The 57671-nt window shown below is 70.2% G+C and carries 46 protein-coding genes (1 of these 46 cut by a window edge); 22 read left to right on the plus strand and 24 right to left on the minus strand.

The window, feature by feature from the left end; all coding sequences use genetic code 11:
• The first annotated feature begins 77 nt into the window (after positions 1-77).
• The 3 genes from ACFU3E_RS11705 to ACFU3E_RS11715 all read left to right on the plus strand — a co-directional run bounded on the left by ACFU3E_RS11705 (position 78) and on the right by ACFU3E_RS11715 (position 8205).
• Entirely contained in the window at positions 78-860 is a 783-nt protein-coding gene (locus ACFU3E_RS11705) for a class I SAM-dependent methyltransferase (protein WP_384155132.1), read from the plus strand.
• Between the two features lie 244 nt (positions 861-1104).
• A complete protein-coding gene (locus ACFU3E_RS11710) occupies positions 1105-6318 on the plus strand; it encodes a family 43 glycosylhydrolase (protein WP_384155134.1) in 5214 nt (1737 codons plus the stop codon).
• A gap of 465 nt (positions 6319-6783) precedes the next feature.
• Positions 6784-8205, plus strand: coding sequence for a DEAD/DEAH box helicase (locus tag ACFU3E_RS11715; RefSeq protein ID WP_384155136.1), 1422 nt, complete (start codon positions 6784-6786; stop codon positions 8203-8205).
• A 203-nt stretch (positions 8206-8408) separates the two neighbouring features.
• Here the strand turns inward: ACFU3E_RS11715 and ACFU3E_RS11720 are convergent, their stop codons facing one another.
• Positions 8409-9875 (minus strand): non-reducing end alpha-L-arabinofuranosidase family hydrolase, encoded by a 1467-nt coding sequence (locus ACFU3E_RS11720; RefSeq protein ID WP_384155138.1) that lies wholly within the window; start codon positions 9873-9875, stop codon positions 8409-8411.
• A 536-nt stretch (positions 9876-10411) separates the two neighbouring features.
• Here ACFU3E_RS11720 and ACFU3E_RS11725 point away from each other — a divergent pair.
• The 5 genes from ACFU3E_RS11725 (at position 10412) to ACFU3E_RS11745 (ending at position 17685) form a co-directional block, all read left to right on the plus strand.
• Complete coding sequence (locus ACFU3E_RS11725; RefSeq protein WP_384155140.1) at positions 10412-11842, plus strand: endo-1,4-beta-xylanase; 1431 nt, start codon at positions 10412-10414, stop codon at positions 11840-11842.
• 100 nt (positions 11843-11942) lie between these two features.
• Entirely contained in the window at positions 11943-13244 is a 1302-nt protein-coding gene (locus tag ACFU3E_RS11730) for an RICIN domain-containing protein (RefSeq protein ID WP_384155280.1), read from the plus strand.
• 345 nt (positions 13245-13589) lie between these two features.
• Complete coding sequence (locus ACFU3E_RS11735; RefSeq protein ID WP_384155142.1) at positions 13590-15809, plus strand: hypothetical protein; 2220 nt, start codon at positions 13590-13592, stop codon at positions 15807-15809.
• Between the two features lie 2 nt (positions 15810-15811).
• Positions 15812-16807, plus strand: coding sequence for a hypothetical protein (locus ACFU3E_RS11740; protein WP_384155283.1), 996 nt, complete (start codon positions 15812-15814; stop codon positions 16805-16807).
• Positions 16808-17052: 245 nt separating this feature from the next.
• Complete coding sequence (locus ACFU3E_RS11745) at positions 17053-17685, plus strand: hypothetical protein (RefSeq protein ID WP_384155144.1); 633 nt, start codon at positions 17053-17055, stop codon at positions 17683-17685.
• 127 nt (positions 17686-17812) lie between these two features.
• Here the strand turns inward: ACFU3E_RS11745 and ACFU3E_RS11750 are convergent, their stop codons facing one another.
• From ACFU3E_RS11750 to ACFU3E_RS11760, 3 genes are all read right to left on the minus strand, one after another.
• The gene (locus ACFU3E_RS11750) at positions 17813-18145 is read right to left on the minus strand and encodes a glyoxalase superfamily protein (RefSeq protein ID WP_384155146.1); all 333 of its coding nucleotides are present in this window, start codon (positions 18143-18145) and stop codon (positions 17813-17815) included.
• A gap of 645 nt (positions 18146-18790) precedes the next feature.
• The gene (locus ACFU3E_RS11755; protein WP_384155286.1) at positions 18791-20287 is read right to left on the minus strand and encodes a class I adenylate-forming enzyme family protein; all 1497 of its coding nucleotides are present in this window, start codon (positions 20285-20287) and stop codon (positions 18791-18793) included.
• On the minus strand, positions 20287-20538 hold the full coding sequence (locus tag ACFU3E_RS11760) for an acyl carrier protein (protein WP_384155148.1): 252 nt from the start codon (positions 20536-20538) through the stop codon (positions 20287-20289). Before ACFU3E_RS11760 ends, ACFU3E_RS11755 begins: the two co-directional genes overlap by 1 nt.
• A gap of 212 nt (positions 20539-20750) precedes the next feature.
• On the opposite strand from ACFU3E_RS11760, the gene paaA reads away from it, so the two are divergent.
• From paaA to kynU, 7 genes are all read left to right on the plus strand, one after another.
• Positions 20751-21767 carry a 1,2-phenylacetyl-CoA epoxidase subunit PaaA gene (paaA, locus tag ACFU3E_RS11765; protein ID WP_384155289.1) on the plus strand — a complete coding sequence of 339 codons (1017 nt, stop codon included), beginning with the start codon at positions 20751-20753 and terminating at the stop codon, positions 21765-21767.
• Positions 21764-22066 carry a 1,2-phenylacetyl-CoA epoxidase subunit PaaB gene (gene paaB, locus ACFU3E_RS11770; RefSeq protein ID WP_384155151.1) on the plus strand — a complete coding sequence of 101 codons (303 nt, stop codon included), beginning with the start codon at positions 21764-21766 and terminating at the stop codon, positions 22064-22066. The genes paaA and paaB overlap by 4 nt, the downstream gene beginning before the upstream one ends.
• A complete protein-coding gene (gene paaC / locus ACFU3E_RS11775; protein WP_384155153.1) occupies positions 22056-22844 on the plus strand; it encodes a 1,2-phenylacetyl-CoA epoxidase subunit PaaC in 789 nt (262 codons plus the stop codon). Before paaB ends, paaC begins: the two co-directional genes overlap by 11 nt.
• A complete protein-coding gene (gene paaD / locus ACFU3E_RS11780; RefSeq protein WP_384155155.1) occupies positions 22841-23338 on the plus strand; it encodes a 1,2-phenylacetyl-CoA epoxidase subunit PaaD in 498 nt (165 codons plus the stop codon). The genes paaC and paaD overlap by 4 nt, the downstream gene beginning before the upstream one ends.
• 7 nt (positions 23339-23345) lie before the next feature.
• Complete coding sequence (locus ACFU3E_RS11785; protein ID WP_384155157.1) at positions 23346-24449, plus strand: 2Fe-2S iron-sulfur cluster-binding protein; 1104 nt, start codon at positions 23346-23348, stop codon at positions 24447-24449.
• Positions 24450-24530: 81 nt separating this feature from the next.
• The gene (locus ACFU3E_RS11790; protein ID WP_384155159.1) at positions 24531-25376 is read left to right on the plus strand and encodes a tryptophan 2,3-dioxygenase; all 846 of its coding nucleotides are present in this window, start codon (positions 24531-24533) and stop codon (positions 25374-25376) included.
• Positions 25369-26649, plus strand: a complete 1281-nt coding sequence (kynU, locus tag ACFU3E_RS11795; protein ID WP_384155161.1) for a kynureninase — start codon at positions 25369-25371, stop codon at positions 26647-26649. The genes ACFU3E_RS11790 and kynU overlap by 8 nt, the downstream gene beginning before the upstream one ends.
• 122 nt (positions 26650-26771) lie before the next feature.
• On the opposite strand, the gene ACFU3E_RS11800 is transcribed toward kynU, so the two are convergent.
• Entirely contained in the window at positions 26772-27359 is a 588-nt protein-coding gene (locus tag ACFU3E_RS11800) for an RNA polymerase sigma factor (RefSeq protein WP_384155163.1), read from the minus strand.
• A gap of 412 nt (positions 27360-27771) precedes the next feature.
• On the opposite strand from ACFU3E_RS11800, the gene ccrA reads away from it, so the two are divergent.
• Together ccrA and ACFU3E_RS11810 are read left to right on the plus strand one after the other, a co-directional pair.
• Positions 27772-29112 carry a crotonyl-CoA carboxylase/reductase gene (gene ccrA / locus ACFU3E_RS11805; protein WP_384155165.1) on the plus strand — a complete coding sequence of 447 codons (1341 nt, stop codon included), beginning with the start codon at positions 27772-27774 and terminating at the stop codon, positions 29110-29112.
• Between the two features lie 54 nt (positions 29113-29166).
• Complete coding sequence (locus tag ACFU3E_RS11810) at positions 29167-29937, plus strand: thioesterase II family protein (RefSeq protein ID WP_384155167.1); 771 nt, start codon at positions 29167-29169, stop codon at positions 29935-29937.
• Between the two features lie 8 nt (positions 29938-29945).
• On the opposite strand, the gene ACFU3E_RS11815 is transcribed toward ACFU3E_RS11810, so the two are convergent.
• Positions 29946-30776, minus strand: a complete 831-nt coding sequence (locus tag ACFU3E_RS11815) for a BTAD domain-containing putative transcriptional regulator (protein WP_384155169.1) — start codon at positions 30774-30776, stop codon at positions 29946-29948.
• A gap of 389 nt (positions 30777-31165) precedes the next feature.
• Here ACFU3E_RS11815 and ACFU3E_RS11820 point away from each other — a divergent pair, with 389 nt between their 5' ends.
• The 3 genes from ACFU3E_RS11820 to ACFU3E_RS11830 all read left to right on the plus strand — a co-directional run bounded on the left by ACFU3E_RS11820 (position 31166) and on the right by ACFU3E_RS11830 (position 34597).
• Complete coding sequence (locus ACFU3E_RS11820; protein ID WP_384155171.1) at positions 31166-31705, plus strand: transposase; 540 nt, start codon at positions 31166-31168, stop codon at positions 31703-31705.
• Positions 31706-32690: 985 nt separating this feature from the next.
• Entirely contained in the window at positions 32691-33890 is a 1200-nt protein-coding gene (locus ACFU3E_RS11825) for a sensor histidine kinase (RefSeq protein WP_384155173.1), read from the plus strand.
• 92 nt (positions 33891-33982) lie between these two features.
• Complete coding sequence (locus tag ACFU3E_RS11830; RefSeq protein ID WP_384155175.1) at positions 33983-34597, plus strand: DNA-binding response regulator; 615 nt, start codon at positions 33983-33985, stop codon at positions 34595-34597.
• 45 nt (positions 34598-34642) lie between these two features.
• Here the strand turns inward: ACFU3E_RS11830 and fdxA are convergent, their stop codons facing one another.
• The 16 genes from fdxA to gap all read right to left on the minus strand — a co-directional run bounded on the left by fdxA (position 34643) and on the right by gap (position 54090).
• Positions 34643-34963 carry a ferredoxin gene (fdxA, locus tag ACFU3E_RS11835; protein ID WP_384155177.1) on the minus strand — a complete coding sequence of 107 codons (321 nt, stop codon included), beginning with the start codon at positions 34961-34963 and terminating at the stop codon, positions 34643-34645.
• A 48-nt stretch (positions 34964-35011) separates the two neighbouring features.
• Positions 35012-35950 carry a 2-oxoacid:ferredoxin oxidoreductase subunit beta gene (locus ACFU3E_RS11840; protein WP_384155179.1) on the minus strand — a complete coding sequence of 313 codons (939 nt, stop codon included), beginning with the start codon at positions 35948-35950 and terminating at the stop codon, positions 35012-35014.
• Positions 35940-37814, minus strand: a complete 1875-nt coding sequence (locus ACFU3E_RS11845) for a 2-oxoacid:acceptor oxidoreductase subunit alpha (RefSeq protein WP_384155181.1) — start codon at positions 37812-37814, stop codon at positions 35940-35942. The genes ACFU3E_RS11840 and ACFU3E_RS11845 overlap by 11 nt, the downstream gene beginning before the upstream one ends.
• Positions 37811-38938, minus strand: coding sequence for a flavodoxin-dependent (E)-4-hydroxy-3-methylbut-2-enyl-diphosphate synthase (ispG, locus tag ACFU3E_RS11850; protein ID WP_384155182.1), 1128 nt, complete (start codon positions 38936-38938; stop codon positions 37811-37813). The genes ACFU3E_RS11845 and ispG overlap by 4 nt, the downstream gene beginning before the upstream one ends.
• A 96-nt stretch (positions 38939-39034) precedes the next feature.
• A complete protein-coding gene (locus ACFU3E_RS11855; protein WP_384155292.1) occupies positions 39035-40831 on the minus strand; it encodes a 1-deoxy-D-xylulose-5-phosphate synthase in 1797 nt (598 codons plus the stop codon).
• 29 nt (positions 40832-40860) lie between these two features.
• Positions 40861-41841, minus strand: coding sequence for a 4-hydroxy-3-methylbut-2-enyl diphosphate reductase (locus ACFU3E_RS11860; protein ID WP_384155184.1), 981 nt, complete (start codon positions 41839-41841; stop codon positions 40861-40863).
• Positions 41838-43232 carry a pentalenene oxygenase gene (gene ptlI, locus ACFU3E_RS11865; protein ID WP_384155186.1) on the minus strand — a complete coding sequence of 465 codons (1395 nt, stop codon included), beginning with the start codon at positions 43230-43232 and terminating at the stop codon, positions 41838-41840. The genes ACFU3E_RS11860 and ptlI overlap by 4 nt, the downstream gene beginning before the upstream one ends.
• 40 nt (positions 43233-43272) lie before the next feature.
• On the minus strand, positions 43273-44286 hold the full coding sequence (gene ptlA / locus ACFU3E_RS11870) for a pentalenene synthase (RefSeq protein ID WP_384155189.1): 1014 nt from the start codon (positions 44284-44286) through the stop codon (positions 43273-43275).
• 124 nt (positions 44287-44410) lie between these two features.
• The gene (locus tag ACFU3E_RS11875) at positions 44411-45424 is read right to left on the minus strand and encodes a polyprenyl synthetase family protein (RefSeq protein WP_384155192.1); all 1014 of its coding nucleotides are present in this window, start codon (positions 45422-45424) and stop codon (positions 44411-44413) included.
• Positions 45421-46320 carry a neopentalenolactone/pentalenolactone F synthase gene (ptlD, locus tag ACFU3E_RS11880; RefSeq protein WP_384155195.1) on the minus strand — a complete coding sequence of 300 codons (900 nt, stop codon included), beginning with the start codon at positions 46318-46320 and terminating at the stop codon, positions 45421-45423. Before ptlD ends, ACFU3E_RS11875 begins: the two co-directional genes overlap by 4 nt.
• A 35-nt stretch (positions 46321-46355) precedes the next feature.
• Positions 46356-48170: a neopentalenolactone/pentalenolactone D synthase gene (gene ptlE / locus ACFU3E_RS11885; protein WP_384155198.1), complete on the minus strand. Its 1815-nt coding sequence runs from the start codon at positions 48168-48170 to the stop codon at positions 46356-46358.
• Positions 48128-48928, minus strand: coding sequence for a 1-deoxy-11-beta-hydroxypentalenate dehydrogenase (gene ptlF, locus ACFU3E_RS11890; RefSeq protein WP_384155201.1), 801 nt, complete (start codon positions 48926-48928; stop codon positions 48128-48130). The genes ptlE and ptlF overlap by 43 nt, the downstream gene beginning before the upstream one ends.
• Positions 48929-49056: 128 nt before the next feature.
• Complete coding sequence (locus ACFU3E_RS11895; RefSeq protein ID WP_384155204.1) at positions 49057-50511, minus strand: MFS transporter; 1455 nt, start codon at positions 50509-50511, stop codon at positions 49057-49059.
• 60 nt (positions 50512-50571) lie between these two features.
• Positions 50572-51423 (minus strand): 1-deoxypentalenic acid 11-beta-hydroxylase, encoded by an 852-nt coding sequence (ptlH, locus tag ACFU3E_RS11900; protein ID WP_384155207.1) that lies wholly within the window; start codon positions 51421-51423, stop codon positions 50572-50574.
• A 324-nt stretch (positions 51424-51747) separates the two neighbouring features.
• Entirely contained in the window at positions 51748-52944 is a 1197-nt protein-coding gene (penM, locus tag ACFU3E_RS11905) for a pentalenolactone synthase (RefSeq protein WP_384155210.1), read from the minus strand.
• Positions 52945-53079: 135 nt separating this feature from the next.
• Positions 53080-54090 (minus strand): type I glyceraldehyde-3-phosphate dehydrogenase, encoded by a 1011-nt coding sequence (gene gap, locus ACFU3E_RS11910; RefSeq protein WP_384155213.1) that lies wholly within the window; start codon positions 54088-54090, stop codon positions 53080-53082.
• Positions 54091-54236: 146 nt separating this feature from the next.
• Here gap and ACFU3E_RS11915 point away from each other — a divergent pair, with 146 nt between their 5' ends.
• Positions 54237-54698 (plus strand): MarR family winged helix-turn-helix transcriptional regulator, encoded by a 462-nt coding sequence (locus tag ACFU3E_RS11915; protein ID WP_384155216.1) that lies wholly within the window; start codon positions 54237-54239, stop codon positions 54696-54698.
• Between the two features lie 28 nt (positions 54699-54726).
• Here ACFU3E_RS11915 and ACFU3E_RS11920 read toward each other — a convergent pair whose 3' ends face one another.
• Complete coding sequence (locus ACFU3E_RS11920) at positions 54727-55554, minus strand: alpha/beta hydrolase family protein (RefSeq protein ID WP_384155219.1); 828 nt, start codon at positions 55552-55554, stop codon at positions 54727-54729.
• 12 nt (positions 55555-55566) lie between these two features.
• Positions 55567-56349, minus strand: coding sequence for an SDR family oxidoreductase (locus ACFU3E_RS11925; protein ID WP_384155222.1), 783 nt, complete (start codon positions 56347-56349; stop codon positions 55567-55569).
• Positions 56350-56612: 263 nt separating this feature from the next.
• Here ACFU3E_RS11925 and ACFU3E_RS11930 point away from each other — a divergent pair, with 263 nt between their 5' ends.
• Positions 56613-57671, plus strand: partial view of a condensation domain-containing protein gene (locus tag ACFU3E_RS11930; protein WP_384155225.1) — the 5' portion only. The gene runs 219 nt beyond the window's last position; only the first 1059 of its 1278 coding nucleotides appear in the window; it begins with the start codon at positions 56613-56615; the stop codon falls past the right edge of the window.

Raw genomic sequence — 57671 nt, forward strand, 5'->3', positions numbered from 1 at the left:
TCGAAGTCGAAGTCGAAGTCGAAGTCGAAGTCGAAGTCGAAGTCGAAGTCGAAGTCGAAGTCGGCGGGAGACCCACCGTGACCAGTACGATCCGTCCCGACTTCGGGCTCACCGCGCAGGACTACGGCCGCCACCGCGCAGGATTCCCGCCGCAGATCGTCACCCACCTGTACCGGCACGGCATCGCCTTCCCCGGCAAGGACGTACTCGATCTCGGGACCGGCACCGGCACCCTGGCCCGGCTGTTGGCGCAGGCAGGGGCGAGGGTGACCGGCGTGGACCCGGCTGCGCCACTGCTCGAGCAGGCCAGAGGGCTCGACAGGGAAGCCGGGGTGGAGACCGACTACCGGGTGGGCACCGCGGAGTCGACGGGGTTGCCGGACGCGTCGTACGACGTGGTGGCGGCCGGTCAGTGCTGGCACTGGTTCGACGCGCCGAAGGCCGCGGCCGAGATGCGGCGGCTGCTGCGTCCCGGCGGCCGGGCGGTCATCGCCCACTTCGACTGGCTGCCCCTGCCGGGCAACGTGGTCGAGGCGACCGAGGAGCTGATCCTCTCCTTCAACCCGGCGTGGACGATGGGCGGCGGCACCGGGTTGTACCCGCGCTGGCTGACCGACCTGGCCACCGCCGGCTTCACCGGCATCGAGACCTTCTCCTTCGACCTGGCCGTGCCGTACGCGCCCGAGGCGTGGCGGGGCCGGATCCGGGCCAGTGCCGGGGTCGGCGCCGGCCTGCCGCCGGACGAGGTGGAACGCTTCGACGGCGCCCTCGGCCGCGTGCTGCGCGACCGCTTCCCCGGCGAGGTGGTCCACGTCCCGCACCGCACCTGGGCCGTGGTGGCCACGAGGAGCGAGAGCTGAGGTCACAGACCGCCCGGCCGACCCTGTAAACCACCGCGAGTCGGACGGTTCTGTTCGGCCCATCGGACATTGTTCGGAACCTCTTGACGCTGCCCCGCGCGCCGACTGAAACTCTCGCAACACACTTCACCTGCGTGTAACGGCAGGCCCACGGCAAGGACTTGCCGTCGCCTCGTCGGCTCCTCGTCATTTCCGTACCGCCGCCTTGTCCGTCATCAGCCATGCCTCAGCAGGGAACCTCGACATGACGCACGTCGCACGACTTCGCAGCCGCGCGAGACGTCGGGCGGGCCATCTCGCCGGACTGACCGCCGCGTCGATGCTGCTCACCCTCGCCGGACCCACCGCTTCCGCACAGGCGGCGGAGGCGGCACCGGCGGCCGCAGCCGCTGACATCACCGACGGCCTGGCGCTGTGGTACAAGCTCGACGCCGGCTCCGGCGGCACCGTGACCGACGCCTCCGGCAACGGCCGGAACGGCACGGTCAGTGGCACCGCCGACTGGTCGGCATCCGGTCAGGGGCTCGCCTTCAACGGGTCGGACACCTACGTCAAGGTGCCGGACGACATCATGAAGGGCATGGACTCGATCACCGTCTCCATGGACGTACTGATCGACTCCGCCCAGAGCACGCCCTACTTCCTCTACGGCTTCGGCAACACCAGCGCGGGCAGCGGCAACGGCTACCTGTTCACCACCGGCAACTCCTTCCGCACCTCCGTCGCGACCGGGAACTGGTCGACCGAGCAGACCACCAAGCCGTCCGACTCCCACAACCTGACCCGCGGGGTCTGGAAGCACATCACCTACGCCCAGACCGGCTCCACCGGTGTGCTTTACGAGGACGGCGTCGAGGTCGGCCGCAACACCTCGGTCACCACCACACCCGGCGCCATCGGCTCCGGCACCACCAAGGCCAACTACATCGGCAAGTCCGTCTACGACGGCGACAAGCTCTTCAAGGGCCGGATACGTGACTTCCGGGTGTACGACCGGGCCCTGGACGGCTCGGAGGCCGAGCAGCTCTCCCTCCCCGTTGCCACGCAGGGCGTCGCCGACGACAAGAAGGCCCTCAGCCTCGGTGACATCAGCGGCGTCACCACCGACCTGGACCTGCCCGGGACCGGCCCGGCCGGCGGCTCCTCCATCAGCTGGGACAGCGACAACCCGTCCGTGGTGTCCGGCACCGGCAAGGTGACCCGCCCCGAGGCCGGTTCACCGGACGGCCGCGCCACGCTCACGGCGACCCTGAAGAAGGGCACCGTGACCGGCACCAAGACCTTCGACGTCACGGTCCGGCCCGCTCTCGACGACGACGCCGCCACCCGGCAGGCCGCCGAGGCGCTCACGGTCCACAACCTCGACGACGCACGCGGCAACCTCACCCTGCCCAAGAGCGGCACGTACGGCACGGCCGTCACCTGGTCCTCCGCGAAGCCGGACGTCGTCTCCGCCGGCGGCGAGGTGCACCGTCCGGCGCACGGCGACGGCGCCACCACCGTCGAGCTGACCGCCACCGTCACCAAGGGCGAGGCCGAGGCCACGCGCGTCATGACGGCCAGGGTTCCCGAACTGCCCGCCGAGGCCGCCCTCAAGGGCTACATGTTCAGCTACTTCACCGGCGAGGGCACCTCGGACGGCGAGCAACTCCACGCAGCCCTCAGCAAGGGCAACGACCCGCTGCACTGGCGTGAACTGAACGACGGCAAGCCGGTCCTCACCTCCACCCTCGGCGAGAAGGGCCTGCGCGACCCGTTCATCATCCGCTCCCCGGAGGGCGACAAGTTCTACCAGATCGCCACCGACCTCAGGATCTACGGCAACGGCGACTGGGACGCCTCCCAGCGCACCGGCAGCAAGTCCATCATGGTCTGGGAGTCCACCGACCTGGTCCACTGGACGAACCAGCGCCTGGTCAAGGTCTCACCCGACAGTGCGGGCAACACCTGGGCTCCGGAAGCCTTCTACGACGCCGAGCGCGGCGAGTACGTCGTCTTCTGGGCGTCGAAGCTGTACGACAACGCCGGCCACACCGGCGACACGTACAACCGCATGATGTACGCCACCACCCGCGACTTCCACACCTTCAGCGAGCCCAAGGTCTGGATCGACCGCGGCTACTCGGTCATCGACTCCACGATGATCCGGCACGACGGCACGTACTACCGCCTGTCCAAGGACGAGCGGAACAACTCGTCCTCCACCCCCAACAGCAAGTTCATCTTCCAGGAGAAGAGCGACTCGATCCTCAGCCCGTCCTGGACCGCGGTCGCCGAGGGCATCGGCAAGGGCGCGATGAACGCCGCCGAGGGGCCGCTGGTGTTCAAGTCCAACACCGAGGAGAAGTGGTACGCGTTCCTCGACGAGTTCGGCGGCCGCGGCTACATCCCGTTCGAGACGACCGACCTCGACTCCGGCGCCTGGACCCCCTCCACCGGCTACGACCTGCCGGCCAAGCCCCGCCATGGCACCGTGCTGCCGGTCACCCAGGCCGAGTACGACCGGTTGCTGCGCGCCTACCAGCCGGACCAGGTCGTGAAGGGCGTCGAGGACGTGGCGGTGAAGACCCGGGCCGGCGAAGCCCCGGTCCTGCCGGCCACGGTGATCGCCGAGTACGCCGACGGCGTCAAGCGTCCCGTCGCGGTCACCTGGGAGGACGTACCGGCGTCGAAGTACGCGCAGGCCGGCACCTTCACCGTGGCCGGCAGCCTGCCGGACGGTGCCGCGATCCCGGTCCGGGCCGAGGTCACCGTGTCCGGCGAGGGGCCCGACGCCCCGGCCGGCCTGGTGCTGCACTACGACTTCGACGAGACCGGCGGCAGCATCGCCCGTGACTCCAGCGGGCACGGCCACCACGGCACCTATGTGCGGACGCCCGAGTTCGGCACCGGTGTCGAGGGCGGTTCGTTCAAGATGTCCGGCGACTCCGGCTCGCCGTACGTGAAGATTCCGAACGGTGTGCTGAAGAACGCCGGCAGCGTGACGGTGTCGACGTACGCCAAGTGGAAGGGCGGCAGCAGCTTCCAATGGCTGTTCGGGCTCGGGCCCGACAGCGACACGTATCTGTTCGCCACTCCGTCCAACGGCGGCTCCAGCCTCTACTCGGCCATCACCAAAGCGAGTTGGTCGGCGGAGTCCAAGCTGACTGCCGGCTCGCAGCTCACGCCCGGCAGGTGGCGGCACGTCACGGTGACACTGGACGGAGCCACCGGCAGGATGGTCCTCTACGCAGATGGCGTCGAGGCGGCCCGCACGACGACCACCGTCAAGCCGTCCGAACTGTACGACGCTGCCAAGGACTACAGCGGCTACATCGGCCGGTCCCTGTACGCGTCCGACCCGTACTTCGGCGGCGAGACCGACGACTTCCGCATCTACGACCGTGCCCTCACCGGCACCGAGGTCATGGAACTCAGCGGCAACACGGCGGGCATCGCCAAGGCGACGCACCCGGAGCTCAAGGTCGACGCGCTCCTCGACAACACGGGCGGCACGGTCACTCTGCCGATGAAGGAAGGCACCGATCTCACCGCGCTGGCACCGGAGTTCACCCTCGCCCACGGGGCGTCGATCAGCCCCGCCTCCGGCAGCGTGCAGGACTTCACCAAGCCCGTGACGTACGAGGTGACCGGATCCGACGGCGCGAAGCGCACCTGGACCGTGTCGGCACTGATCATGAGGACACCGGTCCTGCCGGGCCTGAACGCCGACCCGCACATCGAGCGCTTCGGCGACACCTTCTACCTCTACCCGACGACCGACGGCTTCGAAGGCTGGAGCGGCACGCAGTTCAAGGCCTACTCCTCGACCGACCTGGTCCACTGGAAGGACCACGGCGTGATCCTCGACCTGGGGCCGGACGTCAGCTGGGCGGACAGCCGGGCCTGGGCACCGGCGATGACGGAGAAGGACGGGAAGTACTGGTTCTACTTCTGCGCCGACGCGAACATCGGCGTCGCGGTGTCCGACTCGCCCACGGGACCGTTCAAGGACGCCCTGGGCAAGCCGCTGCTGAAAGCCGGCGACTTCCGCGGCCAGATGATCGACCCGGCCGTCTTCACCGACGACGACGGCAAGAAGTACCTCTACTGGGGCAACGGCCGCGCCTACGTCGTCCCGCTGGGCGACGACATGACCTCCCTCGACACCTCGAAGGTCCAGGACATCACCCCGAGCGGCTACAACGAGGGCACCTTCGTCATGAAGCGCAAGGGCACCTACTACTTCATGTGGTCGGAGAACGACACCCGGGACGAGAACTACCGCGTCGCCTACGCGACCGGCCCCTCGCCCACCGGCCCGTGGACCAAGCAGGGCGTGATCCTGGAGAAGGACCTGTCCCTGGGCGTCAAGGGGCCCGGCCACCACTCCGTGGTCCACGTTCCGAACACCGACGACTGGTACATCGCCTACCACCGCTTCGCCATCCCGGGAGGAGACGGCACCCACCGCGAAACCACCATCGACAAGCTGGAGTTCGACTCGGGCGGCCTGATCGAGAAGGTCGCCCCGACCCTCGGCGGCGTCGACCCGGTCACCGTCGTCCACGCCGGGCCGGACCCCACCGGCGCCGAGGGTGAGGCGATCACGCTCGCCGGTACCGTCTCCGGCGCCGGGAGCCCCAGGTGGACCGTGCAGGACGGAGCCCCGTGCACCGTCAAGGACCCCGCGGCGGCCCGGACGGCCCTCACCTGCACCGACGACGGCACCTTCCAGGTCACCCTGACCGGCGGGCGCGGCTCCGACACCGCGACCGTCAAGGTCTCCAACGCCGCCCCGTCGATCACGTCGGCCAAGGGCCCGGGCTCGCCCGTCCCGGCGGGCAAGGCGGCCGTCGTCACGGCGACCTTCGACGATCCGGGCTCGGCCGACCGCCACGCCTGCACGGTCGACTGGAAGGACGGCAGCCGGCCGACGACCGGCACGGTCACCGACTCCGGCTGCCGCGCCGCACACGTCTACGACGACGCGGGAATCCACCGCCCGGTCGTCACGGTCACCGACGACGACGAAGGCACGGACAGCACCACGCTCGCCGAGCTGATCGTCTACGACCGCGCCGCCGGGCCCGCGGCCGGCGTCGGCACCATCACCTCGCCGGCCGGTGCCTACCCGCTCAGGCCGGGGCTGACCGGAAAGGCGGCGTTCATCCTGGGCGTCCGGTACCGCAAGGACGCAGGCGTCCCCACCGGCAAGGCCACGTTCGTCTTCGGCTCAGCCCGGCTCGCCTTCCGCTCGACCGGCTCCGACTGGCTCGTGGTGAACGGCTCCCTGGCCGTCTACCAGGGCACCGGCACGGTGGGCGGCAAGGGCGGCTACGCCTTCAGAGTCACCGCCACCGACGGCCCGGACACCTTCCGCATCAAGATCTGGAAGAAGTCCACCGGTGACGTCGTCTACGACAACGGCACCGGAGCCAGGACGAAGGGCGTCGTCACCATCGGACACCGGGAGTAGTGCGCTGAGCGCGGGCTCGGCCGGGCCGCCTCCAGGCGGGCGGGGGTGGGCTGCTGCCCGAGGGGGCGCCTCGGGCGAGCCCGACCTCTCCAGGTGGTCCTGACGGTGGATCAGTGCCGGGTTCCGCATCTCGGCCACGCCGGGACCTGGGCCGCATGACGGCCACCACGTGCGTCACCCAGGACTGCAGCCCCGGCCGCCAGGCCGCCGCCCGCGGGCAGGGGCCGCCGCCCGAGCCGCGGTACGGGGCGGCCCGGCCGTGGTCAGGGCCCAGTTCTCACGAGCGACGGCGAGGGGCAGACGCCCCTCTCTGTGCCTGGAAGAGCCAGGTCCGCTGGGAGCCCTCCGTGCTAACGTTGGCTGTTTGCAGCGTCGCTGTGTAGGTGCTCCGTTCGGTGTCCCTGGCCGGTGACACCGTCCCCGCCGCGCCTTCCTCGGTACGGTCCCTTCGGAGGAAGGCTCTCTGTGAGCGAATCAGCACGTGACGACGCCCGGCGGCAGGACGATGTGTCCGAGGCGCCGGGCACCACTTCGGCGCCGAACGCGGTGGCGTCCTTCGCCCGGCTGGGGCTGCCGGCCGAGGTTCTGCGGGCGCTGGACGAGCGCGGTGTGACCGTGCCCTTTCCCATCCAGGCGGCCGCGCTGCCGAACGCACTCGCGGGACGGGACGTCCTGGGCCGGGGTCGCACGGGATCCGGCAAGACGCTCGCCTTCGGCCTGGGGATGCTCGCCCGGACGGCCGGGCAGCGCGCACAGCCCAAGGAGCCGCTCGCGCTCGTCCTGGTGCCCACCAGGGAGCTGGCGCAGCAGGTCGGTGAGGCGCTCACCCCGTACGCCGAGGCGCTGAAGCTGCGGCTCGCGACCGTGGTGGGTGGAGTGTCCATCGGACGGCAGACGGCCGTGCTGCGGGACGGCGCCGAGATCGTCGTCGCCACGCCCGGTCGGCTGCGCGACCTCACCGAGCGCAAGGGCTGCCGACTGGGACGGGTGCGCATCACGGTCCTGGACGAGGCCGACCGGATGTGTGACATGGGCTTCCTGCCGCAGGTCACCGAGATCCTGGACCAGGTGCGTCCCGACGGGCAGCGGATGCTGTTCTCCGCCACCCTCGACCGCGACGTCGACCAGTTGGTGCAGAGCTACCTGCGCGACCCCGCCGTCCACTCCGTGGACCCCTCGTCCAGCGCGGTTTCCGCGATCGAGCACCACGTCTTCGTCGTGCGCGGCCCGGACCGGTACGCCGTCACCACGGAGATCGCCGCCCGGGACGGCCGTGTCCTGTTGTTCCTGGACACCAAGCACGGCGTCGACCAGCTCACGCGGCATCTGCGGGCCAGCGGCGTGGCCGCCGCCGCCCTGCACAGCGGGAAGTCCCAGCCACAGCGCACCCGGACCCTGGCCCAGTTCAGAAACGGTCAGGTCACCTCGCTGGTGGCGACGAACGTCGCCGCACGCGGCCTGCACGTCGACGACCTCGATCTCGTGGTCAACGTCGACCCGGCCACTGACCCGAAGGACTATCTGCACCGCGCGGGCCGCACGGCCCGGGCCGGCCGCTCCGGCACCGTCGTCACACTCGTCCTGTCGGGACAACGTCGCGAGACGAGCCAGGTCATGGCGGACGCCGACGTCACTCCCAAGGTCACCACAGTGCGGTCCGGCGAAGCGGAGCTCAGCCGGATCACCGGCGCCAAGGCCCCCTCCGGAGAGCCTCTCGACGGCGGGCCGGCCGTGTCACGCCCCAAGAACCACAACGCGCCCTTCCGCGGCCTGGGCAGCTCCAAGGACGTGAAGAGCGGCTCCGGTGGCCGGTCCTCACGCAAGAGCAGCGAGGCCCGCAAGCTCGCGGAGGCCCGCAAGGCAGCCCGGGTGCGGCGCGGCGGCTGAGCCGGCTTCCCGGACTGCCGTGCGGTGTCTTCGTCTGCGCTGCTGGACGGACCGGGCCGGCGTCGACCGTCGACGTCGCGGTGTTTGCATGGCCCGGGGCACCGCCGACGGTGATCGCCGTGGTCGCGTGACCCGGGCGGGCCCGGCCTTCCGCCGAGCCCGCCACGTCGGCTCCCCACCGGAGCCGGACTCGTGTCACGCCGTCAGCGCTGCAGTGTCAGCAGCCCCGGGCGGTAGGGCAGGAGGCCGTAGTCGCCGCCGGAGTTGGGGCTGCGCCCCTGGTAGAGCAACTGCAGATTGCAGGGATCGACGGTCATGGTCTGATCGGCGCTGGTGCGGATCAGTTCGCCATGGCTGATGTCGTTGGTCCACGTGGCGCCACTGTTGGCCTTGCCGGCGAAGGGATTGCTCTCGGTCGCGGCCTGGGGTGTCCACGAGCCGTTCAGACTGGTGGCCGTGAACGAGCGGAAGTAGCGGCCCTGCGAGCCGATCGCCTCGACGATCATGAGGTAGCGGTTCTGGCCCTGCAGTTTGTAGACCTGCGGGGCTTCGAACAGGTTGTTCGTCGTATCGCTCATGATCGTCGTGTACGACGAGCCGAAGCTGCCCGGGAAGTTCCCGATCGGCATGCTGGCCCGGTAGATCTTGCCGTTGTCACCGGCGAAGAACAGGTACATGTTCGTCCCGTCCGCGATGAGCGTCTGGTCGATGGGTCCGGTTCCGGAGCCGGAGATGCTTCCGGAGAAGAGCACCTGCGGGGATGACCAGCCATTCGGGTTGGTGGGGTCGCTCGACGTCCGGTAGGAGAAGGCGGTCCCGCCCCACTGGTAGGCGAGCACCCAGATGTTCTTCGGTGCGAAGTAGAAGAGCGTGGGCGCGACGGTGGAAGCCGACATCGTGTTCTGGCTGGCCGACGCCATCTCCGACCAATTGGTGAACAGGCCGAAGTTCATCGAACCCCAACTCGTCCCCGTGTCGTGCGTCGTCGCATAGACGAGTTGCCTGCCGTTGTACGGGACGACGGTGAAGTCCTTGAGCGAGACCCACCCCGGCTTGGGCTGCGCCAGCACGCCCGTTGATGTCCAGCGGTATGTCGACGGAAGATCGCACGGGCCGGGGTTGTCGCCGCCGGTCTTGACGAGCTGCCACTGCTGGTTGGTGCCGCCCCAGTCGTCGTACTGGACGATGTTCGCGTTGTCGGCGGTGGAGGCGCCTTGTACTTCGAGGGCCTTGTTGCTGTGGCGCGAGATGAGCCTCACGTGGCCATCCGAGCTGTCGGCCAGCCGCCACTGCTGGTTGGTGCCGTTCAGATCGGCCCACTGGACGATCGAGCCGCCGTTCGCGGTGGACCAGTTGTGGACGTCCAGCACCTTGCCCGAGTGGCGGGACTTGATGCGGTAGTAGCCGCCCCCGGAATCGACGAACTGCCACCGCTGCTGGTTCTGATCGTTCCTGGTCCACTGGGTGATTCGGGCGCCGTCGTCGGTCGCCATGTTGTAGACGTCGAGGGCCTTGCCGCTGTTGCGGTTGACCAGCACATACGAGGCGTTGGGGTCTACGGTCGCCGCGCCGGCGGGCTGGGCGCCGAGGAAGGTAGCCACGAGCAGCAAGGGCGCAAGGACGGCGAGTAGTCGTCTCAGGCGGACCGGGGACGGGTGGCGTAACCACATCAGAGGGCCTCCTTTTTTGGGGGCGGGGGTGAGGTGACCCCGATGAACCGCGGAGTGGACGTGCCGGGGGACAGGGGACAATCTCGAATGTTTCGAAGAATTCCTGGATGCTTCGACGCCACAAGCTAGGAATGTGGGGTCCTCCGGTCAAGGCCTCTCGCCGATCTGTCCACAAACAGCGCCTCCGCTTGGGGCTTGACAAGCTGTCACGCCGACTGGAATCACGCCGGGGTTCGCCGTTCGGCCCGCCGTGGTTCCTGAAAGTTTCGGGCGAGGAGCGGAAACTTTTGCCGCGGGGAGTATTGACGATCCATCGTCAACACCTCAATCATCCCTGTCTGAGAACCCGGCGATGGTTCGATATGTCGACCCGCTGCGGCTCTGGTCATCGTGCCGCACGGCAGATCCACGCACAGCCGCACGACAGTTCCGCCGCCCCGCAGCCCGCCATATGTCACAGGGCGGCCGACCGGGTGCGGACGACGCATTCCCCTGCGCTTCAGTCCTTCCGTGATCTCTACCTTGGAGGCACAGTCATGGGCTCGTATGCCGTTCCCCGACCCGTTATCCGCCGGAAGCTCCGCGGCCTGCTGCCGGCGCTGGTCCTCGGCGTCCTCGGTACGGTCGCCGCACTGGTCGTGCCGCCGACCGCCCACGCCGCCGAGAACACGCTCGGCGCCGCGGCGGCGCAGAGCGGCCGCTACTTCGGCACCGCCATCGCCTCGGGCAGGCTGGGCGATTCGGCGTACACGACGATCGCGAACCGTGAGTTCAACTCGGTGACGGCCGAGAACGAGATGAAGATCGACGCCACCGAACCCCAGCGGGGCCAGTTCAACTTCACCGCGGCTGACCGCGTCTACAACTGGGCGGTGCAGAACGGAAAGCAGGTGCGCGGCCACACCCTGGCCTGGCACTCGCAGCAGCCCGGCTGGATGCAGAGCCTCAGCGGCAGCGCGCTGCGCCAGGCGATGATCAACCACATCAACGGTGTGATGGCCCACTACAAGGGCAAGATCGCCCAGTGGGACGTCGTGAACGAGGCCTTCGAAGACGGCAATTCGGGAGCGCGGCGCGACTCCAACCTGCAACGCACCGGCAACGACTGGATCGAGGTCGCCTTCCGCACCGCGCGGGCCGCCGACCCGGCAGCCAAGCTCTGCTACAACGACTACAACGTCGAGAACTGGACCTGGGCCAAAACCCAGGCCATGTACCGCATGGTCCGAGACTTCAAGCAGCGCGGCGTGCCGATCGACTGCGTCGGCTTCCAGTCGCACTTCAACAGCGGCAGCCCCTACAACAGCAACTTCCGCACCACCCTGCAGAACTTCGCCGCCCTCGGCGTCGACGTGGCCATCACCGAACTCGACATCCAGGGCGCCCCGGCCACGACCTACGCCAACGTGACCAACGACTGCCTGGCCGTCCCGCGCTGCCTCGGCATCACCGTCTGGGGCGTGCGCGACACCGACTCCTGGCGAGCGGAGCAGACGCCGCTGCTGTTCAACGGCAACGGCAGCAAGAAGCCCGCCTACACCGCCGTCCTCAACGCACTCAACGGCGGCTCTGCTACGCCCCCTTCGGATGGCGGACAGATCAAGGGCGTCGGTTCGGGCCGCTGCCTGGACGTACCCGGCACCAGCACCACTGACGGCACCCAGCTCCAGCTGTGGGACTGCAACAACGGCACCAACCAGCAGTGGACGCACACCGCCGCCGGCGAGCTCAGGATCTACGGCAACAAGTGCCTGGACGCCGCCGGCACCGGCAACGGCACCAAGGTCCAGATCTACAGCTGCTGGGGAGGCGACAACCAGAAATGGCGCCTCAACTCCGACGGATCCATCGTGGGCGTCCAGTCCGGCCTCTGCCTCGACGCCGTCGGAGCCGGCACCGCCAACGGCACCCTGATCCAGCTCTACTCCTGCTCGAACGGCAGCAACCAGCGCTGGACCCGCACCTGATGGGGCCTGCCACAAACGAAAGGGTGAGTCGATGAAGAGCGACGGTGCGGCTTCCCCCGCCCCTCCACGCAGACATCGCTGGTGGCCCCGGATCGCCGCCGTGGTGGCGGCGGCCCTCGCGATCGGCGTGCTCACCGCCGTGAATCCGACGTCCGCCGAGGCGGCGACGGTGGACACCCATGCCTGGTACGTCCTGGTCAATCGCAACAGCGGCAAGGCGCTGGACGTCTCCGGCACGTCCACCGCCGACGGCGCGCGGGTCAGCCAGTGGACGCGCAACGACGGAGCCAACCAGCAGTGGCAGTTCACGGACTCCGGCGACGGCTTCTACCGCCTCAAGGCCCGGCATTCGGGCAAGGTTCTCGACGTGGCCGGCGCCTCGACCGCGGACGGTGCCGCGATCCAGCAGTGGGCCGACCACAACGGGGCCAACCAGCAGTTCCGCCTGGCCGACTCCGACGCGGGCCACGTCCGGCTGATCAACCGCACCAGCGGCAAGGCGGTGGAGGTGCAGGGCGCCTCCACCGCCGACGGCGGCAACGTCGTCCAGTACTCCGACTGGGGCGGCGCCAACCAGCAATGGCAGATGATCAAGCTGTCGTCCGGTGGCGGCGGCGGGTGCGGCAGCGCCCCGACTCTGGCGAGCGGTACGCACACGATGCAGAGCGGCGGCAAGAGCCGCAGCTTCATCCTCAGGGTTCCCGCCAACTACGACAACAGCCACCGCTACCGGCTGATCTTCGCGTTCCACTGGCGGGGCGGAACCGCCGGCGACGTCGCCTCGGGCGGCACGAGCGGGAACGCCTGGTCCTACTACGGCCAACAGGAACAGTCGAACAACGGCGCGATCCTCGTCGCTCCCCAGGGCCTCGGCAACGGCTGGGCCAATGCGGGCGGTGAGGACATCACCTTCGTCGACGACATGATCCGGCGCATCGAGGGCGGCCTCTGTGTCAACCCGGCACAGCGCTTCGCCACGGGATTCAGCTGGGGCGGCGGTATGAGCTACGCACTCGCATGCAGCCGGGCGAACGTCTTCAGGGCCGTCGCGGTCATCTCCGGCGCCCAGATCAGCGGGTGCAGCGGCGGCACCCAGCCCATCGCCTACTTCGGAATCCACGGCATCAGCGACTCCGTCCTCAACATCGCGCAAGGACGGTCCCTGCGCGACCGATTCGTCGGCAACAACGGCTGCACCCCTCAGAGCCCGCGCGAGCCCGCGCCGGGCAGCAGAACGCACATCACCACCGTCTACTCGGGCTGCCGTGCCGGATACCCGGTCCAATGGGCCGCGTTCGACGGAGGCCACATACCCGGCCCGGTCGACGGCTCCCCCAACGAAAGCGGCGTCGCCACCTGGACCAAAGCAGAGATCTGGAGGTTCTTCGCACAGTTCCGGTGACACGCCCGCACCACGGAGTGGAGCCAGGATGATCCTGGCTCCACTCCGTCGACTTCTCTCCCGGATGCAAGGACGGAGAGGTCCTCTCAGGAGAGCGACCACGCCTTGGGACCGGGCGCGGTCGGCGAACAGACCGTCGAAGTGGTGGCGTTCATCGCTCGCTCGCCACGTGCCGCACCTTGATCACCTGAAGATGCCGCAAAGTCATGACCTCCCTGCCGAGGGTCGCTCTCACCCATTTTCCGAAGATTCTTGTCATCGGCAGTGCATGGGACGCGTTTCCTGTCACCATCGGCGCATCCGGCGGTCCCGCAGCCGGGCTTCGTTCTGCGGCGAGGGGGGTTCATGTCGCGTGCGGACAGGATCACGGAGATTCGTCGGCGGCGCGCTCGGCAGGCACAAGTGCTGGAGCGCGCCCACACGTGGGTGACGGACGTTCTGGAACGGCTGCGCGAGCTGGAGGCGTTACGGACAGAGCTGCTGGGCCAGGTGCCCGATGACGCACGGAGCCGGTTGGCCGCGCTGGGCGCCGAGATGAACGGGTTGCTGGAGGAACTCCCGGTCGAGGCCGCCGCGCTCGACGCAGTCGCGGCCCGCTTCCGGCGGGCGACGCTCAATGTGGGCGTGATCGGAAAGGCCCGGCAGGGAAAGAGCCGGCTCATCCAGAGCCTGACCGGACTGACGGACCAGGAAGTGCCCACCAGTGACGGCGGATTCTGCACCGGAGTCACGAGTGTGCTGCGCCACGAGGAAGGCGTCCCCACCCAGGCACAGGTGTACTTCCACAGCGAGCGTTCCTTCCTGAGGGAAGTGATCGCCCCGTACTACGCGGAGTTGGGGCTGGGCCCTGCCCCCACCACCCTCGAACGCTTCGCAGGGCCGTTGCCCCCGGAACCCTCCAAGGAGACGTCCGTCGAAGGCAGCAGGTACAACCATCTGGTCCAATACCACACCGCGCTTCCCGAGTACCGCAGATACCTCGGCATGGCGTCGCCGCATCTGGTCGGTCCGCTTGAGATCCGCCGGTTCGTGGCCCAGTCCGACGAGCATGACCAGCAGCGCTACCACACGTTCCGTGCGGTCCGCTGCGTGCGCATCACCACCCACTTCGCGCACCAGGACTGGACGGGACTCTCGTTGATCGACCTCCCCGGTCTGGGCGACTCCAATCTGCAGGACGCGCAGCGGATCGTGGCCGCTCTCAAGGACGAGATCGATGTGGTGGTATTCCTGCGCCGTCCGGATCCGCTGGGAGACGGCATCGACACGTCCGACTACGAGCTCTATGACCACGTGCAGGAGGGACTGCCCGACACCGGCCTGGACCGGTGCTCGTTCCTGGTGATCAATAAATGCTCCGGCCTGAAGGGCGACAACAGCGCGAACGCCCGCAAGATGGCGGAGCAGTGGCTGCCGGCCTCGCGGTTCACCGTGGCCGAGGCCCACATCGCGGACTGCTCTCAGCCGGACGACGTGGCCGGCGCCATGGACCGGGTGCTGGACTACCTGCTGGCGAACCTCGACGAACTCGACAACCGCTACGTGGCGGTGCGTAGCGAGAAGGCAGCTGAACTGCACGAGCGTCTGACACACGTGACGGCGCAGGCGGAGCGATTGGCCGACTTGGCGCAACCGACCGAGGTCTGGTTCCTGCCGTTCACCTCGTTGTTCAAGCAAACGCACGGTCAGCTCGCCCATGCCCTCGCGGCCTTGGTGCGGGAGCTGCGTCAGGAACGGGACCTGACCGACGGGCTGCTCGCTGATGCCGTGGACACCGTCCTGGAGGCAGCAGAGCGTGACCCGGCCCATGCGACGCCGGACGAACTGGTCGCACGCGCCGCGGCCGAGGACGGGTTGAGCATGGCGTACGGGAAGTACCTCAACGAGTCGCGGGCCCGGCTGTCGAGACGCTTCCTGGAGTGCGACGTGGCCCTCCATGCCCGTACCGCCGAGATGCAGCAGCGCGTCGCGGACGTGCTGCGCGGGCCGGGCAGCCTTGGCGGGCTCAGTACAGCTCGGGAAGGGCGGGAGTTCCTGCTCCAAGTCGCCGCACGAGTCCCGCGGGTGAGAGAGGACGGCGGAAGCGAGATCCGGTACGCGCTACAGCTGCTGGCCGACTTCCAGCTCTCCTACCGGGGCATGCTCCAGCATCGGGTACGAGCCTGCCTGGACGGTCTGCACGCCGACACCCCCGCGATGCCCTTCCCGCACCAGCCGGGCCCGACGGTCCAGCAGGTTCGGGAGATGCTGGAGGTGGCGTACAGCGAGGCGCTGTACACCTGCCGGAGCGAGCTGTACAAGGCGCTCGCTGATCCGAGCGCGGCGATCTTCTCGATCGTCGAGGAGTTCTACGACAGGGTCGTCCCCTCGGCCGGCGTCGAGGAGGAGTGGCTGGTGTTCTACCAGGACATCAGAGCCGAGATCTGGCCTGGCAGGTTCGCAGCCCTGGCCGAGGACGCCGCGCACCTGCGCCGCTGGTCGGAGAGTGTCGCGGCGGTGACGACCCTCGCGGCTTCGACCGTCCCCGTCACACTGTCGGCCACGCCAGAGGAGGCCGTGGCGTGAGCATGCCCGACCGCTACACCCTCGAAGTCACCATGCTCGGTCCGTCAGGCGCCGGAAAGACCTCGCTGCTGGCCTCGATGTACGTCCAGTACTCCTCGGTCATCGGCGCCACGGAGCTGGATCTCACCCCAGTCGGCGACACCGCGATCAGGCTCACCGACGTTGTCGCAACCTTGAAGTCCCTGTCCCGATCGGTCCAGGTCCGTGACGCGGTCACGAATACGGCCGCGCTTGACCTGCATCGCTACGAGATAGCGGTAGGCCGCAAGGACAAGAACCCACGCTTCGTCCTGCGATTCACCGACTACGCGGGGGGACTTCTGCGAGACCTCAACGGCAATCCTGTCGCCCAGGGCGTCAGAACCGCTCTCGCTGAAAGCCCGGTCATCGTCCTGGCGGTCGACACCCCCGCGCTGGTGGAGGGCGACGGGCGGTACCACGAGCACGTCAACGCGCCGTACCTGATGTACGAACAGGTCAAGCAGATCCTGCGGAGCGACGACAAACCCCGGCTCCTGATCGTCGTTCCTCTGAAGTGCGAGAAGTACGTGGCCACGGACCACGGCGCCACAGAACTGCTGGACCGTGTGCGTACCGGCTACAAGCCCTTGTTCGACCACATCGCGCACGCCAGCGTACGGTCCCGGGTCGGCTGTGTGGTCGTCCCTGTGCAGACCACCGGCTCGATCGTCTTCTCATCGATCACCCAGTCGGCGGGCGGGGACGTCCGCTTTCACTACCGCAGCCGCCGTCCGGGCGCGGAATACCGGCCGCTTCACACAGATCAGCCCCTGCGTTACATGCTTCGATTCGTGCTCAACGTCTACCGGCGTGAACGACGAGGATTCTGGCGTGAGACGGTCGACGGGATGTTCGGCCACGACCAGGCGCTGGAGCGGGCCATCGCCCAGTTCACCGAAGGCACGGTCAACGCGCCCGGGATCGAGGTCATACAGCCTCATCCGCATCTGAGCGCGCCGACTGCGGGGAGGGCGTGAACGTGACCACCACATGGTTCATGCAGTCCCGTGGCCGCCTTTCCCGCCAGGACTACTCATGGGCTCCTGCCATGACGCCGGGCACAGGGGGGCTTTCGCCGGAGAATCTGCTGGCACAGGGGTGTGGAGGCCGCTCCGTCAGTGACATCGTCGACGACTCCAAGTCCTCCCTGCTGTTGTACACGCTGCGAGAGCGCCCGGATCGGAAGCAGGTGTGGATCCTGCTGATCACCGGTCTGCACCCGGTGACGGCCGCCGAGAGCGACCACATGAACCGGGACATCCGGGTCTCGGTTATGGGCACCGGTACCGGCTCCGTCCCACCGCGCGAACTCGCCGCTGTCACCTGCCTGTTCCTCACCGGAGGGCTCCGGGGCGGAGTGCCCGTCGTCTACGGCCTCCAGGACGCCAAGGGTTTCGCTGTGGACGCCGAAGCGTGGTCCGACGTCATGGCACGCGCCACACAGCTCGCCGTGCCACCCGCGGACAGGGTGCCCGGCCCCGACATGGTCCTGCTGGACACGGATTCCCCGGAAAACCGCCGGCGGGCCGCTGGAATGCTCGTGTACCTGACATCCCGCGTTGCGGCCGGAGACCTCTCCGCGGGCAGGGCTCGTCTCGTCGGAAGCGATGCCCGGCCGTTCCTGATCGTCACCTCTCTCCTGGGAGCGGAGTCGCTCAAACGTCTGAGGCCCTGGTGTGGACTGAGTGAGCGTGTCAGCGGACAGGAGATCACTCATGTGAGCAAAGAGAGGGGACGGAACGTCGTCAGAGCGTGCACGGGCAAAGGGGTGACCCTCGGATTAGCGGTGTATGCCGTGCTCACTGTGCTGGCGGCGATCGGCGCGGTGATCGGCGCGGTGATCGTGCTGCTGTAGCGGATCATGCTGCCCTGCTCCTCGCGGAGCAGTACCCGAAGGCCCGCACCATCCGAGCCCTCGGCCACGTCACCGGCGACCCGCTGCCCCGGCACGCAGCCTTCCTGCCGCGCGCTCCCGGCGAGTGTCATTCCGTCGGCGTGCCGATCCGAAGCCGGTTGCCGTCAGGGTCGCGCAACTCAATCTCACGCGCCCACGGAGCGTCCTTCGCCCGCACACCGAACTCGGAGGCGATGGCCTCGACATCGCGAACGCGGAGATAGACCAACGTGTCGGGGCGGGCATCTCCCTTGTGCTCCGACAAGAACAACCGCACTCCGCCCCGGGCGACCTCGACGAACGCGGGAAGTCCCGGTTCGAAGCGGTGTTCCCACTGTTTGGCGAAGCCCAGTCGCTCGTACCAGGCGAGCGCCGCATCAGCGTCCTCGACGCGAAGAATGGGAATGACTTCCTCGTCCATGGCACCATCGTCGCAGACCGCCCAGGGCCGGAGTTGCCGGATGCGTCACTGGTGGTCACCTTCCGCGGCCCTGATGAAGAGTTCCGGTCGGAGTGGTCGCTGAACGTGCTTGTCGTACCGGGTTGCCTGGAGGACGACAGTGCCCCCAGGCCACCCACTTCAGGCTCTAGAAGAAGCCAAGTTTCTGAGGGCTGTAAGAACAGAGAATGTTCTTCGTCTGCTGGTGGTACACGTCTGGCCTCGCTTCTGACCTGCGACGAAGGGTGGAAACGTCTGGTGCGAGGCTGAGATGGTCCGCGCCTGGTCCGGATCTCGCTGAGTAGTCCGTGGTGCTGGCGAGCGAGCCTCGCGGTACCACATGGCACAGGTTGTAGAGACCGTCCACGCGCGTCCAGGCGGTCCAGGCCAGGCACGTATTGCCAGGTCAGGGCCCTATTGTCCGAGGGAGTCCGCACAGTTGGTGAGAGCTGTGTGAGAGCGTGGGGAGACGACGAAGCCCCGCCGGGGTGCTTCCGGCGGGGCTTCTGTGAACAGCGATCTACGATGGCGCGCAGGGGTCGGCCTGGGTCCCGTTGTACTCCGGCACTCCGCTTTTTGGCACCTCTCCCGGCCGGGTCGGAGTAACGCTCGACCCGGCCTGGGAGGTCAGACGGGCAGTGCCTTCTTGAGGATCTTGCCCGCGGGGTTCCGGGGTACCTCCTCGATGAAGCGGATGTGGCGGGGCCGCTTGTACGCTGCGAGGACGCCGGTTAGGTGGGCCTGGACCTCGTCGGCCGTCGTTCCGCTCTCAGCGACGACGAAGGCCAGTGGTACCTCTCCGTAGTCGGCGTCCGTCACCCCGATCACGGCGGCGTCGTGCACCGCGGGGTGGGAGCGCAGAGCCTGCTCGATCTCCCTGGGGTAGACGTTCTGCCCCGCCCGGATGATCAGGTCCTTGCTCCGGTCGATCAGATGCACGCGGCCGTCGCCGTCGACGAAGCCGAGGTCGCCGGTGCGGATCCAGCCGTCCGTCGTGATGTCGGCGGTGGCCTGGTCGTCGTTCCAGTAACCGCGCATCACCCCGGGGCCGCGCGCGCAGATCTCCCCGATGACGCCGGGGGGCACCTCCTGGCCCTTGGGGCCCAGGGCCTTCACCGACATGCCGGGGATCACCCGGCCGGCCGGGATCACGTCGACGGTGCCCGGCGTAGGGTGCTCGTCCGGGCCGAGGGTGACGAACGGGCCGCCCACCTCGGTCATTCCGTAGACCTGCCGGAAACCGCAGCCGAGCCGTTGCGCGGCCTCGGCGTGGAGCTCCGGGGGCATCGGCGCGGCCCCGTAGAGGACTTCGCGCAGACTGGACAGGTCGGTGCTCCCGAGCGACCTGGCCTGGAGCAGGAAGCGGAGCATCTGCGGCACGAGCCAGACGTGCGTGGCCCGGTGGTCCGCGATCGCGGCCAGAGCCCGCTGCGGCTGGAAGCCCGGCATGAGCACCACCGTGGCGCCCGCGGCCATGTAGGTGAGCGAGACCACCATGCTGCCGTGGTACAGCGGGCAGCAGTTGACCAGGACCATGTCGTCCGTGGGCCCCACCTGGGCCAGCCAGCCGAGCGCGATGGCCCGGAAGGACGCGTGGTCGACGGCGACCCCCTTGGCCCGGCCGGTCGTCGCCGAGGTGTGCAGGATCGCCGCCAGGGCGTCGTCCGACACGTCGGGCAGGCGTGAACCCCCGGAGAGGGCCGTGGCGGGGGCCTGCACGTCCGTCTCGCACAGGGCGGCGAACTCCGGGCCGTCCAAAGGCAGTCGGAGCCGCACCGGCAGATCCGGGTGCCGCTCCAGCAGGGCCGCCTCGCCGATCACCGCCACCGGGTCGCAGCGCTCGGCGATCCCGGTCACCTCCGCAGGGGTGAGGCTGTGGTTGAGGGGCACGAACAGCGCGCCCAGCCGGGCGAGCGCGAAGTACGTCTCCAGCACTTCGACGCGGTCCAGCGACAGGACGGCCACCCGGTCACCGGCCCGGACGCCCTGTCCGAGCAGTCCGTGGGCGAGCCGGGTCACGCGGTCGTGGAACTCGCCCCAGGTGACCGAGCGGCGCGCGTCCACCAGCGCCGTCCGGTCGGGGAAGCACTGACGGTTGCGTTCCAGGAGCTGGGTCAGCCACATCACGCGCCGCCCGGCCGCGGGGTGGAGCCGGCCCGGTCGGTGAGGAAGCGTTCGTAGTCCGCGATCGTGGTCAGCTGCTCCATGTCCCCAGCGGTGATCTCCACCCCGGTGCGCTGTTCGACGAGCAGGATCAGCCGGACGAGGTCCCCCGAGTCGATGCCGCTGGCGGCCAGATCGGTGTCGTCGCCGAGTTTCTCGGCGTACTCCGACGTCCCGGTCAGTTCGGTGAGTAGCTCTCGAATGGTGCTCATGCCCGTCCGCCTTTCACTGCGCCAAAAGGTCTCGAACGGATAAGGAGGACGCGGAACGCCCTGACAATCCCCGCCGACCCTGTGGTCTGTCTCACTCGACTTCCCGCACCCGGTGAGGGATTGGACCGGCCGCGTCGGCACTCCTTCGTAGTGAGGCCCTTACCCGGGAGTGCCGACGCGGGCCGGACAAAGGGGAGCGGAGGTTCCAGGTGATCACCGAGGAAGGTTCCACGGCCGCCACCGTCGCCGCGGACGACGACGGGCGGCGCGACGCCGACTTCGAGGCACTGGTCGCGGCCGGCGAGACGATCGAACCCCGGGACTGGCTGCCCGACGGCTACCGGCGGATGGTGATCCGGCAGATCGCCCAGCACGCGCACTCGGAGATCATCGGGATGCAGCCGGAGGGATCCTGGCTGACCCGGGCGCCCTCCCTGCAGCGCAAGGCCGTGCTGCTGTCCAAGGTGCAGGACGAGGCGGGGCACGGCCTGTACCTGTACGCGGCGGCGGAGACCCTCGGTGTCACCCGCGCCGAACTGCTCGACGCGCTGCACCAGGGGCACCAGCGCTCCTCGGACACGTTCAACCACCCCGCCCTGACCTGGGCCGACACCGGGGCGATCGCCTGGCTCACGGACGGCGCCGCGGTGATCAACCAGGCCCCGCTGTGCCGCACTTCCTACGGGCCGTACGCACGGGCCATGCAGCGGGTGTGCCAGGAGGAGACCTTCCATGTCCGCCAGGGCTACGACCTGCTCTGGGCGCTGTGCCGGGGCACGCGGGAGCAGCGGGAGATGGCGCAGGACGCGGTCGACCGGTGGTGGCTGCCGGCGGTGGCCCTGATGTTCGGTCCGCCGGACACCGCCGAGGGCGGCGGGGACGCCCGGGCCGCGGCCCTGGGCGCCGCGGTCAGCCGGCGCTCGATGGCCTGGGGGATCAAACGCCACACCAACGACGAGCTGCGTCAGCGGTTCGTGGACAACGTCGTGCCGCAGGCCGAGAGGCTCGGGGTGACCCTGCCCGATCCGGCGATCCGCTGGAACGAGGAGCGCGGGCACTACGACTTCACCCCGGTGGACTGGCAGGTGTACCGCACGGCCCTGGCCGGCGGCGAGCAGTGCGCCAGGCAGCGCCTCGCGCACCGGGTGGCGGCCCATGAGAACGGTGCCTGGGTGCGCGCGGCGGCCGACGCCTATGCGGCCCGTCTGACGGAAGGGGAGGAGGCATGAGCGGCGAGACCGGCCGTGCGCAGATGTCCTGGGAGGTGTTCCTCAGGCCGCGCCGAGGCCTCTCCCACCAGCACGTCGGCTCGGTCCACGGCGCCGACGCCGACATGGCCATTGCCCACGCACGCGACCTCTACACCCGGCGCGGGGACCCGCTGTCCATCTGGGTGGTGCGCTCCGACGCGGTGCGGGCCTCGTCCCCCGCCGAGAAGGACCCCTTCTTCAGTAACGGAGCCGACAAGCCCTACCGGTATCCGCAGATGTACCGGCCACTCAGCGAGGCGGACACCCATGACCAGTGAGCTGTCCGGTTCCCTCGCCGTCACCCGGGACCACGACATCGCCGAGTACGCGCTCCGGCTCGGCGACGACGCGCTGATCCTCTGTCAGCGGCTGTGCGCCTGGGTGACCAACGCGCCCACCGTCGAGGAGGACCTCGCCCTGTCCAACATCGCCCTGGACCTGCTCGGCCACGCCAGGATCCTGCTGTCCCTCAGCGGTCACCGGGACGGGACACAGCGCAGCGACGACGACCTCGCCTACCGCAGGACCGAACGCGAGTTCCGCAACGCGCTGCTGCTGGAGCTCCCCAACGGCGACTTCGCCGTCACCGTCGCCCGGCAGCTGGCGTACACGCACGCCACGAGTCTGCTCTATGCCGAGCTGTCCGCCTCCGCCGACGCGCGGCTGGCCGCCTTCGGCGCCCGCGCGGTCAAGGACGCCGAGTACCACCGGCTGCACGCCTCGCGGTGGACCGTACGGCTGGGCCGCGGCACCGAGGAGAGCCGGCGGCGGATGCGGGCGGGGCTGGAGCACGTCTGGCCGTACACAGCCGAGCTGTTCGAGGCCGACGAGCTGACGGCACGACTGGACGCCGACGGCACGGCCTGCGCCCCGGACCGGCTGCGGGCCGCCTGGGAACAGGAGGTGACCGACGTCCTGACGGAGGCCGGGCTCACGCTCCCGGTGCCTTCCTGGCAGGCCACCGGAGGGCGCTCGGGGCTGCACACCGAGGCGTTCGCCCCGCTGCTGGCCGAGTTCCAGTCGACCTTCCGGCAGTACCCCGGAGGTGTCTGGTGAGCGCGGCCACGCCGCTGGGCCCCGACGAGGTCCGCGCCCGGGTGGAGGTTGTACCGGACCCGGAACTGCCCATGGTCACCCTGGCCGACCTGGGTGTGATCCGGTCGGTGCGCGAGGGGGCGGACGGGGTGATGGAGGTCGTCTTCACCCCGACCTACCTCGGCTGTCCGGCGCTCTCGGTGATCGAGGCCGACCTGCGGGCCGTTCTCGCGCGGTGCGGGCATCCCCGAGGACGGGTGACGCGGGCGCTCGCGCCCACCTGGACCACCGACCGGATCAGCGAGGCGGGCCGCCGCAAACTCGCCGCCCACGGCATCACGCCCCCCGCCCCCTCGTCGGCACCGCTGCCGGTGCGGCTCGGTCTCGGCCGGCCCTGCCCGAACTGCGGTTCCGCGGCGACCCGTCCGCTCGGGCCGTTCGGCCCCACCGGATGCCAGACGATCCTGATGTGCGCCGCCTGCCACGAGTCCTTTCCCCACCTGAAGGCGGTGTGACGGCCCCATGACCACGACCGAGCAGGGCACGGCGGCGCCCACCGGACCGTCGGCCGGATGGCACCGGCTGAGGGTGGCGCGGGTCCGGCCGCTCACCGACGACGCGGTGGCCCTCACCCTGGACCTCCCCGACGGACCGGCCGACGCCTTCGCCCACCGGCCGGGCCAGCACGTGACCGTACGGCACGTCCTGCACGGGACGGAGATCCGCCGAAGCTACTCGATCTGCCCGCCACCCTTCGGGCGGCCCGAACTGCGCCTGGTCGTCAAGCGACTGGGATCCGGCGGCTTCGCGGAGTACGCCATGACCGTGCTGAGAGCCGGCGAGACGCTGGACGTCGCACCGCCGACCGGCGCCTTCGGACTCGTGGAACACCCCGGCGCACACCAGGTGATGGTGGCCGCGGGCAGCGGCATCACCCCGCTGCTGCCCATGGCCGCGGCGGCCCTGCGCGCCGACCCGCGCTGCCGGGTGTCCCTGATCCACACCGAGCGTACGGCCCGGTCGGTGCTCCTCGCCGACGAACTGGCCGACCTCAAAGACGCCTACGTCGACCGGTTCCAGCCGCTGTACCTGCTGACCCGGGAGACCCGCGAGGCCGAACTGCTGACCGGGCGGCTCGACGCCACGAGGCTGCCCGCCCTGATGCGCGCGGTCGGCGCCGAACCGGACGGCGACACCTACTTCTACCTCTGCGGGCCCTGGGAGATGGTCACGTCGGTGCGCGAGGCCCTGACCGCCTGGGGCGCCGACCCGGCACGGACCCGCGTCGAACTCTTCTCCGCCGCCCCCCGGGACCCGGCGCCACCCCGGGCCGCGCCGCACGGTCACCGCGCACGGATCACCGCCTCCTTCGGCGGACAGACGGCCGTGACCGCCATGACGGACCAGGACCGGGTGGTGCTCGACGCGCTGCTGCGGGCCCGGCCGGACATCCCGTACTCCTGCCGCGAGGGCCTGTGCGGAAGCTGCCGCGCCAAGGTCGTCCACGGATCCGTCACGACCGGCCCGCAGTACGTGCTGGGCTCCGCGGAACTGGCGGCGGGCTACACACTCGCCTGCCGCGCCCGCCCCGAGACCGACGAGACGGAGCTGGACTTCGACCTGTGAGCGGACGAGAGGGGCACCGCTCGCCCCCGCCCGCCGTACCTCCCCCCCCCGCCGACCAGTGCACCCTGCTGAGGAGACGCGATGACCGACACCACGTCCCTGTCCCACGAAACGGGGACGGACGACCCTCTGACGGACTTCCGGGGCAGGACCCCCTACGACGACTACGTCCACGCCTCGGTGCTGTCCTCCCTGCAACGGCCCCTGACCGACGCCCCGCACGAGATGGCGTTCCTGGTCACCACCCAGGTGATGGAGCTGTGGTTCACCCTGGTCGTCCATGAGTGGCGAATCGCCCGGGAAGCCCTCGTCAAGGACGACCACGAGTGCGCCATGGACGCCCTGCGCCGCAGCCTCGGCGCGCACCTCGCGCTCAACGACTCCCTGCGGCCGATCGCGAGGATGACCCCGGCCCAGTTCAACGAGTTCCGGGCGGCGTTCGGCGCCGCGTCCGGCTTCCAGTCGGCCAAGTACCGGCAGTTGGAGTTCCTGCTCGGCGACAAGAGCCGTTCGCTGATGAACCCGCAGCGGGCGGATCCCGGCGCCTACGCCGAACTGGAGGAACTGCTCCACCAGCCCTCGCTCTACGACGAGACGCTGGCCTATCTGCACCGCCGCGGCCTGCCGGTCCCCGAGCACGTGCTGGAACGTGACGTGAGCGCCGCCTACGAGGCCGACCCGGGCGTCGAGGAGGTCTGGCGGCGCGTGTACGCCGGCCCGCAGAACGACCCTCTGCTGGCGCTGGGCGAGACGCTGACCGACATCGCCGAGGCGGTGATGCGATGGCGCGGTGACCATCTGCTCGCCACCCGCCGGGCGATGGGCGCCAAGACCGGCAGCGGTGGTTCGTCCGGGGTCCACTGGCTGGAGCAGCGCGCCACCCGCCCGGTGTTCCCCGAGATCTGGACGGTGCGCGGCCTTGTCTAGGCAACCGGCCGCCCTCCACGGCACGAGCGCCCTGGAGGACCTGCGGGGACAGGCGTCCGCGCTCGACGCGGCCGACCCGCTGGCGGCACACCGGGAACGGTTCGTCCTGCCGGACGGAGTCGTCTACCTGGACGGCAACTCGCTCGGCGCCCTGCCGGCCGCCGTGCCCGAGGCGCTCGCGGACGCGGCCCACCGGCAGTGGGGGCAGGGACTGATCGGCTCCTGGAACGAGCACGGGTGGTGGCGGGCGCCGCTGCGGGTGGGGGACACGATCGGACACCTGCTCGGCGCGGCGCCGGGGCAGACCGTGACGGGCGACTCCACCAGCGTGCACCTGTTCAACTCCCTGACCGCGGCGGCGCGGCTGCGTCCCGCGCGGCGGCTGCTGCTGACCGACCCGGGCCACTTTCCCACCGACATGTACATCGCCGACTCGGTGGCCCGGCTCCTCGACCTGGAGGTCCTGCGGGTCGCGGTGGACGACCTGCCGCGCTGCCTGGCCGCCCGCGGACACGAGGTGGCGGTGGCCGGGTACTCCCCGGTCGACTACCGCACCGGCGAGCTCCACGACATGGCCGCCGTCACCCGTGCCGTCCAGGAGGCCGGGGCACTGATGCTGTGGGACCTGTGCCACGCGGCCGGCGCGCTGCCCGTACGGCTGGACGACCTGGGCGTCGACCTGGCGGTGGGCTGCGGCTACAAGTTCCTCTCCGGCGGCCCCGGCGCCCCCGCCTTCCTCTACGTCGCCCGACGCCACCAGGACGCCTTCGACCAGCCGCTCACCGGCTGGAACGGCCACGCGGACCCCTTCGCGCTGAGCGGCGCCTACATCCCGGCCCGCGGAGTGGAACGGGCCCGCATCGGGACGCCGCCGATCCTCTCCCTGCTCGCCCTGGAGGCGGCCCTCACCGCCTTCGAGGGCGTCGGCATGGAGCAGGTCCGGGCCAAGAGCCTGTCCCTGACCGGGTTCTTCATGGACTGCGCCGACACCCTGCTGGACGGGCTCGGCTTCACCGTGGTCACCCCGCGGCAGGCACACCGGCGCGGCAGCCAGGTGGCGCTGCGGCACGCGGAGGCCTACCCGCTGGTGCGCGCGCTGGCCGCCCGCGGCGTCATCGGCGACATGCGCGCACCCGACCTGCTGAGGTTCGGCGTCAACGCGCTGTACGTCTCCCACCACGACGTCCTGACCGCCGTACGACAGCTGCGCGAAGCCCTGATCCGGGAGGAGCACCGGGACCCGCGCCACCGGCAGCGCGCGGCCGTCACCTGACGGCCGCGCGACGAGACCGCCGTGCCGTGCGGAGAACCCGGGCGGCACGGCTGCGGCACGGAGGTCTTCGTGATCCGGGGACCTCCGTGCCGTATCCCGGCGGCCGGCGACGGCCGGGAGGGTCAGGCGGACTGCTGGTGCCAGGCGTCGTGGAAGTTGCGCCGGGCGCGGTGCAGCCGGGAGCGGACCGTGCCGAGCGGCAGGGCGAGCGCCGTGGCCATCTCCTGCTCGTCCAGGCCGTAGACCGCGCGCAGGGTGAGCACCTCACGATGGTGGTGCGGCAGCCGGTCCAGGACGTCGCTGATGTGGACGCTGGTCAGGGGATTGGTGTCCTGCTCCAGATCGGGCAGGTCCTGGGGCGAGAAGTCCCCCAGGCGCCGGCGGGTGCGCACGGCTTCCCGCACCGCGATCGCGCGGGCCCAGGAGCAGAAGGCGCCGGGCTCGCGCAGGCCGTGGATGCCGCGGTAGATCGCGAGCATGGCCTCCTGCGCGGCATCCGAGTCGTGCCGACGGGTGATCCGGCGGCACTGCCGCACGACCAGGGGCGTGACCTGCCGCAGCAGCTCGTTCATGGCCTGCCGGTCGCCGGCCTGGGCGCGGGGCAACAGCGCGGTCACCGCCGGGGCCTGACGGTCGCGCAGGGGAGTGACGTCGGCGTCGCGGGGCTCGGCGCCGACCTGGGGCGTGCTGGACGTACGGGCGGTGTGCATGGGGCCTCACGAGTGCGACGGGTGGTCGGGGACGGGTCGGCTCTCCGGGGGCGGCCCTCGGCGTCGGTCGCCGTGGTCAGGGGCGAGCGCCGAGCGGCTCCGGGCGGTGAGGTGGTGGCGCGGGACGGGGCCGCTCCAGGAGCCGCCGCTCTCGTCCGCCCACGCGAAGACGGGGATAGCTCATGCTCCGAAGCCTGTACAGCGGGCCTGGAGTCTGCCTTGAACGCAGGGAGAACGGGCCCGCGCCGTCCGGCGGGCTCAAGCGGATCTCCGCCGAAGCACGACTCGCCAGTGATGTGATCCGGGCAGGGCGCCGCGTCCCCCGACCGTCGGAGCTGTGCGCACAGCATCACGACCGCCGTTGTCGAAGCCGTGGAAAGACGTTGCTGCGAGGCGAGTTGGAGGAATTCCCGTGTCTTCTCTGACCGAGGCCGTGCTGGCCGGCGCGGATCCGGAAGAACTGCGACGGGCACCAGTCCCGGAGGAGTACCTTGCCGCCCACCTCCGCAAGGAGGACGTGGGCATCTTCGCGGGGGTCGAGGACAAGGACGTTCGCAAGTCGCTCCACGTGGGCATGGTGCCCATGCCGGAACTGGCCCCGGACGAGGTGCTGGTGGCCGTGATGGCCAGTTCCGTCAACTACAACAGCGTCTGGTCGGCGATGTTCGAGCCGCTGCCGACCTTCACGTTCCTGGAGCGCTTCGCCCGGGAGGGGGGATACGCCGCCCGGCACGACCGGCCCCACCACGTCATCGGCTCCGACGCCTCCGGTGTCATCGTCCGCGTGGGCAGCGGCACCCGTAAGTGGCAGGTGGGCGACCATGTCGTGGTCAGCCCCATCCAGGCCGACGACCAGGAGCCGATGACGCACCACGACGGTGTGCTCGGCACCGGGCAGCGCGCCTGGGGCTTCGAGACCAACTTCGGCGGGCTGGCCCACTACACGGTGGTCCGGGCGAGCCAGCTGCTGCCCAAGCCGGGCCATCTGACCTGGGAGGAGGCGGCCGTCAACCTGCTGACCGCCGGGACCGCGTACCGGATGCTGATCAGCGAGCGGGGAGCCCGGATCAAGCTGGGCGACGTCGTCCTGATCTGGGGAGCGGCCGGCGGCCTCGGCGCGTACGCCGTCCAGATGGTGAAGAACGCGGGCGGCATCCCGGTCGGTGTGGTCGGCTCGGAGGACAAGGAACCGCTGGTGCGGGCCCTCGGCTGCGACGTGGTGATCAACCGCGCCGAGATCGGCCTGGGCGGCGACCCCACTCCCGAGGAAACGATCACGCTGGGCAAGCGGCTGGGCAGGATCATCCGTCGCGAGACCGGCGAGGACCCCCATGTCGTCTTCGACTTCGTCGGCAGGGCCACCTTCGGGATCTCGGTGTTCGTGGTCCGCCGCGGCGGCACCGTCATCACCTGCGGATCCAGCACCGGCTACCAGCACCAGTACGACAACCGCTACCTCTGGATGAACCTCAAGCGCATCTTGGGCAGCCACGCGGCCAATCTCCAGGAGATGGCCGAGTGCAACCGGCTGTTCGACCTCGGGAAGCTGTACCCGGCGCTCTCCGAGATCCACGCGCTGGAGGACGCGGCCACGGCGGTGCGCGTGGTGCAGCAGAACCAGCACGTGGGCAAGGTCGGCGTGCTCTGCATGGCCCCCGGCGAGGGACTGGGCGTCACCGACCCTGAACTACGGGCGAGGATCGGGGAGAAGCAGCTCAACCTGTTGCGCGACCCCGCCCGGATTCCCGGCTGAAGAGCTGAATCCCGCCCGCAGAGCTTCATACCGCCCGGAGAAAGGAACCGATCCATGACGCAGCCCTCCGTCCGGACCTGGCTCACGCTCTACTGCCTGGCCCACGCGGGAGGCAGCGCGCAGTCGTACGGCCGGTTGGAGGCCGTGGTGCCACCGGGTGTGCGGGTGGTCCCGCTGGAACTGCCCGGCCACGGGACGCGGCTGCGCGAGAGCCTGCTGGGCGAGATGGAGCAGGTGGTGACCGAGGCGGTCCGCCTGCTGCGCCAGGACCGGGAGGAGCAGGGCGGCGGTGACGGCCACGACCGGCCCTTCGCCCTGTTCGGCCACAGTTTCGGCGCGCTCGTCGCCTACGAGACCGCGCGCCGGCTGCGGCAGGCGGGTGCCACTGTCGAACTGCTGCTCGTCTCCGGGCGGGTCAGCCCGGCGTGGCCGCCGCCCCACGAGCCGCTGCACATGCTTCCGGACCCGCTGTTCACGGCGGAGCTGAGCCGGATGGGCGGTATCCCCGACGCCCTGCTCTCGGCGCCGACGGTGTTGCAACTGTTCCTGCCGTCCGTCCGGGCCGATCTGCGGATGCTGGAGACCTACGCGCACCGGCACACCGAGCCCCTGGACGTGCCGGTCGCCGCCTTCGCTGGACTGGAGGACGCGCTGACCCACACCGACGGGATGAAGGCATGGTCCGAACTGACCTCGGAGGCCTTCGATCTGGCCCTCCTGCCCGGCGGCCACTTCTTCCTCGACCAGCCGCAGTTCCGCGAGGTCTTCGCGGACCGGCTCGCCCGGATCGCTCCGTCGTCCGTCCGGGCGGCGACCGACGGGTGACACCACCGTCAGGCGGCCGTCGTCCGGTTGCCGATCCGGACCGCTGCAGGCGCGCCAAAGCTGCGGTGGTCGGCGAACTCCTGGCCGGAGAGCACCGCCTGGTGCAGGCGTTTGAGTCGCTGCGAGGGTTCCAGGCCCAGCTCCTTCACCAGGGCTGAGCGCAGTCGCTGGTAGGCCTCCAGGGCCCGCCAGACACCGTCCGAGCGGTACAGCGCCGTCATCAGCTGCGCGCAGAACGTCTCGTGCATGGGGTGGCGGGCGGTCAGGACCGAGAGCTCCGGCACCAGTTCGCCGTGGTGGCCGAGCGCGAGGTCCGCGTCGATCCGCTGCTCCAGGACGGTCATCCGTTTCTCCTCCAGCCGGACGACGTCCAGGTCCAGCACCGGACCCACCTTCACATCCATCAGCGCGGGGCCGCGCCAGAGCCCGAGGGCCTGGCCGAGGAGCCGGGAGGCCGTGTGGTCGTCACCTCCCTTGAAGGCCTTCGCTCCGGAAGCGGCCAGCTTCTCGAACTCCTGCGCGTCCACGCTCCCGGGGCGCACGCGCAGGAGATAGCCGCCGTGCTGGGTCACCAGCACCTCCTTCGCCTCGTCGGGACCGCGCTCCAGCACGGCGGAGAGCTTCCGGCGCAGCTGGAGGATGTAGGTCTGCAGTGTTGTGGCCGCGCTGCGCGGCAGTTCCTCGCCCCAGATCTCCTCCATGAGGGTCGACGCCGCGACGACGCTGTCTGCCTGGAGGGCGAGGAGCGCCAAGACCTGTCGGGTCTTGGTGGCGCTGGGCGCGAACGACGACTGCCCGTAGGTAGCGGTGAACGGCCCGAGAACCGTGATGTCTGTCATCTGAGTCCTCTGCATGTCTTGCGGAACCTGCCTTGCATCCTCGCAAAACCGTGCCGTGCGGCCCAGTTACCGCCTCACAAGTCCGGATGTGAATATGTCATGTCGTGACTCAAGGCAACACCACACTTCGCAAACCGTACTTTTTTATCAGTTCGAATTGGGTGGTGTTGGCCTTGACCAGGCGGTATGCACCGCATTGGCGCCCTGGCGGAACCGCGGGCCGAGCCGGCCGTGTTCGGGCCGGTCGCCTCCGATCCGACGGCCTCCCGCTTGGCCGACACCCTCGCCGCCTCCGGCGACACCGCCCTTCGGGCGATCCGCGTCCCACGGGCTGAAGTCCGTGACGGGTCTGGTGCCTGGCCGGCCAGGCGCCGGACGCGGACAAAGGGGTGACGACCGATCTGGACGGGGTGCTGGTGATCGCGCACTCGGACAAGGAGGGCGCGGCCCCGACCTGGAAGCGGACCTACGGCCACCATCATTTGCCGGGATTCGTCGACCACGGTCTGGGCGGCACCGGGGAACCCGTTGCGGCCCTTCTCGGACCGGGCAACGCCGGGCTCGAACACCGCCGCCGACTCACCGCCATTCGCCTGGCCTTGGCCCAACCGCCGAAGAAGTACCGGCGCGGGCGGCAGACCCTGATCCGCACTGACTCCGTGGGCGCGGCACCCACGACTTCGTCGCCTGGCTTCCCAGCGCGGACGCTGGCTCTCCTGCTCCGTCGGCATGGTGATCATCGACGCGATCCGCCAGCACGTACTGAAGGTCCCCGCATGGCCTGGACCCCGGTCGTCGAGGCGGACGGCGAGATCCGCGAGGGGGCCTGGGTCGCCGAACTCACCAGCGACGTCCTGGACGGCTGGCCGAAGGGGATGCGGCTGATCGCCCGGAAGGAACGGCCGCATCCGGGAGGTCAGTTGGGCTGACTGATGCGGACGGCCTGCGGCTCACCTGCTTCGCCACCAACACCACCGGTCGGCCGATCGCCGGACTCGAGCTCCGTCACCGGCTGCGGGCCCGCGCGGTGGACCGGATCCGGGCAGCCCGGTCCACCGGCCTGCGGAATCTGCCCCTGAGGCACACCGCACAGAACCGCACGTCTGCGGCATCGCCTGTTCACCATGGCGGGGCAGCTTGTCACCACCGGCCGCCGACGGATCCTCCGCCTGGCCCGGCACTGGCCCTGGACCCACCACATCACCGCCGCCCTCCACCGGATCGTCCAACTGCCCGCATCAGATCCCCCGTCCCGACGACAGCACGACCGGCCCGGAGTAGTGGAACCCGACGCCCACCCGAGACGACACTCGGGCCGCTGGTCTGCCCACGCTCAGCCGCGGAACGCCTGATGGTCCACCGACTCCGCCGGCGGACCATCACGAAAGATCGAGGTTAATCGCGTGCTCATCGACGCATGTTGAGGAATCACGAGATTTGGGTCTCTTTAACTCTCAATGTTCTTGACAGGTTAGCCGCCGCCCTCATTAATGGAGCTATGAAGATCCCCCCACATACCCTCTCCTTCTCTTTCGCGGCGAGATTATCTGTGTGTGACAGATCGCGGGGCCGGCATGGGCCCGGCCGACCATGGCGCCCCCGTGGCGACGGCTCCTGCCAAGGTGATCGGGGTGCATCTGCGGCCGGTGACGTACGTCATGTTCGTGCCGTTGGGGGGATTGTCGGAAGCCGCCCCGGGGAATGGATCCCCTGCGATGCGGTGGAAGCGCTGGAGCCATCTCCAGGTTACCCCTCCGTTTTATCTTCGTGCCATTTTCCATTCATGAGTGCGCCAAAAATGAGTTACCCGGGCCTGTTCTCGATACGACACCGCCCAAGGGACCGGAAAAGACATTCGTGCCCTTCCCGCGCGGCCCGGTCGAGACGCGGCCGGCGCTCGTGACCGGAGGAGCGGTGGAAGCTTCTCGGGTCACGCGGCGCGTCGGCGCCCTGCGCTTGTCGGCGCCGGCGGCGCTGAAACGGCGACTGGCCGAATTCGACCCATTGCCGGACCACGACATTCGCACGTACTGCCTGACCCGGTTCATCACCGTCGTCCCGCTGGTCTGGATCGTCTCGAAGAGCCTGGTCGGCCTGCTGGAGGAACGCACCCGGCCCGCGCTCCTGGCCGGCTTCTTCGTGCTCGTCGGACTCATTATCGCCGCGCAGACGGCCATCATGACGGTGGGAACCCGGCGCCCCTCGGACGGCCGGCTGGTGGCGATCCTTGGGGCGCAGGCTGCGCTGACCTACCTGCCCCTGCTCTGGTACGGCGGATCCTGGACCCTCATGGCAGGACCGCTGGCGGCGTCGGTCCTGCTCGTCGACATGCGCGGAGCCTGGCTCGTCTGGTCCCTGGTCATCCTCAGCGTCCTCGGCATCTGCTGGGCGTCGGCGCCGTTCCTCTCGGCGGCGTCGAACACCGTGTCCGCGATGCTCCTGGGCTGGATGATCTGGGGACTCAGCCGGCTCTGCAGTCTCGTCGCCGAGGTGCACAAGGACCGGGAGGAACTGGCCAGGGCCGCGGTGACGCGGGAACGGCTGCGCTTCTCGCGGGACCTGCACGACCTGGTGGGAAGCAGTCTCTCCTCCATCGTCCTGAGGGGCGAGCTGGCCCACCGGCTGGCCCCGGCGGAGGCGCACCGCGCCCGCGAGGAGATCAAGGCGATCGTGACCACCTCGCGCCAGACCCTCACCGAACTGCGCCTGGTGGCGAGGAGTTACCGCGGCGCCCTGTCGTTCGCGGAGGAGCAGGCGGCCGTGCGGTCGGTCCTGACCATGGCCGGCGTGGACGTGACGATGGAGATCACCGACTCACACCCGCTGCCCCCGACGCTCGACGAGGTCCTGGCCATCGTGCTCCGGGAAGGCGCCGCCAACGTCATCAGGCACAGCGAGGCCGAGACCTGCCATGTCACCTTCACCGTGTCCGACGGCATGGCGTGCCTGGTCATGGTGAACGACGCGGTCTGCCCGGCGGCCGCCGAACGCCGCGGCGGCCAGGGGCTGGCCAACCTCGGCGCCCGCCTGGCGGCGCTGGGCGGCCGCGCGGAGGCGCGTGTCCGCGAAGACGGCCGCTTCGTGCTGCTCGCGGAGGCGCCACTGAACTCCTGACGCGGTCGAGGCGACCGCCGACGACAACGGGGGCTGAGGAAGCGCACCGGCCTGGGGCCGAAGCGCGTCGATCGAGACGAAAGTGCGGAATCATGCCCACCAGAATCCTGCTCGCCGAGGATGTCCAGATGGTCCGCGGGGCACTGGCCGCGCTGTTGCACCTGGAGGAGGACCTGCTCGTCGTCGCCTCCGTGAGCCGGGGCGACGACATCGTGCCGGCCGCTCTGGAGACCCGGCCCGACGTGGCCGTGCTCGACATCAACCTCCCCGGCACGGACGGGCTCACCGCGGCGGAGGAACTCCACCACGAGCTGCCGAACTGCGGCACCCTGATCCTCACCTCATTCGGCTGGCCGGGCCTGCTGCGGCGCGCGCTGGCCGCCCAGGTCCAGGGATTCCTCACCAAGGAGGCGCCGCCGGGCCAGCTCGCCACCTCGGTGCGCGCGGTCGCCGCGGGGCGACCCGCCATCGCCCCCGAGCTGCTGCTGGACGCCTGGAAACATCAGGAAAACCCCCTCTCGGCCCGGGAGGCGGAGGTCCTCCAGCACGCCGCCCGGGGCACCGACGTCGGCGAGATAGCGACGAGCCTGTGCCTGTCCCGGGGGACCGTGCAGAACTACCTGACCTCCATCGTCAGCAAGCTCGGTGCGCGCAACCGCATCGACGCGGTGCGGATCGCCTACGAGGAGGGCTGGCTGGTGGCCTGAGCCAGGACGCCCGGCGGGGTCCGCGACCGGCGGACCCCGCCGCGCTCAGGCCGTACGGACCGGCTGTCCGGCGACGATCGGGTGATCGCGCTCGATCGGCCCGAGGGCACTCGCGCCACCCGGGGAGCCGAGTTCGTCGAAGAACTCGACGTTGGCCCGGTAGTAGTCCTTCCACTGCTCCGGCACGTCGTCCTCGTAGAAGATGGCCTCGACCGGGCAGACCGGCTCACAGGCCCCGCAGTCGACGCATTCGTCCGGGTGGATGTACAAGGACCGGGAGCCCTCGTAGATGCAGTCGACCGGGCACTCCTCGATGCACGCCTTGTCCTTGACGTCCACACATGGCTGGGCGATGACGTAGGTCATGGATCTCCTTGGTTCGGGCCGCGCTGTCGTCGCGCGACGAGGACCGGGTCAGCCCCCGACCGTCCACGTGTCGGAGCCGGCCAGCAGCGCGGCCAGGTCGCCGGGACCCCGCTCGGCGACGGCGTCGTCGATCTGGCGGTTCATCAGCCGGTCGTAGACGGGGCGCCGGACGGCGCGCAGGACGCCGACGGGGGTGGGGTGATGGAGCCGGGAGAGCGCGAAGGCACGGGTGGGGTCGGGGTCCTCGACGTCGTGGACGATCTCCTCGGCGTCCGGAGCCGGGCGGTAGGGCCTGCCGTGTTCCAGGCGCAGCAGGGCGCTGTCGCGGGTGGCCGGGTCCTTGAGGGTGTCGAAGGCACCGTCGTTGAAGATGTTGCAGTTCTGGTAGATCTCGACCAGGGCGGTGCCCCGGTGCGCGGCGGCCCGGCGCAGGACGTCCGTCAGATGCCTGCGGTCGGAGTCGAGGGTGCGAGCGACGAAGGTCGCCTCAGCGCCGATGGCCAGCGAGAGCGGCCGGAACGGCTCGTCGAGGGACCCCATCGGGGTCGACTTGGTAACTTTGCCCTGCTCGCTGGTGGGGGAGTACTGGCCCTTGGTCAGGCCGTAGATCCGGTTGTTGAACAGCAGGATCTTGAGGTCGACGTTGCGGCGCAGGGCGTGGATCAGATGGTTTCCGCCGATGGAGAGCGCGTCGCCGTCGCCGGTGACCACCCACACCGACAGGTCGGGGCGGGCGCAGGCCAGGCCTGTGGCGATGGCCGGGGCCCGGCCGTGAATGGAGTGCATGCCGTACGTGTTCATGTAGTACGGGAAGCGGGAGGAGCAGCCGATGCCCGAGACGAAGACGATGTTCTCGCGGGCGATGCCCAGTTCGGGCATGAAGCCCTGCACGGCGGCGAGGACGGCGTAGTCACCGCAGCCGGGGCACCAGCGCACCTCCTGGTCGGACTTGAAGTCCTTCGGGGTGAGTCCGAGGTCAGTGGGCAACGGTGGCCTCCGTGTCGCGCGCGTGCTCCTCGATCACCGCGGCCAGCGCCGCGGCCTTGAACGGCATGCCGGAGACCTGGGTGTGGGAGCGGACGTCGACCAGGAACCGCGCGCGCAGCAGCAGCGCGAGCTGACCGAGGTTCATCTCCGGGACAAGGACGCGGTCGTAGCCGTCCAGCACCGCGCCCAGGTTCGCGGGGAAGGGGGTGAGGTGGCGCAGATGCGTCGTCGCGACCCTGCCGCCGGAAGCCCGCACCCGGCGTGCCGCCGCGGTGATCGGACCGTAGGTCGAGCCCCAGCCCAGCACCAGCAGCCGGGCGTCCCCCGAGGGGTCGTCGACCTCCACGTCCGGTACGGCGATGCCGTCCACCTTGGCCTGGCGCAGCCGCACCATCCGGTCGTGGTTGGCGGGGTCGTAGGAGATGTTCCCGGTGCCGTCCTCCTTCTCGATGCCGCCGATACGGTGCTCCAGGCCGGGTGTGCCCGGTACCGCCCAGGGCCGGGCCAGGGTCTCGGGGTCGCGCAGGTAGGGGTGGAACGAGCCGTCGGGGCGGTTCGGGGCGGTGGCGAACTCCACGCGCAGGTCCGGCAGTTCGGACACCTCGGGGATGCGCCACGGCTCGGAGCCATTGGCCAGGTAGCCGTCCGAGAGCAGGAGCACCGGCGTGCGGTAGGTCAGAGCGATGCGGGCCGCGTCCAAGGCGGCGTCGAAGCAGTCGGCCGGGGTGGCCGGGGCGAGCACCGGGACCGGGGCCTCGCCGTTGCGCCCGAACATCGCCTGGAGGAGGTCGGCCTGCTCGGTCTTCGTGGGCAGTCCGGTGGACGGGCCGCCCCGCTGGATGTCGATCACCAGCAGGGGCAGCTCCAGCGAGACCGCGAGCCCGATGGTCTCCGACTTCAGGGCCATCCCCGGACCGGAGGTGGTGGTCACGCCCAACGAGCCGCCGAAAGCCGCGCCCAGGGCCGCGCCGATGCCGGCGATCTCGTCCTCGGCCTGGAAGGTCCGTACGCCGAAGTTCTTGTGCTTGCTGAGCTCGTGCAGGATGTCCGAGGCCGGGGTGATGGGATAGGAGCCCAGGAACAGCGGCAGAGCCGCGCGTTCGGCGGCCGCCACCAGTCCCAGGGCGAGGGCCAGATTGCCGGAGATGTTGCGGTGGCGGCCCGGCGAGAAGACGCGTTCGGCCGGGGCCACCTCATAGGAGACGGCGAACGACTCGGTGGTCTCGCCGTAGTTCCAACCTGCCCGGAGCGCGGTCACGTTGGCCTCGGCGAGCTCTGGCCGCCGGGCGAACTTGGCGCGCAGGAAGCTCTCGGTGCCCTCGGTGGGCCGGTGGTACATCCAGGACAACAGGCCCAGGGCGAACATGTTCTTCGCGCGCTCCGCGTCCTTTCGGGCGAGGCCCGAGTCCTTCAGCGCCTCCACGGTCAACGTGGTCAGCGCCACCGGATGCACCCGGTACGCCTCCAGGGTGCTGTCCTCCAACGGGCTGGCGCTCCAGCCGGCCTTCGTCAGGGCGCGGCGGGAGAACGCGTCCGTGTCGACGATGATCTCCGCGCCACGCGGCAGGTCGGCCAGGTTCGCCTTGAGCGCCGCCGGGTTCATCGCCACCAGGACGTCCGGCGCGTCACCGGGGGTGAGGATGTCGTGGTCGGCGAAGTGCAGTTGGAAGGACGAGACCCCGGGCAGGGTGCCGGCGGGTGCCCTGATCTCGGCGGGGAAGTTCGGCAGCGTCGACAGATCGTTGCCGAACCCCGCGCTCCGAGCGGTGAACTGATCGCCTGTCAGCTGCATGCCGTCGCCCGAGTCGCCGGCGAACCGGATCACAACCCGGTCGAGCTGTTTCACCGCGGGGGGAGCGCTCACTCGTCCACCGCCTTCGAGGACATGCCTTCGGCGACCTTGAGGGCTTCTTCGATGAGGGTCTCGACGATCTTGGATTCGGGGACGGTCTTGATGACCTCACCCTTGACGAAGATCTGGCCCTTGCCGTTGCCGGAGGCGACGCCGAGGTCGGCCTCGCGGGCCTCGCCGGGGCCGTTGACGACGCAGCCCATGACCGCGACACGGAGGGGGACCTCCATGCCGGTCAGGCCGGCGGTGACCTCCTCGGCCAGCTTGTAAACGTCCACCTGGGCCCGCCCGCAGGACGGGCAGGAGACGATCTCCAGGCCGCGCTGCTTGAGGTTGAGGGACTCCAGGATCTGGATGCCGACCTTGACCTCCTCCGCGGGCGGGGCGGACAGCGAGACGCGGATGGTGTCGCCGATGCCCTGGGAGAGCAGCGCCCCGAAGGCGACCGCGGACTTGATGGTGCCCTGCAAGGCCGGGCCCGCCTCGGTCACACCCAGGTGCAGGGGGTAGTCGCACTGCGCGGCGAGCTGCTTGTACGCCTCGATCATCACGACCGGGTCGTTGTGCTTGACCGAGATCTTGATGTCCCGGAAGTCGTGCTCCTCGAACAGTGAGGCCTCCCACAGCGCCGACTCCACCAGCGCCTCCGGAGTGGCCTTGCCGTACTTCTGCAGCAGCCGCTTGTCCAGCGAACCGGCGTTGACCCCGATCCGGATCGGCGTGCCGTGGTCCTTCGCGGCCCGCGCGATCTCCTTGACCTTGTCGTCGAACTGCTTGATGTTGCCCGGATTGACCCGGACCGCGGCACAGCCCGCCTCGATCGCCGCGAAGACGTACTTCGGCTGGAAGTGGATGTCCGCGATCACCGGGATCTGGGACTTGCGGGCGATCGTCGACAGCGCGTCCGCATCGTCCTGCGTCGGGCACGCCACGCGGACGATCTGGCAGCCCGACGCTGTCAGCTCGGCGATCTGCTGCAGGGTCGCGCCGATGTCCGACGTACGCGTCGTCGTCATCGACTGCACCGACACCGGGGCGTCGCCACCCACCGGCACCGGTCCTACGTGGATCTGACGGCTGGTACGTCGTCGGGCCAGCCTCGATGGCACCGTCGGCACTCCGAGTGCGACAGGCATGACAATCCCCTAAGCGTGTTGGCCGGTCCCTGAGGACCGGGTGGCGGTGACCGTTGACCGACACGGAGGCACGGAGAGATCGCTCCCCGGGCGCCCTCAGCGTCCGCCGAGGGCCAGCGGGGCGGTGGCCCGGCTCCGGGCCTCGTCCCGTCCGGGAGGCAGTGATTCGAGCAGGGCGTGGACGAGATGACGGGCGGTGAGACCGCTCGCCTCCAGCACGTCGGATCGTGAGCCGTGGTTCAGGAAGCGCTGTGGGATGCCGAAGGTGCGGACCGGCAGGGCCGCCCCGGTGTCGCTCAGTGCCTGGGCGACACAGGTGCCGACGCCGCCGGCCCGGCCGTTGTCCTCGACCGTGGCGACCAGCCGGTATTCGACGGCGAGGTCCAGCAGTTCGGGCGCGACCGGCTTGACCCAGCGGGGGTCCGCGACGGTGACGCCCACGCCGTGCGCGGCCAGCCGTTCGGCGGCCTCCAGGCAGGTGGCGGCCATGGCGCCGACGGAGACCAGGAGGATGTCCGGCCGCTCGCCCCGGCGCAGGATGTCGACGCCGCCGAAGGTGTCGACGGCGGGAATGTCGTCACCACCGGCCCCCTTGGGGAAGCGCAGCGCGGTGGGGCCCTCCTCGCAGGAGACCGCCTCCCCGAACGCGCGGCGCAGGGTGACGGCGTCGCGGGGCGCGGCCAGCCGCAGGCCGGGCACCAGGTTCAGCAGCGACAGGTCCCACATGCCGTTGTGGGAGGGCCCGTCGTCGCCGGTGACGCCCGCCCGGTCCAGGACGAAGGTCACCGGGGCGCGGTGCAGCGCCACGTCCATCAGCAGTTGGTCGAAGGCGCGGTTGAGGAAGGTGGAGTACAGCGCCACCACCGGATGCATACCGCCCAGCGCCAGACCGGCGGCGGCGGTCACGGCGTGCTGCTCGGCGATGCCCACGTCGATGATCCGCTCCGGGTAGCGGCGCGCGAACTCGCTCAGCCCGGTCGGGTCGAGCATGGCCGCGGTGAGAGCGACCACGTCCGGCCGGTCCGCCGCCACCCGCACCAGCTCACGGCCGAACACCGACGTCCAGGAGGGAGACCCGCCCGGCTTGTGCGCGGTGGCGGGCCGCACGGCGTGGAAGCGGTCCGTGTCGTCCTGCTCGGCCGGAAGGTGGCCGCGGCCCTTCTGCGTGACGCAGTGCACCACCACGGGCCGCCCGAGGCGGGCGGCCTCGCGCAGCGCGCCCTCCACGGCCTCGATGTCGTGCCCGTCCACCGGGCCCAGGTAGGATAGCCCCAGGTCCTCGAAGAGGGCCTGGGGGGCGCCCGGGCCGCGCAACCGGGCCAGGTGCTCGGCAACCGCGCCAACGGTGGGGGCGTAGGAGCGGCCGTTGTCGTTGAGGACCACGACCACCGGGCGCTCGGGGGCGGCCGCGATGTTGTTGAGCGCCTCCCAGACCATGCCGCCGGTCAGCGCGCCGTCGCCGAGGACGGCGACCACGGCACGGTCGTCCATCTCGCGCAGGGCGTGGGCACGGGCCAGCCCGTCCGCCCACGACAGCACGGTCGAGGCGTGCGAGTTCTCGATGACGTCGTGCTCGGACTCGGCACGGCACGGGTACCCCGAAAGGCCGCCCGTCTGCCGGAGCGTGGCCAGGGCTCCGGTACGGCCGGTGAGCATCTTGTGCACATAGGCCTGGTGGCCGGTGTCCCACAGGATCCGGTCGCGGGGCGAGTCGAAGACGCGGTGCAGGGCTATCGACAGCTCCACGACGCCCAGGTTGGGGCCGAGATGGCCGCCGGTGACCGCGCAGGTGTCCACCAGCAGCCGCCGGATCTGCGGCGCCAGGTCACGGGCCTGGCTCAAGGACAGGGCTCGCAGGTCCTCGGGCCCCCGGATCTCCTCCAGGCGTGGCACGGTGTGCCCCTTGCTCTCCGGTACCGGCTTCATGGGGCCTCACCGGCCAGCGGGGTCTGCGGCACCCGGCCGGTGACCGGGTCGGCCAGCCGTCCGGGCATCGAGAACACGACGTCCTCGGCGATGCCCTGCTGCAGCTCGACCTGGTCGAAACCGAGCCCGGCCAGCCGGGTGACGAGCCCGTCGACCAGGATCTCCGGGGCGCTGGCCCCCGCGCTGATGCCCACGGAGGAGACGCCCTGGAGCCAGGCCGGTTCGAGATGGCTCTCGTCGGGCACCAGATGCGCCACGGCCCCGTGCTCCCGGGCCACCTCGACCATGCGCAGCGAGTTGCTGGAGTTGCGTGAGCCGATGACGAGGACCAGTTCGTTGCGGCGGGCGAGGTCCTTCACGGCGTTCTGCCGGTTCTGGCTTGCGTAGCAGATGTCGTCGTCGCCCGGGGTGATCAGGTCCGTGAAGCGGGCGCGCAGCGCCTGGACGACCTTCGTGGTCTCGTCGAACGACAGGGTGGTCTGGGTGAGGACCGCCACCGGCGTGTCGTCGGGCAGACCGAGCCGCCGTACGTCCTCCTCGGTCTCGATGACGACGATGCGGTCCGGGGCCTCGCCGAGGACGCCCTCGACCTCCTCGTGCCCCTCGTGGCCGACCAGCAGGATGGTGCGGCCGTCCCGGGCGAAGCGCACCGCCTCCTGGTGCACCTTGGAGACCAACGGGCAGGTGGCGTCGATGACTTCGAGCTCCCGTTCGGCGGCGGAGGACCGCACCCCGGGTGAGACGCCGTGCGCGGAGAACACGCAGACCGCTCCCTGCGGGACCTCGTCCTCGCTGTCGACGAAGACGGCGCCGCGTTTCTGGAGCTCCGAGACGATGTAGTGGTTGTGCACGATCTCCTTGCGCACGTACACCGGCGCTCCGTGCAGGTCCAGCGCCCGCTCGACGATGCCGATGGCGCGTCGCACGCCCGCGCAGAAGCCGCGCGGCTGCGCCAGGACGAGGCCGCCTCCGGTCATGTGGCGTCACCCCCGGTCGGTGCGAGGGCGGGGGACGCCGCCCGGTGCGGGGTGCGCGCGGACAGCTTCAGGCGCAGCCGGCGCGGGTGGTAGACGGTGGCCAGCGGCACCGGGCGGATGTCCATGTCCGGGTCGCAGGTGACCCGCCAGCGGCCGAGGATGGTGGCGAGCCCCAACGTGGCCTCAGTGCGCGCGTAGAGGTCGCCGATGCACTTGCGGGCACCGGTGCCGAACGGCACGTAGGCGTGGCGGGAGGCCGGTGCGACCCGGTCCGGGAGCCAGCGGTCGGGGTCGAACCTCGTAGGGTCGTCGAAGGCCTCCTCGTACTGGGCGACCGCGGCGGGGCTGAAGACGACGGTGGAGCCGGTGGGCAGCAGGCGTCCCGCGAGTTCCGTCGGGGAGGCGGTGAGGCGGGTGAACAGCCAGGCCGGCGGGTGCAGGCGCAGCGTCTCGGAGATGATCCGGTCGGCCAGGGAGAGCTTCGGCAGGTCGTCCCACTGCGGGGCGCGGCCGTCGAGGACGGTGTCGATCTCCTCGTACAGCGCGGCCTCGATCTCGGGGTGCTGGGAGAGCAGGTAGAAGACCCAGGTGAGGGTGCCGGCGACGGTCTCGGTGCCGGCCGCCATCACGGTGATGACCTGGTCGTGGATCTCCTTGTCGCCGAGCTTGCCGCCGTCGTCGTCACGAGAGGCGATCAGGGCGGCGAGCAGGTCGTCGCGCTCGGTGTCGGAGCTGCGGTAGTCGTCGATGAGTTGCTGGGTGGTCTCGTGCAGGAAGGCCAGGTTGCTCTTGTAGCGGCGCTGGGACGGCAGGGGCAGCCGGCGGATCGAGGCCGGCAGGAACATCTGCCGGAACAGGCCGTTGAGCACGACGTCGAAGGAGCGCTCCACCTTCGCCGCCAGTTCGGGGCTGACGGGGGTGGAGTACAGGGTGCGGCCGACCGTGCGCAGGGCCATGCCGTACATCTCCTGGAAGGCGTCCACGACCATGCCGTCCTGCCAGCGGGACGCGGTGTCCTCGATCTCGGCGCGCATGGCCTCGGCGTACCGTTTGAGCTGGCCGCGGGTGAACGCCGACTGCATCAGCCGGCGTTGGCGGCGGTGGTCGGCGAACGGGCAGGTGACCAGGCCGTTGCCGGCGATGTCGCGGGCGCGGTCGTAGAAGACGCCGCCCTTGTCGAAGACGCGGTCGTTGGTCAAGACGTGCCGCAGCAGTTCGGGGTGGGTGGGGACGTAGGCCGTGGTGGGGCCGATCCTGATCTCGACCAGGTCGCCGTGGGCCGACAGCGAGGTCATGAAGTTCACGGGGTGACGCATCATCTGCAGGGCATGTCCCACGACGGGGAGCGCCCCGGGCGCGGTGCCCGCGACGAATGCGGTCTGCTCGGACATCGGTTCCTCAACTTCCTGTTTCCGCAGTGCGGTTGACGGCTCAGCGGGCGCTGCTGCCGAGTTCCTCCAGATAGCCCTGGGAGCCGGCGGCGAGCGCGAACTCGGTGTCGTAGCGGCCGGAGGAGCGGTGCCAGTCGTAGGAACCGCGGATCACCGTGCGCACCGCGTCGGTGCGGTACCGCTCCAGTGCCTCGCGCTCGCTCGCGTCGAGGCCGTAGATCTCGCCGACCTGGGGCAAGCAGGACTCCAGCAGCAGGAACTGTTCGAGCCGGGCCTGCACCTCGTCCTGGAGGTGGGCGATGCTGCGGCCCTTGGACCAGCCGTGCTCGCGGCGCAGGATCATGACCATGTTGTTCAGCTCGCCGCGGGCCTCCTCCTTCTCCAGGGAGGCGATGTCGTTGAGCATCAGGTTGACGTCGACGGCGATCTGGAGCATCGCGCCCAGCACCGCGCTGTCGAAGACCCGCTGCGGCACCTCGAAGCGGCCCGCGCGCTCGGCGAGGTCCACCGTCGGCTGCACGCCGATGGTGTGCCGCCGCATGGCGAGGTATTCCGCGGCGCTGTCGTACGGCTTGTCCCGGAACCGGCTCCGCGCCTCGTCGACGTACCCGTCGAAGTAGTTGCGCCAGTGCCGGGCGCTGCGCGTGCACCAGGACGGTGACATCTCATCGCAGCAGCGGCGCCAGATGTCGGCGAAGCCGTGGGCGATCGGGGGCGCGGAGGGCGGCAGGGGGCCGTCCAGAGCCGCCGCCACGGCGTCGGTGAGCTGTTTGGCCGCCTCGGGGTCCTCACCGCGCGGCCCGTCGAACAGGTCGTCGAAGAGGAAGAACCACGACATCAGGTCGACGCCCAGGTCCAGGTCGGCGCCGGTCGCGTGCGGGTAGAAGCGGGAGGCCAGGTCGGCGTAGCCGCCGCGCAGATGGCGCTCGGCCGCCGCCTCGGACTTGATCAGACCGAGCGAGCGGGGCCAGATGAGCTGCTCGGCGTCGGCGCGGGCGTGATCCGGGCTCTGCCGGCTCGGCAGGGGTATGTGGAAGTCGACGTCCTGGGGCATGGGGAGTCCTCGGAGGGGGTCGCGGGGTCGGGGGAGGAGGTGGGGGGCATGGCGGTGCCCTGGGGCGCTGTAATCGGAGTCATTTGCGGAAGTCGGCGAGGGCGTGCGCGTGTGGGTGGTGGTCTCAGACCTCGCGCTCGACGACGAACCGGCCGAGCGCGAGGAGTTCGTCCCGCGCGCCGGCGTCCAGTTCGACACCGCGCAGCGCGTCCTCGGCCAGCGCCAGCCGCCGGGCGGCCTCGGCCAGCGCCCAGTCCCGGCCGCCGGCGCCCTCGATCAGGCCGGCCACGCGCCGCAGTTCCTCCTCGTCGCTGTCGCCGCGGGTGGCGAGCCAGGCGGCCAGCTCGTCGCCGAGCGGATCGTCCTTGTTGAGCGCGTAGCTCACCGGCAGGGACTTCTTGCGGGAACGCAGATCGGAGTGGACCGGCTTGCCGGTGACGGCCGGATCGCCCCAGATGCCGAGCACGTCGTCGACGAGCTGGAAGGCGACGCCGACCTGGTCGCCGTAGAGCGCCAGCGCGTCCACGACCCGCTCCGGCGCCCCGGCGAGGACGGCGCCGATCGCGGCGCTCGCCGACAGCAGCGCGCCGGTCTTGCCAGCGGCCATGTCGACGCACTCCTCGACCGTGACGTGGGCGCGATGTTCGAAGGACAGGTCCTGGACCTGACCGCGAATCAGGTGCCGGGTGGCGCGCGCCAGCATCCGGGCGGCGGGCGCCGCCGTCGGCAACCCGGTGTCCAGCAGCACCTCCTGGGCGAGCGCCAGCATCGCGTCACCGGTCAGGATGGCGCTGGAGGGGCCCCACAGCTTCCACACCGTGCGCCGGTGGCGGCGCTCCTCGTCACCGTCCATCAGATCGTCGTGGACCAGGGAGAAGTTGTGCACCAGCTCCACTGCGACCGCGCCGGGCAGGGCGACCTCCGGGGGCGCGCCGACCGCCTCGGCCGACAGCAGTGCGAGCGCCGGCCGTACGGCCTTGCCGGCGTCGGCGCTGGTGGGCGCGCCGCCGGCGGTGATCCAGCCGAAGTGGTAGGCCGCCTGGTGACGTGAGCGCTGGTCGAGCCGTTCGACGACGGCGCGCAGCGCCGGGGTGATCGTGCCCCGGCTGTGGCTGAGGCAGGCGGGAGCGGTGCTCATGCGGCGACCTCCGCGCGCCAGGGGGCGGTCGGGTCGTCGAAGATGCTGACGACCTGGCGCATGACGCGCCGTTCGGCCGGGTCGAAGGGCTGCTTGGCGTGGACCGTGCCGAGCTGGTCCCACATGACGATGTCCCCGGGCTGCCAGGTGTGGGCGTAGGTGTACTCGGGCCTGCCCGCGTGCGCGAGCAGTTCGTCGAGCAGCTTGCGGCTGTCCTCGGGGGCCAGGTCCACGATCCGCCGGGTGTTCAGCGTGCTGATGTAGACCGATTGGCGGCCGGTGCGCGGATTGCGGGCGATCAGCGGGTGGATGGTGGAGGTGCCGTCCTCGGGCAGGATCTGCCCGGTGCCCTCGCTGAGGGACACCTCGCGCTGGAGCTCCTCCTCGATGGTCTCCTCGTACCCGGTGCGCAGCGCGTGGCGGACCCGGTAGGAGTGCAGGCGCCGGCGCTCCTCGGGGGACAGTGACTCGTACAGGGCGTACATGTCGGTGAAGAGGGTCTCCCCACCGCCGGACGACGGCACTTCCACGGCCTCCAGGAAACCCACCTGGGAGACGCGGGGGCGGAAGGAGTAGTCGGTGTGCCAGTCCATCCAGTCGGCGTCGCCGACGCCGACCCTGCGGCCGTCCTCCACCAGGTTGGAGACGATCAGGATCTCGTTGTGGTCGGGGTGGGCGCCGCTGGTCAAACCCGTCTTCGGGATGTACCCGAAGCGGCGGCCGAAGGCGAGGAACTCCTCGTAGGAGGGGGGCTCGTGGCCGCGGAAGACGAGCACGAGATGCGTGTCGAGCGCCGCCCAGATCTCCTCGAACTGGGCGGTGTCCACGTCTCCGATGACCTGGGCGCCGTGCACGACGGCGCCGAGCGCGGCGTCGGGTATCGGCGTTATGTCCATGGGCGTTGCCGCCTTTCGCAGAAGGGGAGCAGGGGTCAGCGCAGGTCGAGGCCGGCGAGGTCGCCCGCCGCGCGCCAGCGCCTGAGGATGTTCACGAACTCCACTGAGCCCCCGCCGTAGCTGGAGTTGAGCAGGGGCATGCCGCTCGGGTCGCCCTCGTTGTTGTAGAGGCCGGGCGTGCAGTTCTCGAGGAAGTCGAGGTCGTTGGTGGCCAGCCGGAGGATCTCCTCGACCCATTCCTTCTCACCGGCCTCGGAGGCCTCCACGACCCGGTGGCCGAGGGCCTCGACGCGACCGACGATGTACGCGAGGTGGCGGGTCTGCTCGCCCAGCATGTAGGCGATGTTGACGTGCCGGCCGGCCTGGATCTTGGACAGGATGAAGCAGTTGGGGAAGCCGTTCACCTGGAGTCCGTGCAGGGTGCGCGCCCCGTCGGCCCACTTCTGCGACAGCCGCACGCCGTCGCGGCCGACGATGTCGTAACCGGCGCGCTCGGTGTACGGGACGGCGAACTCGTGCTCGTATCCGGTGGCGAAGATCAGGCAGTCGAGCGGGTACTCCCGGCCGTTCGCGACCACCCCGGCCGGGGTGAGCCGCTCCACGCCCTGCCCCTGGGTGTCGACCAGGGTCACATTGGGCCGGTTGAAGGTCTGGAGGTAGCCGTCGTGGAAACAGGGGCGCTTGCAGTACACGCGATAGTACGGCTTGAGGGCGGCGGCGGTCGCCGGGTCGGTGACGATGCTGTCGATGCGGGCGCGCAGCTCCTCCATCTTGAGGAAGTCCGCCCGCTCGGCTGCGAGCGCCCGCTCCTTCGGGTCGCCCCCGGTGTCGCCGGTGGGCAGGATCGCGGCGGCCAGCTTGGCCGTGGTCTGGGTCCAGCGGTCCTGGACCAGGTCCTCGTCCTGCGGGATGCCGGAGGTCAGCGCGTGGAAGTTCTCCATACGGCGCTGCTGCCAGCCCGGTTCCAGGCTGTCCGCCCAGTCGGGCGGGGTGGGCCGGTTGCCGCGCACGTCGACGGTGGCCGGGGTGCGTTGGAAGAGGACGAGCTGCTCGGCCCACTCGGCGAGGTGCGGGGCGAGCTGGATGGTCGTCGAGCCGGTGCCGATGACGCCGACCTTCTTGTCCTTCAGCTTGGTCAGGCCGCCGTGGCTGTCGCCGCCGGTGTAGTCGAAGTCCCAGCGGCTGGCGTGGAAGGAGTGTCCGGTGAACGTCTCCAGGCCCGGCAGCCCGGGGAGTTTGGGGCGGTGCATCAGGCCGATCGACATGGCCACGTACCGGGCCCGGATCAGATCCCCGCGGTCGGTGCTCACCAGCCAGGTCCCGGCGGCCTCGTCCCAGCGCAGTTCGGTGACAGTGGTCTGGAAGAGGGCGTCGCGGTAGAGGTCGTACTTGCGGGCGATCGCCTGGAGGTGCGCGAAGATCTCGGGGCCGGTGGCGTACTTCTCGGTGGGTATCGTGCCGACCTCTTCGAGCAGCGGCATGTAGATGTAGCTCTCGACGTCGCACCGGACGCCGGGGAAGCGGTTCCAGTACCAGGTGCCGCCGACGTCGCCTGCCTCGTCGATCAGCCGGATGCGGTCGAGTCCGGTCTCCTTGCGCAGATGGGCGCCGGTCAGCAGGCCGCCGATACCGGCGCCGACGACGGCGACGTCCACCTCGTCGGTGAGCGGCTCGCGCTCGCGTCGCTCGGTGTAGGGGTCTCGCGCGTAGCGGCTGAAGTCACCGCGCGCGAACCGGTAGGTGCGGCCGACGGTGCGCTTGTCGCGTTCCTGCCGGTACTTCTCCCGCACCGCCTCCAGGTCGATGGTCAGGCTTTCGTCGCCACGGTCGTCGCTTTCGGCGCGTGCCACAGCTCCTCCTCGGGGGAAGGGGGCGGAAGGGGAACGTGACGCCACACGTCGTCGAACTGATCGCGCAGCCGAGCCGGGGCGTCGGAGTTGCTGAAGAGGTAGAAGCGGTCGGAGCCGACGGCCTCCGCCACGAGTGCGGCGACGTCCTCGGCGCTCACCGAGGTGTCGCCGCCCGCGCCGCGCGGCGCCGTCAGGCCCTGGACCATGGGGGTGTCGACCCGGCCGGGGCACAGCACCGACACCCGGACCGGGGTGCCGTGCAGATCGGCGCGCAGACTGCGGGCGACCGCGAGGTCGGCGTGCTTGGAGGCGGCGTAGGCGGCGCTGCCCGCGCCGACGACGAAGGCGGACATCGACGCGGTGTGGATCAGGTGGGCGGGGCGGCCGGACTCCAGCAGCCGGGGGACGAAGGCGCGGGCCACCAGGACGTGCGCCCAGTGGTTCACCTCGAAGGCCCGCCGCATCTGCTCCAGTTCCACCTCCCACAGGGGCTGTCCCACGGGGCCGAGGACCCCGGCGTTGTTGCACACCACGTCGATGTCGCCGAGCACGTCGAACGCCGTGTCCGCGAGCCGTTCGACGGCGTCCGGGTCGGTCAAGTCGCAGGTCACCGCGGTGACCCGCGCGCCCCGCGCGGTGAGTTCGGCGGCCCGGCGGTGCAGCGCGTCGCCCGCGACGTCCGCCATGACCACGGCCGCTCCGGCCCGCGCGAAGCGGTCGCTGAGGGCGAGACCGATGCCGCTGGCCGCGCCGGTCACGACGGCTGTCCTTGTCTGTAACTGCACTTGGCTGTCTCCGCTTCTGCGCGCGAGCACGCCGAAGGACGGCGCGCCGTTGCCCCACGAGAAGGTCTGGATCAGATGGCGCCGGTCGACGGGCGCGGGTGTCAGTCGGGGTCAGGCAGCTTCAGGCTGATCACGAGAACGGTCGCCGCACAACACGCCAGCAGGACGAGGACGAGCACGGCCGCCGACCCGGTCGACAGCCAGTCGGCCAGGGAGAGGTAGAGGGTTCCGCCGACGGTGGCGCCCAGCGCGGTCGCCATCTGCTGGCTGGTCACCAGCACCCCGCTGCCCATGCCGGCCTGCGCGGGAGGTACGTCGGCGAGGATCGTCCGGAACAGCGCCGGGCCGGTCAGCGCCGCGCCCACGCCGTAGAGGCCGATCCCGACGAGCACGAGCGCCAGGGAGGGATGCGGCCAGCCCACGCGGATCACCAGCGCGAGCAGCAGCAGTCCCGTGGCCTGGACAAGGGCGCCCAGGGTGACGATCCGGCTGCCCAGGGCCGCCGCGATCCTCGGCGTGAACAGCGTCACCACGAAGAACGCCGCCGCGAACGGCGTCAGCACGCCGCCGGATTCGAGTCCGTCGAGCCCGAAGTGCCCCTGTGCGATCAGCGCGTAGACGAACAGGAAGGCGCCGAAGCCGGCCGAGAACGGCACCATCGCCGCGAGCCCTCGGCGCATCCCGGGATGGGACAGCACCGCCGGAGACAGCAGCGGGGAGCCGCCGCGCGCCTCCAGCCCGCGTTCTGCCCGCGCCAGCGCCACCGCCCCCGCCGCGGCGACGGCCAGCAGCGACCACAGCCACAGCGGCCAGCCCAGGTCGGGGCCGGCCACGACCAGCGCCAGGACGCAGACCATGGTGACACCGAACAGCACGGTGCCCACCGGGTCGAAGCCCGGCTTGGCGTCCGCCCTGGTCGCGGGGACGCGCCGGACGGCCAGCAGCGCGGCCACACCGATCGGCACGTTGATCGCGAAGACCGACCGCCAGCCCATCCCGGCCACGTCCAGCGAGACAAGCAGGCCGCCCAAAATCTGCCCGACGACCATGCCGAGGGCCGCGGTCGCGCCGTACAGGCCGATCGCGCGGGCGCGCGCCCTGCCCTCGGTGGCCGCCTGGATCGTCGCCAGCACCTGCGGTACGAGCATGGCGGCGGTCGCGCCCTGCAACAGCCGGGCCACGACGAGGAACTCGATGGTCGGGGCGAGCCCGCACAGCGCCGAGGTGACGGTGAACGCCGCGAGCCCGTAGGCGTACAGACGCCGTCGGCCGAAAGCGTCGCCCAGCCGTCCGCCCAGCACCAGGCCGAGGGCGTAGGTGAGCCCGTAGCCGGACACCACCAGCTCCAGCGCGGCGGGACCGCCGTGGAGGTCGTCGCTGATCGAGGACAGCGCCACGTTGACGATGGAGGCGTCCACGATGGACAGGGCGTATCCGACGAGCACCACCGCCAGGGCGATGCCATGGAGCCCTCCGGCGGCCGGTGTCGTGCCGGCCGGGGACCGCGGAGTCGCGTCGGGCCGTTGCAGAGGGGGGAGGCCCCCGCGTTTCGTCATGCGCTGCCTACCCAGGCGTGTGTCGGGGACGGGTGAGGTGGGTGCTGCGGGGCGAGGTCGTCACTCAGTGGTGGTGGGTGTACCGGTGATCTTCGACAGGATGCCCTTGGAGGGGTCCTTCGCCGACTCGGTCCAGGGGGTCAGGGCGTTGAACCCGCGGTGCGAGGAGGCGGGCTGGATGCGGGTGTCCATCGACATCCGCATGCCGGCCGGGTTCTCCGAGACGTTCGGGATGGACTTGTGGCACATGAAGGCGTGGAAGATGATCACGTCGCCCGGTTCCATCGGCGAGAACAGCAGCTGCTCGTCCGCGCCGAACTCCTCCGCCGGGATGCCGCGTACGGGGTGGCCGAAGCGGCGGAAGTTCTCGGTGACGACGTGCTCGCGCGGGCCCTTCTTGTGGCTGCGGTCGGCGACGGCGACGCCGCCTATGGTGCGGCTCGTCGGCAGCAGCGGTATCCAGGCGGTGCGAAAGTCCTTGTTCGGGCCGATGTAGAAGCCGTCCTGGTGCAGCGGGGTGAGGAAGCTCGGGGCTGCGGAACCCGCGGCGGAGGGGTAGTAGCGGATCGTCGTCGACTTGAAGACGAAGACGGGCTCGCCGAAGACCTTCTCCCAGACCTTGAGCGTGGAGGGGTGGTTCCACAGGTCGTCGTACTTGACGTAGTCGTGCATCGCCACCTCGTCGACTGCCTCGAAGGAGTCGATGGTGAGGGTGTCGAGCGTGGTGCCGGGGGCGGCGTGGCCAAGGGCGATCAGGCCGTGGAGCATCTGCTCAGCGGCGGTCCGCACGAGGTCACGGTCCAAAGCGTCGCGCAGATAGACGTAACCGTGCTCGTCGTAGAACCGGTCGATGGCCTCACGGTCGTCGAGAAGTGGAGTGCAGTCGACGTAGTCGCTGAAAGTTTCCGTCATGGTTCCTTGTCCTCGTGATGTCTGTGCGTGAGGGAGGAGCGGCGAACATCCGGGGGCCGGCGGCTTCGATGGCGCCGGGGGAGGCGGGGGATCCGGTGAACGGGGACGGGGAACCGGACGAACGGTCCGTCGTGGTGTCCCTCACCGGGGTCCATGAGCGCCGTCGCTGCGGGGGTCCGGTGCTGCGCGGAACGCGCTGTGATCCGTCACGGACCACACGCCGGGCGATGGGCCAGCGAATCGATCGATTGAAAGTTTATATAAGCTCACGATGTATTTCTAGGGCGTCTCCGTGCGGCGGCCGGTTCTGGACACCGGAGTCGTTCAGAAGGTGACGGGGATTTCGTCGAATCCGCCGGTGATCCGGTGCTCCTGCCAGTGCAGCGACTCCTCGGGCACCGCGAGCCGCAGGTCGGGCAGGGTGCGGAACAGCCGCTCGAACACCGCGGTCAGTTCGATCCGGGCCAGCACGCGGCCGATGCAGTGCCGGGTGCCGTGCCCGAACGCCAGGTGTGGCTTTGGCCGGACCCTGGTGAGGTCGAACAGGTCGCCGTCGGGGTAGGCCCGGTCGTCGTAGTTGGCCGCGCCGATGGCCAGCATCACCGCGTCCCCGGTGCGGATCACCGTCTCGCCGACGGTGATGTCGCTGTGCGCGTAGCGGGGGATCAGCGCGTTGGACCCCTTGCCGCCCACGCCCAGGCGCAGGATCTCCTCGACCGCGGCCGGCGCGAGCTCGGGCTTCTCGGCCAGCAGGGCCCGCTGGGCCGGACTGCGCAGCAGGAGCAGGACGCCCAGGTCGATGCGCACGATGGTGGTCTCGTAGCCGAACAACAGCACGGCGTTGCCCAGTTGGGCGATGTACGCGTCGGACAGCGAGCCGTTCTCCTCGGCGATCAGCTCGGACAGGATGTCGTCGCCGGGCTCGGTCCGCTTGCGCGCCACGAGTTCCGTCATGTAGTCGACGACCTGCTGGAAGGTGTTCGCCGAGTGCTGGGCGTCGCTCTGGTCGAAGGTGCCCCTCGCCCACTGCCCGAACCGCTCCCGGTCCTCCAGCGGCACGCCGAGCAGATCGCAGACCACCATGGTCGGCAACGGGAACGCCAGCGCGCGGTGCAGGTCGGCCGGCCGAGGGCCGGCGGCGATCTGGGCGAGCAGCTCGTCCACGTGGCGCTCGATCCGGGTCTTCATCAGGCGCATCCGGCGCGTGGAGAACCGGGGCACGAGCAGCTCGCGCAGCCGGGGGTGCTCTCTGGCCTCGGTGCCGTAGTCGTCCCCGGCCATCAGCGCCATCATGGTGCTTCTGGCCTTGCTCTTGGCCGACCGCTCCGGGTAGGGGTTGCTGAGGCCGAGCCGCCGGTCGGCGAGCAGCCTTCTGACCTCGTCGTAGCGGGTGACCAGCCAGGCCTCCTCGCCCGCGGCCCGCACCCTGCTGATCGGACCCTCCTTCTGCAGGGCACGCATCTGGGGCGCGATGCCCATGATGTCCGGGTTGTCGAACGGTAACGTCGGAAGTTCCTGCATGGAGTCACCTCACGTGTTCCGGAAGGGGAGGGTCACGGGGCGCGCGGCGGCAGGGGGCGGCCGGTCTCCACCGGTGCCGCGGGGCTCTTCGCCCCCTGCCGCCTGCCTACGCCGTGCCGGGCTGGGCGGCGTCCGTCACGCGGCCGCGCCGCCGACCAACAGGGTCGTGTCGATGAGGCGGTTGGAGAATCCCCACTCGTTGTCGTACCAGCCGAAGACGTGGACGTGGCGCCCCTCGATCACCTGTGTGAGTTGGGCGTCGAAGATGCAGGACGCCGGGTCCCTGACGATGTCCGCCGAGACCACCGGGTCCGTGGTGTAGCGCAGGATCCGTGCCAGATCGCCGTCCGCCGCCTTGCGGAACAGCGAGTTGACCTCCTCCACCGTGGTGTCGCGGCCGACCCGGACCGTCAGGTCGGTCAGTGAGCCGACAGGGACGGGGACCCGCACCGAGAACCCGTCGAGCTTGCCGTTCAGGCTCGGGAGCACGAGGCCGATCGCACTGGCGGCGTTGGTGGTGGTCGGGATGGTGCTGAGGTTGGCCGCGCGGGCCCGACGGAGGTCGGGGTGCGGGCCGTCCTGGAGGTTCTGATCCTGCGTGTAGGCGTGGATCGTGGTCATGGTGCCGCACTCGATGCCGAGCCCCTCGTCGAGCACCCGGGCCATGGGCGCCAGACAGTTCGTGGTGCACGAGGCGTTGGAGACGATCGTGTGCCTCTCGGGGTCGTACAGGTCGTGGTTGACGCCGTAGACGAGCGTGAGGTCCGCGTTCTTCGCCGCGGCGGAGACCACCACCTTCGAGGCGCCGGCGTCGATGTGCGCCCGGGCCTTGGCGGCGTCGTTGAACACGCCGGTCGACTCGATGACGACATCGACCCCGAGGCGGCCCCAGGGCAGCTGCGCCGGGTCGCGCTCGCTGAGCACCTCGATGACGGTGTCCCCGATCCGGATCGACGAGCCTTCCGCCACGACGTCCTGCGGCAGCGGCCCGTACACGCTGTCGTACTTCAACAGGTTCGCCAGGGTCTGCGGGCTGGTCAGGTCATTGACCGCGGCCACGCGGAGGTCGGCGCCGGACGTGAGCAGGGCGCGGAAGAAGCTACGGCCGATACGGCCGAAGCCGTTGATTCCCACAGTGATGGTCATGATTCTCGTCCTGATCGTCGGGAGCCTTGCCGCAGTGGCCGCGCGGGGTGTCGTGCTGCGTCGACGGGGCCGCGCGCCGGGCCGGGGGAGATGCCCGAGCCACTACCGATTGAGAGCTTATATAAGTCTGGGATATATTTGCCAGTGTGACTTCCACTCAATCCACCGATTCCCGCGCCGACCTCGACGTCGGCGACTTCACCGGGGCGATCGAGGCCTTCAACCGCTACTACATCCGGCTGCCTGCGGTACAGAAGCTGCCCTTCACGACCCTGTCCGTGCTGGACACGCTCGCCGTCGGCGGTCCCAAGCGACTGAGCGAGCTCGTCAAGACCGAGCAGATGAGCCAGCCGGGCCTCACCCAGCTGGTCACCCGGCTGGAGGGGGAGGGACTGGTGGTGCGCCGCCCCGATCCGGTCGACCGGCGCGCGGTCCTCATCCACATCACGGAGAGCGGTGAGAAGGTGTGGCGGTCCCGGCGCGAGGACCGCGGCCGGCATCTGCTCCCGTTGATCGCCCAACTGGAGCCCGCAGAACGGCAGGCGATCGCCGCGGCGCTCCCCGCCCTGACCCGCCTCGCCGAACTCGGGGCCCAGGCCGGACGGTAGGCCCGCCCGCGATCGACGGCCGTGGTGGTCAGGAGGGCCGGTGACCATCGGCGGGCAGCGTCGCGGCCAGGTGGCGCAGGGTGGCGGCGACCGCCTGCGCGCCGGGGGCGCCGGGCTCGATGAGCGTGTAGTGGCCGATGCCGGGCAGCACGACGGTCTCCAGGTCGTCGTGGACCGCCGCGTAGTCCGCGAACTGCGACAGCGGCACCTCCTCGTCGACCTCGCCGTGCAGCAGCACGGTCCGCACCCCCGTCGTCCGCTCGCTCTTCAGCAGAGTCAGGGGGTCCACGGTCGGCATCCTTGCCTCGAACAGGTCGGGCCCGCCCAGCAGTTGCAGCGCCGCGTCGTCGCTGAGCCGATCCCGGTGGGTGGCCGCCAGATCGGTCAACGGAGCCAGGGCGAGCACGGCTGGCGGCAGGGACGACGTGTACCAGGGCGAGTCGGCGGGAAGCAGCGCCCGTGCCGCGCACCACAGGGCGAGATGACCGCCGGAGCAGTGACCGGCCAGGACGTAGGGCCGGCCCTCGGGCAGGGTGTCGACGATCCGGGCGACGTCGTCGAAGGTCTCCGGATAGCCGCCGGCACCCCCGGACCGGCGGAAACCCGGCAGCAGCACGGAGAAGCCCTGCCGCGCCAACCAGGCGGCGAACGGCGTCAGATGCATACGGTCGTAGCGCCAGTACCCGCCGTGCAGCAGCAGCACCAGGGGTGCGTCCGGGTCCTCGGCGGGCCAGGCGTCGTAGACCTGGTGGGGATGGTCCCCGTACCGGCCGTGCACCGGGGCGAGGACCGGCCTGAGGCTCAGGACGCGCTGCTCCTCCTCGGCGGCGAAGGCCGAGATCTCCCTGGAGGTCATGCGGTGCTCCTTCTAAAGGCCGAGGTGGACGCCACCGGTCGCGTCGAGCCACTGGCCGGTCACCCAGCGGGCGTCGTCGCTCGTCACGAACGCGACCACGTCGGCGATGTCCGCCGGCTGGCCGAGCCGGTCGAACACCGAGTGCGCGGACAGCGCCTTCCGGATCCGCGGGTCCTTCAGGGTGGGGTTGATCTCCGTCTCGGTGAAGCCGGGCGCGACCGCGTTCACCGTGATGTTCCGCGGGGCGAGCTGGACGGCCAGGGGCAACGTCAGATGGTCCAGCGCCGCCTTGGTCATGCAGTAGGCGATGATCGACGGGTAGGCGAAACGCGTGGCCGCCGACGAGACGTTGACGATCCGACCGCCGTCCCGCAGCCGGCCGAGGCTCTGCTGGAGGATGAAGAACGGGGCCTTGGTGTTCACCGCGAAGACACGGTCGTAGTCCTCCTCGGTGACCTGCTCGATCGGCCGCGGGAGCGTGATCCCGGCGTTGTTGACCAGGATGTCCAGACCCGGCTCGGCCTCCGGCGCGTACGCGGCCAGTTCGCGGTCGAACGCGGCCCACAGCGTGGCCGCGTCACCGGCGACGCCCAGTTCCGCGTGGATCGCGAACGCCCGGCCGCCGTCCGACTCGATCTCCTTGACCGTACTGTCGGCCGCCGCCGCGTCGTGCCCGTAGTGCACGGCGACCAGCGCGCCCTCGGCCGCTAGCCGTCTGCTGATGGCCCGTCCGATACCGCGGCTGCCCCCCGTGATCAGCGCGGTCCTGCCCTGGTGCCGTCCGGTGCCCGTCAATGTCTTCTCCTTCTCCGCATCCGACACCTGACCCTGATCGACGCGGAGTTGGCCGGTCAAGGTGTTCCAGGCGGAGTCAAGTCGGACATGAGGAAGGGCTCCAGGTGAATTCCAGAACGCCCGCCGCGGATTCGCCCGAGGAGGGCGGCACTTGAATTCCGCTTGATTCTCCCGAGGTCGTCCGGTGTTCCGTTCCACACGTCACCGAAACGCCTTATCCTGCCGTAGGAAAAGATCACACGGTGCCGAGAAGGGCTGTCTGCATGCGACGCGCGCTGTGCCCCGCGGAAAACCTCTACGTCGCCCAGCGGAGCCGGGCGGTCGTCTCCTGCGTCCTGGACGGTCCCGTCGAACCGGCGGTCCTGGCCGCGGCGTTCGAGACGGTCATTGCGGAGCGGCCGACGCTGCTCACGCGGATCGTCCGGGACGGTGACGGCCACGCCCTCGCGCCCCTCCCGGAGGCCGAGCGGCCCCGGCTGCGGCTGCGCACCGGCAGCGAGGAGGCGTACCTGGAGGAGTTCAACACCCCGCTGCCGGTGGGCGGACCGCTGGCCCGCGCGGTCCTCGTGAGCGCCCCCGACGCCGAACGGCACACCCTGGTGCTGAGCGTCGACCACGTCATCACCGACGGACACAGCGCGATCGCCCTCCTCAACGCCGTCTGGGACCGCTACCGGGAACTCGTCGAGGGCACCGCGGACCGGCACGCGCCCGCGACCGAACTCCCCGGCCCTGTCAGCGCCTTGCTCCCCGCCGCGGACCCGGAGGAGGACGCGAAGTACCTGCGGCAGCGGGTGGAGCAGATCGGCCGCCACCCCGTCACTCTCGTCCCGTTCGACGCGAACACGGCCGGCGAGGAGACACCCGGGGAACCCCAGCGGATCGAAGTCCGGCGGCTGCTGCTCGACGCCGGCCCGACTGCCCGGCTGCGTGAACGGGCCCGCGCGGAAGGCGTGTCGGTGCACGCCCTGCTCAGCGCCGCTGTGCTGCTCGCCGCTCGCCGGCGCCTGGACGGTACTGGACCGCGCGTCCTGGGCTGCGTGTCACCGGTCGACCTGCGCGCCCGTCTGTCGCCTCCCGTGCCCGCCTCCCGCATGGTCGCCGCGGTCACCATGCACCTCCAGACCCTGCCCGTCGAAGAGGACGGCGACCTCCTGGAACTCGCGCGGGGTACCGGCGCCGGAATACGGGACTTCCTCAACAGCGGCGACCTCTTCCGTGAGATGCGGATCATGCCCTCGGCCGCGCAGCATCCGACGCTCCACCTCGGCACGGTCATCGTCACCAACATGGGCGTCGTGCCCGGCCCGCGCCTCCCGCAG

Source organism: Streptomyces sp. NPDC057424, assembly GCF_042803315.1.
GTDB lineage: Bacteria > Actinomycetota > Actinomycetes > Streptomycetales > Streptomycetaceae > Streptomyces.

What these genes read in the sequence shown, in the direction of transcription:
- ACFU3E_RS11710 (WP_384155134.1), top strand. Translation starts at nt 1,105, where the DNA reads ATGACGCACGTCGCACGACTTCGCAGCCGCGCGAGACGTCGGGCGGGC.
- ACFU3E_RS11720 (WP_384155138.1), bottom strand. Translation starts at nt 9,875, where the DNA reads ATGTGGTTACGCCACCCGTCCCCGGTCCGCCTGAGACGACTACTCGCC.
- ACFU3E_RS11725 (WP_384155140.1), top strand. Translation starts at nt 10,412, where the DNA reads ATGGGCTCGTATGCCGTTCCCCGACCCGTTATCCGCCGGAAGCTCCGC.
- ACFU3E_RS11735 (WP_384155142.1), top strand. Translation starts at nt 13,590, where the DNA reads ATGTCGCGTGCGGACAGGATCACGGAGATTCGTCGGCGGCGCGCTCGG.
- ACFU3E_RS11740 (WP_384155283.1), top strand. Translation starts at nt 15,812, where the DNA reads ATGCCCGACCGCTACACCCTCGAAGTCACCATGCTCGGTCCGTCAGGC.
- ACFU3E_RS11750 (WP_384155146.1), bottom strand. Translation starts at nt 18,145, where the DNA reads ATGGACGAGGAAGTCATTCCCATTCTTCGCGTCGAGGACGCTGATGCG.
- ACFU3E_RS11755 (WP_384155286.1), bottom strand. Translation starts at nt 20,287, where the DNA reads ATGTGGCTGACCCAGCTCCTGGAACGCAACCGTCAGTGCTTCCCCGAC.
- ACFU3E_RS11760 (WP_384155148.1), bottom strand. Translation starts at nt 20,538, where the DNA reads ATGAGCACCATTCGAGAGCTACTCACCGAACTGACCGGGACGTCGGAG.
- paaB (WP_384155151.1), top strand. Translation starts at nt 21,764, where the DNA reads ATGAGCGGCGAGACCGGCCGTGCGCAGATGTCCTGGGAGGTGTTCCTC.
- paaC (WP_384155153.1), top strand. Translation starts at nt 22,056, where the DNA reads ATGACCAGTGAGCTGTCCGGTTCCCTCGCCGTCACCCGGGACCACGAC.
- ACFU3E_RS11785 (WP_384155157.1), top strand. Translation starts at nt 23,346, where the DNA reads ATGACCACGACCGAGCAGGGCACGGCGGCGCCCACCGGACCGTCGGCC.
- ACFU3E_RS11790 (WP_384155159.1), top strand. Translation starts at nt 24,531, where the DNA reads ATGACCGACACCACGTCCCTGTCCCACGAAACGGGGACGGACGACCCT.
- ACFU3E_RS11800 (WP_384155163.1), bottom strand. Translation starts at nt 27,359, where the DNA reads ATGCACACCGCCCGTACGTCCAGCACGCCCCAGGTCGGCGCCGAGCCC.
- ACFU3E_RS11810 (WP_384155167.1), top strand. Translation starts at nt 29,167, where the DNA reads ATGACGCAGCCCTCCGTCCGGACCTGGCTCACGCTCTACTGCCTGGCC.
- ACFU3E_RS11815 (WP_384155169.1), bottom strand. Translation starts at nt 30,776, where the DNA reads ATGACAGACATCACGGTTCTCGGGCCGTTCACCGCTACCTACGGGCAG.
- ACFU3E_RS11830 (WP_384155175.1), top strand. Translation starts at nt 33,983, where the DNA reads ATGCCCACCAGAATCCTGCTCGCCGAGGATGTCCAGATGGTCCGCGGG.
- fdxA (WP_384155177.1), bottom strand. Translation starts at nt 34,963, where the DNA reads ATGACCTACGTCATCGCCCAGCCATGTGTGGACGTCAAGGACAAGGCG.
- ispG (WP_384155182.1), bottom strand. Translation starts at nt 38,938, where the DNA reads ATGCCTGTCGCACTCGGAGTGCCGACGGTGCCATCGAGGCTGGCCCGA.
- ACFU3E_RS11860 (WP_384155184.1), bottom strand. Translation starts at nt 41,841, where the DNA reads ATGACCGGAGGCGGCCTCGTCCTGGCGCAGCCGCGCGGCTTCTGCGCG.
- ptlI (WP_384155186.1), bottom strand. Translation starts at nt 43,232, where the DNA reads ATGTCCGAGCAGACCGCATTCGTCGCGGGCACCGCGCCCGGGGCGCTC.
- ptlA (WP_384155189.1), bottom strand. Translation starts at nt 44,286, where the DNA reads ATGCCCCAGGACGTCGACTTCCACATACCCCTGCCGAGCCGGCAGAGC.
- ACFU3E_RS11875 (WP_384155192.1), bottom strand. Translation starts at nt 45,424, where the DNA reads ATGAGCACCGCTCCCGCCTGCCTCAGCCACAGCCGGGGCACGATCACC.
- ptlD (WP_384155195.1), bottom strand. Translation starts at nt 46,320, where the DNA reads ATGGACATAACGCCGATACCCGACGCCGCGCTCGGCGCCGTCGTGCAC.
- ACFU3E_RS11895 (WP_384155204.1), bottom strand. Translation starts at nt 50,511, where the DNA reads ATGACGAAACGCGGGGGCCTCCCCCCTCTGCAACGGCCCGACGCGACT.
- ptlH (WP_384155207.1), bottom strand. Translation starts at nt 51,423, where the DNA reads ATGACGGAAACTTTCAGCGACTACGTCGACTGCACTCCACTTCTCGAC.
- penM (WP_384155210.1), bottom strand. Translation starts at nt 52,944, where the DNA reads ATGCAGGAACTTCCGACGTTACCGTTCGACAACCCGGACATCATGGGC.
- gap (WP_384155213.1), bottom strand. Translation starts at nt 54,090, where the DNA reads ATGACCATCACTGTGGGAATCAACGGCTTCGGCCGTATCGGCCGTAGC.
- ACFU3E_RS11920 (WP_384155219.1), bottom strand. Translation starts at nt 55,554, where the DNA reads ATGACCTCCAGGGAGATCTCGGCCTTCGCCGCCGAGGAGGAGCAGCGC.